At 51.1% G+C, this 57,671-nt stretch carries 54 protein-coding genes, 5 pseudogenes and 1 riboswitch (2 of these 60 cut by a window edge); of the genes and pseudogenes, 36 read left to right on the forward strand and 23 right to left on the reverse strand.

The features are described 5' to 3' along the window. The 8 genes from PGRAT_RS13315 to PGRAT_RS13350 form a co-directional block, all read left to right on the forward strand. Positions 1–1,195, forward strand: partial view of a HEAT repeat domain-containing protein gene (locus tag PGRAT_RS13315; RefSeq protein WP_025706934.1) — the 3' portion only. It extends 659 nt beyond the left edge of the window; the window shows 1,195 of its 1,854 coding nt (coding positions 660–1,854); its start codon lies beyond the left edge, outside the window; its stop codon occupies positions 1,193–1,195. Between the two features lie 37 nt (positions 1,196–1,232). Beyond that, complete coding sequence (locus tag PGRAT_RS13320) at positions 1,233–2,336, forward strand: AAA family ATPase (RefSeq protein WP_025706935.1); 1,104 nt, start codon at positions 1,233–1,235, stop codon at positions 2,334–2,336. Next, a complete protein-coding gene (locus tag PGRAT_RS13325) occupies positions 2,333–4,681 on the forward strand; it encodes a DUF5682 family protein (RefSeq protein WP_042266727.1) in 2,349 nt (782 codons plus the stop codon). Before PGRAT_RS13320 ends, PGRAT_RS13325 begins: the two co-directional genes overlap by 4 nt. Continuing rightward, positions 4,682–5,893 carry a VWA domain-containing protein gene (locus PGRAT_RS13330; RefSeq protein WP_042266730.1) on the forward strand — a complete coding sequence of 404 codons (1,212 nt, stop codon included), beginning with the start codon at positions 4,682–4,684 and terminating at the stop codon, positions 5,891–5,893. Between the two features lie 128 nt (positions 5,894–6,021). After that, positions 6,022–7,107 carry an aspartate-semialdehyde dehydrogenase gene (asd, locus tag PGRAT_RS13335; protein ID WP_025703737.1) on the forward strand — a complete coding sequence of 362 codons (1,086 nt, stop codon included), beginning with the start codon at positions 6,022–6,024 and terminating at the stop codon, positions 7,105–7,107. A 147-nt stretch (positions 7,108–7,254) separates the two neighbouring features. Then, entirely contained in the window at positions 7,255–7,437 is a 183-nt protein-coding gene (locus PGRAT_RS13340) for a DUF3934 family protein (RefSeq protein ID WP_036703200.1), read from the forward strand. 108 nt (positions 7,438–7,545) lie between these two features. Beyond that, a complete protein-coding gene (locus PGRAT_RS13345; RefSeq protein WP_025703739.1) occupies positions 7,546–8,253 on the forward strand; it encodes a pseudouridine synthase in 708 nt (235 codons plus the stop codon). Positions 8,254–8,283: 30 nt separating this feature from the next. Beyond that, positions 8,284–9,255 carry a hypothetical protein gene (locus PGRAT_RS13350; protein WP_025703740.1) on the forward strand — a complete coding sequence of 324 codons (972 nt, stop codon included), beginning with the start codon at positions 8,284–8,286 and terminating at the stop codon, positions 9,253–9,255. Positions 9,256–9,517: 262 nt separating this feature from the next. Here the strand turns inward: PGRAT_RS13350 and PGRAT_RS13355 are convergent, their stop codons facing one another. Further along, the gene (locus PGRAT_RS13355) at positions 9,518–11,335 is read right to left on the reverse strand and encodes an ABC transporter ATP-binding protein (protein ID WP_042266733.1); all 1,818 of its coding nucleotides are present in this window, start codon (positions 11,333–11,335) and stop codon (positions 9,518–9,520) included. Positions 11,336–11,357: 22 nt separating this feature from the next. Continuing rightward, positions 11,358–11,795 (reverse strand): MarR family winged helix-turn-helix transcriptional regulator, encoded by a 438-nt coding sequence (locus PGRAT_RS13360; protein ID WP_025703742.1) that lies wholly within the window; start codon positions 11,793–11,795, stop codon positions 11,358–11,360. A gap of 150 nt (positions 11,796–11,945) precedes the next feature. On the opposite strand from PGRAT_RS13360, the pseudogene PGRAT_RS32365 reads away from it, so the two are divergent. Further along, positions 11,946–12,032: pseudogene (locus PGRAT_RS32365) on the forward strand (GNAT family N-acetyltransferase); the annotation flags it as partial. Between the two features lie 127 nt (positions 12,033–12,159). On the opposite strand, the gene thiE reads toward PGRAT_RS32365, so the two are convergent. The 7 genes from thiE to PGRAT_RS31620 all read right to left on the reverse strand — a co-directional run bounded on the left by thiE (position 12,160) and on the right by PGRAT_RS31620 (position 18,198). Next, positions 12,160–12,816: a thiamine phosphate synthase gene (thiE, locus tag PGRAT_RS13365; protein WP_025703743.1), complete on the reverse strand. Its 657-nt coding sequence runs from the start codon at positions 12,814–12,816 to the stop codon at positions 12,160–12,162. Then, positions 12,816–13,646 carry a bifunctional hydroxymethylpyrimidine kinase/phosphomethylpyrimidine kinase gene (gene thiD / locus PGRAT_RS13370; RefSeq protein ID WP_420329484.1) on the reverse strand — a complete coding sequence of 277 codons (831 nt, stop codon included), beginning with the start codon at positions 13,644–13,646 and terminating at the stop codon, positions 12,816–12,818. Before thiD ends, thiE begins: the two co-directional genes overlap by 1 nt. A gap of 28 nt (positions 13,647–13,674) precedes the next feature. After that, complete coding sequence (gene thiM / locus PGRAT_RS13375; RefSeq protein WP_280515383.1) at positions 13,675–14,475, reverse strand: hydroxyethylthiazole kinase; 801 nt, start codon at positions 14,473–14,475, stop codon at positions 13,675–13,677. Positions 14,476–14,669: 194 nt separating this feature from the next. After that, positions 14,670–15,722, reverse strand: coding sequence for an ABC transporter substrate-binding protein (locus PGRAT_RS13380; RefSeq protein WP_025709248.1), 1,053 nt, complete (start codon positions 15,720–15,722; stop codon positions 14,670–14,672). Further along, complete coding sequence (locus PGRAT_RS13385) at positions 15,719–16,495, reverse strand: ABC transporter permease (protein ID WP_025709250.1); 777 nt, start codon at positions 16,493–16,495, stop codon at positions 15,719–15,721. The genes PGRAT_RS13380 and PGRAT_RS13385 overlap by 4 nt, the downstream gene beginning before the upstream one ends. Continuing rightward, positions 16,476–17,270: an ABC transporter ATP-binding protein gene (locus PGRAT_RS13390; protein ID WP_036707258.1), complete on the reverse strand. Its 795-nt coding sequence runs from the start codon at positions 17,268–17,270 to the stop codon at positions 16,476–16,478. Before PGRAT_RS13390 ends, PGRAT_RS13385 begins: the two co-directional genes overlap by 20 nt. A 91-nt stretch (positions 17,271–17,361) precedes the next feature. Continuing rightward, positions 17,362–17,465, reverse strand: a riboswitch (TPP riboswitch). Positions 17,466–17,544: 79 nt separating this feature from the next. Continuing rightward, on the reverse strand, positions 17,545–18,198 hold the full coding sequence (locus PGRAT_RS31620; RefSeq protein ID WP_025709252.1) for a TetR/AcrR family transcriptional regulator: 654 nt from the start codon (positions 18,196–18,198) through the stop codon (positions 17,545–17,547). Between the two features lie 194 nt (positions 18,199–18,392). Here PGRAT_RS31620 and PGRAT_RS13400 point away from each other — a divergent pair, with 194 nt between their 5' ends. Beyond that, positions 18,393–19,913 (forward strand): DHA2 family efflux MFS transporter permease subunit, encoded by a 1,521-nt coding sequence (locus PGRAT_RS13400; protein WP_025709253.1) that lies wholly within the window; start codon positions 18,393–18,395, stop codon positions 19,911–19,913. Positions 19,914–20,387: 474 nt separating this feature from the next. On the opposite strand, the gene PGRAT_RS13405 is transcribed toward PGRAT_RS13400, so the two are convergent. Next, positions 20,388–21,353 (reverse strand): IS3 family transposase, encoded by a 966-nt coding sequence (locus PGRAT_RS13405; protein WP_202903649.1) that lies wholly within the window; start codon positions 21,351–21,353, stop codon positions 20,388–20,390. Beyond that, entirely contained in the window at positions 21,260–21,577 is a 318-nt protein-coding gene (locus tag PGRAT_RS34030) for a transposase (protein ID WP_025706610.1), read from the reverse strand. The genes PGRAT_RS13405 and PGRAT_RS34030 overlap by 94 nt, the downstream gene beginning before the upstream one ends. A gap of 463 nt (positions 21,578–22,040) precedes the next feature. Between PGRAT_RS34030 and PGRAT_RS13415 the strand changes: the two genes are divergently transcribed. From PGRAT_RS13415 to PGRAT_RS13425, 3 genes are read left to right on the forward strand one after another with little or no spacing between them, the layout of a single operon-like run. Then, positions 22,041–22,892, forward strand: a complete 852-nt coding sequence (locus PGRAT_RS13415; protein WP_025703293.1) for an amino acid ABC transporter substrate-binding protein — start codon at positions 22,041–22,043, stop codon at positions 22,890–22,892. Between the two features lie 56 nt (positions 22,893–22,948). Next, positions 22,949–23,617, forward strand: coding sequence for an amino acid ABC transporter permease (locus PGRAT_RS13420; protein WP_025703294.1), 669 nt, complete (start codon positions 22,949–22,951; stop codon positions 23,615–23,617). Positions 23,618–23,630: 13 nt separating this feature from the next. Then, the gene (locus PGRAT_RS13425; RefSeq protein WP_025703295.1) at positions 23,631–24,383 is read left to right on the forward strand and encodes an amino acid ABC transporter ATP-binding protein; all 753 of its coding nucleotides are present in this window, start codon (positions 23,631–23,633) and stop codon (positions 24,381–24,383) included. 143 nt (positions 24,384–24,526) lie between these two features. On the opposite strand, the gene PGRAT_RS13430 is transcribed toward PGRAT_RS13425, so the two are convergent. Next, positions 24,527–25,201 carry an S-layer homology domain-containing protein gene (locus PGRAT_RS13430; RefSeq protein ID WP_025703296.1) on the reverse strand — a complete coding sequence of 225 codons (675 nt, stop codon included), beginning with the start codon at positions 25,199–25,201 and terminating at the stop codon, positions 24,527–24,529. 467 nt (positions 25,202–25,668) lie between these two features. Here PGRAT_RS13430 and PGRAT_RS13435 point away from each other — a divergent pair, with 467 nt between their 5' ends. Continuing rightward, complete coding sequence (locus PGRAT_RS13435) at positions 25,669–26,142, forward strand: Fur family transcriptional regulator (protein ID WP_025703297.1); 474 nt, start codon at positions 25,669–25,671, stop codon at positions 26,140–26,142. A 122-nt stretch (positions 26,143–26,264) separates the two neighbouring features. On the opposite strand, the gene PGRAT_RS13440 is transcribed toward PGRAT_RS13435, so the two are convergent. After that, positions 26,265–26,945 (reverse strand): TIGR00266 family protein, encoded by a 681-nt coding sequence (locus PGRAT_RS13440; RefSeq protein ID WP_025703298.1) that lies wholly within the window; start codon positions 26,943–26,945, stop codon positions 26,265–26,267. A 295-nt stretch (positions 26,946–27,240) separates the two neighbouring features. Between PGRAT_RS13440 and PGRAT_RS13445 the strand changes: the two genes are divergently transcribed. Next, positions 27,241–27,525 (forward strand): hypothetical protein, encoded by a 285-nt coding sequence (locus PGRAT_RS13445; RefSeq protein ID WP_025703299.1) that lies wholly within the window; start codon positions 27,241–27,243, stop codon positions 27,523–27,525. Between the two features lie 124 nt (positions 27,526–27,649). On the opposite strand, the gene PGRAT_RS13450 is transcribed toward PGRAT_RS13445, so the two are convergent. Further along, the gene (locus tag PGRAT_RS13450) at positions 27,650–28,483 is read right to left on the reverse strand and encodes an AraC family transcriptional regulator (protein ID WP_025703300.1); all 834 of its coding nucleotides are present in this window, start codon (positions 28,481–28,483) and stop codon (positions 27,650–27,652) included. Between the two features lie 329 nt (positions 28,484–28,812). On the opposite strand from PGRAT_RS13450, the gene PGRAT_RS13455 reads away from it, so the two are divergent. The 8 genes from PGRAT_RS13455 to abnB all read left to right on the forward strand — a co-directional run bounded on the left by PGRAT_RS13455 (position 28,813) and on the right by abnB (position 37,405). Further along, on the forward strand, positions 28,813–29,580 hold the full coding sequence (locus PGRAT_RS13455) for a sugar phosphate isomerase/epimerase family protein (RefSeq protein WP_025703301.1): 768 nt from the start codon (positions 28,813–28,815) through the stop codon (positions 29,578–29,580). Next, on the forward strand, positions 29,573–30,670 hold the full coding sequence (locus PGRAT_RS13460; protein WP_042266738.1) for a Gfo/Idh/MocA family protein: 1,098 nt from the start codon (positions 29,573–29,575) through the stop codon (positions 30,668–30,670). The genes PGRAT_RS13455 and PGRAT_RS13460 overlap by 8 nt, the downstream gene beginning before the upstream one ends. 150 nt (positions 30,671–30,820) lie before the next feature. Next, a complete protein-coding gene (locus PGRAT_RS13465) occupies positions 30,821–31,885 on the forward strand; it encodes a Gfo/Idh/MocA family protein (protein ID WP_025704188.1) in 1,065 nt (354 codons plus the stop codon). Between the two features lie 37 nt (positions 31,886–31,922). Next, the gene (locus PGRAT_RS13470; RefSeq protein ID WP_025704189.1) at positions 31,923–32,891 is read left to right on the forward strand and encodes a sugar phosphate isomerase/epimerase family protein; all 969 of its coding nucleotides are present in this window, start codon (positions 31,923–31,925) and stop codon (positions 32,889–32,891) included. Positions 32,892–32,894: 3 nt separating this feature from the next. Further along, positions 32,895–33,875, forward strand: coding sequence for a phosphotransferase family protein (locus PGRAT_RS13475; protein ID WP_025704190.1), 981 nt, complete (start codon positions 32,895–32,897; stop codon positions 33,873–33,875). A 113-nt stretch (positions 33,876–33,988) separates the two neighbouring features. Beyond that, the gene (locus tag PGRAT_RS13480; RefSeq protein ID WP_025704191.1) at positions 33,989–34,528 is read left to right on the forward strand and encodes an HXXEE domain-containing protein; all 540 of its coding nucleotides are present in this window, start codon (positions 33,989–33,991) and stop codon (positions 34,526–34,528) included. Positions 34,529–34,670: 142 nt separating this feature from the next. Then, complete coding sequence (locus PGRAT_RS13485) at positions 34,671–35,741, forward strand: ABC transporter ATP-binding protein (protein WP_025704192.1); 1,071 nt, start codon at positions 34,671–34,673, stop codon at positions 35,739–35,741. Positions 35,742–35,983: 242 nt separating this feature from the next. Further along, on the forward strand, positions 35,984–37,405 hold the full coding sequence (abnB, locus tag PGRAT_RS13490; RefSeq protein WP_025704193.1) for an arabinan endo-1,5-alpha-L-arabinosidase AbnB: 1,422 nt from the start codon (positions 35,984–35,986) through the stop codon (positions 37,403–37,405). 137 nt (positions 37,406–37,542) lie between these two features. On the opposite strand, the gene fabF is transcribed toward abnB, so the two are convergent. Further along, positions 37,543–38,784, reverse strand: coding sequence for a beta-ketoacyl-ACP synthase II (gene fabF / locus PGRAT_RS13495; protein WP_025704194.1), 1,242 nt, complete (start codon positions 38,782–38,784; stop codon positions 37,543–37,545). A 128-nt stretch (positions 38,785–38,912) separates the two neighbouring features. Here fabF and PGRAT_RS13500 point away from each other — a divergent pair, with 128 nt between their 5' ends. Both PGRAT_RS13500 and PGRAT_RS13505 read left to right on the forward strand, forming a co-directional pair. Beyond that, complete coding sequence (locus PGRAT_RS13500; RefSeq protein ID WP_025704195.1) at positions 38,913–39,758, forward strand: helix-turn-helix transcriptional regulator; 846 nt, start codon at positions 38,913–38,915, stop codon at positions 39,756–39,758. A gap of 119 nt (positions 39,759–39,877) precedes the next feature. Next, on the forward strand, positions 39,878–40,981 hold the full coding sequence (locus PGRAT_RS13505) for a citrate synthase/methylcitrate synthase (protein ID WP_025704196.1): 1,104 nt from the start codon (positions 39,878–39,880) through the stop codon (positions 40,979–40,981). A gap of 108 nt (positions 40,982–41,089) precedes the next feature. Here the strand turns inward: PGRAT_RS13505 and PGRAT_RS13510 are convergent, their stop codons facing one another. Further along, a complete protein-coding gene (locus PGRAT_RS13510; protein ID WP_025704197.1) occupies positions 41,090–41,377 on the reverse strand; it encodes a hypothetical protein in 288 nt (95 codons plus the stop codon). A gap of 169 nt (positions 41,378–41,546) precedes the next feature. On the opposite strand from PGRAT_RS13510, the gene PGRAT_RS13515 reads away from it, so the two are divergent. Then, entirely contained in the window at positions 41,547–42,323 is a 777-nt protein-coding gene (locus tag PGRAT_RS13515) for an exodeoxyribonuclease III (protein WP_025704198.1), read from the forward strand. Between the two features lie 418 nt (positions 42,324–42,741). Here PGRAT_RS13515 and PGRAT_RS13520 read toward each other — a convergent pair whose 3' ends face one another. Further along, a complete protein-coding gene (locus PGRAT_RS13520) occupies positions 42,742–44,208 on the reverse strand; it encodes a serine hydrolase domain-containing protein (RefSeq protein WP_025704199.1) in 1,467 nt (488 codons plus the stop codon). Between the two features lie 100 nt (positions 44,209–44,308). Beyond that, a complete protein-coding gene (locus tag PGRAT_RS13525) occupies positions 44,309–45,442 on the reverse strand; it encodes a VanZ family protein (protein WP_025704200.1) in 1,134 nt (377 codons plus the stop codon). A 218-nt stretch (positions 45,443–45,660) separates the two neighbouring features. Here PGRAT_RS13525 and PGRAT_RS13530 point away from each other — a divergent pair, with 218 nt between their 5' ends. From PGRAT_RS13530 to PGRAT_RS13550, 5 genes are all read left to right on the forward strand, one after another. Continuing rightward, positions 45,661–46,008, forward strand: coding sequence for a hypothetical protein (locus PGRAT_RS13530; protein WP_025704201.1), 348 nt, complete (start codon positions 45,661–45,663; stop codon positions 46,006–46,008). Positions 46,009–46,122: 114 nt separating this feature from the next. Then, positions 46,123–46,674: a hypothetical protein gene (locus PGRAT_RS33215; protein WP_052415714.1), complete on the forward strand. Its 552-nt coding sequence runs from the start codon at positions 46,123–46,125 to the stop codon at positions 46,672–46,674. 149 nt (positions 46,675–46,823) lie between these two features. Then, positions 46,824–47,537, forward strand: coding sequence for a response regulator transcription factor (locus PGRAT_RS13540; RefSeq protein ID WP_025703576.1), 714 nt, complete (start codon positions 46,824–46,826; stop codon positions 47,535–47,537). Further along, positions 47,538–48,881: a sensor histidine kinase gene (locus PGRAT_RS13545; protein WP_025703577.1), complete on the forward strand. Its 1,344-nt coding sequence runs from the start codon at positions 47,538–47,540 to the stop codon at positions 48,879–48,881. Between the two features lie 137 nt (positions 48,882–49,018). After that, positions 49,019–50,251: an aminopeptidase gene (locus PGRAT_RS13550; protein ID WP_025703578.1), complete on the forward strand. Its 1,233-nt coding sequence runs from the start codon at positions 49,019–49,021 to the stop codon at positions 50,249–50,251. Positions 50,252–50,445: 194 nt separating this feature from the next. Here PGRAT_RS13550 and PGRAT_RS13555 read toward each other — a convergent pair whose 3' ends face one another. From PGRAT_RS13555 to PGRAT_RS13565, 3 genes and pseudogenes are all read right to left on the reverse strand, one after another. Beyond that, complete coding sequence (locus PGRAT_RS13555; RefSeq protein WP_081758576.1) at positions 50,446–50,757, reverse strand: tetratricopeptide repeat protein; 312 nt, start codon at positions 50,755–50,757, stop codon at positions 50,446–50,448. A gap of 106 nt (positions 50,758–50,863) precedes the next feature. Continuing rightward, positions 50,864–51,211, reverse strand: coding sequence for a RidA family protein (locus PGRAT_RS13560; RefSeq protein WP_025703580.1), 348 nt, complete (start codon positions 51,209–51,211; stop codon positions 50,864–50,866). Positions 51,212–51,405: 194 nt separating this feature from the next. Beyond that, positions 51,406–51,803 (reverse strand): annotated as a pseudogene (locus PGRAT_RS13565) (IS5 family transposase); the annotation flags it as partial. A gap of 351 nt (positions 51,804–52,154) precedes the next feature. Between PGRAT_RS13565 and PGRAT_RS34325 the strand changes: the two are divergent. From PGRAT_RS34325 to PGRAT_RS13580, 3 genes and pseudogenes are all read left to right on the forward strand, one after another. Then, positions 52,155–52,436 (forward strand): helix-turn-helix transcriptional regulator, encoded by a 282-nt coding sequence (locus PGRAT_RS34325; RefSeq protein WP_272945701.1) that lies wholly within the window; start codon positions 52,155–52,157, stop codon positions 52,434–52,436. A 204-nt stretch (positions 52,437–52,640) separates the two neighbouring features. After that, positions 52,641–53,015 (forward strand): annotated as a pseudogene (locus tag PGRAT_RS13575) (glycoside hydrolase family 130 protein); the annotation flags it as partial. 322 nt (positions 53,016–53,337) lie between these two features. Next, on the forward strand, positions 53,338–55,296 hold the full coding sequence (locus PGRAT_RS13580) for a carbohydrate-binding protein (protein ID WP_167337227.1): 1,959 nt from the start codon (positions 53,338–53,340) through the stop codon (positions 55,294–55,296). A gap of 165 nt (positions 55,297–55,461) precedes the next feature. Here PGRAT_RS13580 and PGRAT_RS34335 read toward each other — a convergent pair. Together PGRAT_RS34335 and PGRAT_RS32385 are read right to left on the reverse strand one after the other, a co-directional pair. Continuing rightward, positions 55,462–55,737, reverse strand: a pseudogene (locus PGRAT_RS34335) (DUF711 family protein); the annotation flags it as partial. A 30-nt stretch (positions 55,738–55,767) separates the two neighbouring features. After that, positions 55,768–56,405: pseudogene (locus PGRAT_RS32385) on the reverse strand (IS5 family transposase). Positions 56,406–56,630: 225 nt separating this feature from the next. Between PGRAT_RS32385 and PGRAT_RS13590 the strand changes: the two are divergent. Together PGRAT_RS13590 and PGRAT_RS13595 are read left to right on the forward strand one after the other, a co-directional pair. Next, positions 56,631–57,167: a sigma-70 family RNA polymerase sigma factor gene (locus PGRAT_RS13590; RefSeq protein WP_025709134.1), complete on the forward strand. Its 537-nt coding sequence runs from the start codon at positions 56,631–56,633 to the stop codon at positions 57,165–57,167. Then, positions 57,157–57,671, forward strand: partial view of a DUF4179 domain-containing protein gene (locus tag PGRAT_RS13595; RefSeq protein ID WP_025709133.1) — the 5' end (the start) only. The gene runs 628 nt beyond the window's last position; the window shows 515 of its 1,143 coding nt (coding positions 1–515); the start codon lies at positions 57,157–57,159; its stop codon lies off the right edge, out of view. The genes PGRAT_RS13590 and PGRAT_RS13595 overlap by 11 nt, the downstream gene beginning before the upstream one ends.

Here is a 57,671-nt window from a genome sequence, read left to right on the forward strand (position 1 = left end):
CGACGATATCCGGGCAGCAGCGATCGAATGCCTTGGGGGCCATGACGCGTACCTTCCGTTCCTGCTGGAGTGGAGCAAAGACAAGAAAAAAGTCATTCGCGAGGCGGCGTATAAAGCGCTGGTGACAAGCGGATCATCACAGGGCGAAGACCGGCTGTATGAAGCTTTTGCAGGGAAGAAGGACCGGGAGCTGGTGGCAGATGCTCTGGCCTATAGTTCTTCAACACCGCTTATGGAGAGGCTGTCCGCTCTATATTTGCAGGAGCTGCGTGAAGCTCCGCAGAAGAATGAAGACAAGAAAAAGACGGAGCAAGTGTGGAACAGTATCCGGCCGTTTACGACAGTGCTCTTCGGGCAGCAGAATCCGCAGCTGGATGAACTTTACAGCTATGTGATCCAGGATCATGGACGTTTTGCATCCCTGGGCTTCACAATTGTTATTAATGAAGCTGCGCGGTACAAACAGAACGCGGCCACGGAAGCGGCCTTTGAGGAGCTCCGGCAGCTGGAAAAACTCGACACCCGTTATTTCCCTTACTTATTCAGGGCTGCACAGCAGCTGATGTCTGCGGAGGAGCTGTACAAGCAATTTGGCGGTACGCTGATGAACAAGCTCAAAGCTGTCGTCACCAAGGATTCCGCGCAGCGTAATAAACTGCTTATGGATACGATCAAAGAGCAGGTTATGCATGCGGAGGAGATATGGTATGACGCAGCCTGGGATCCGCAGAGGGACCGGCAGTATCGTGAGACGGCTATGCTTGCTCCTGATAAAATTGCAGCAGCCTGGGACCCGCGCTGGCTGGATTTGTTCATTCACAGGGATGTGCCGGAGCTGGTTTGCGCCTTTGCCCGCCCGAAACACGCGGAAGCCCGCAGCTATCTGCTGAACAAGCTGAGTGAGCAGAAGGACTTGCAGCGGAATCTGCGGAATCATGACGTTCTTCCGAACCTGTTTACGGGCCTTGCACGGTCGGGAATGCCGGACCCTGAACTGCATGAACTGCTGATATCCGTGCTGGAGAATGGAAAGAGCTATCTTCCCTACAGATTTGATTATTTTCTGTTCCAGCATATGCTCAAGTTTCCGGCAAGCTACCACAGCCGGCTGGAAGCACTTGTTCCTAATCAAAGATATTACGAAAGCCGGGCTCAGCTGGAATATGTGATCCATTATCTTAAGGGCCAGGCATAAATTAATGAAGAGCGATCTGTTCAAAGGAGAGGTGTCCATGTCAACGGAACAAGAACAGCTTAAGGATTATATGCGGCTGCCGGCAGAGGTATTGTACCGGGAAGAGCTGGAGGCGCTGCGCAAGGAGGATACAGGCAATATCCCGGCTGGATGGCAGATGTCGCCGCGCGCGGTGCTGACTTTTATCGCAGGCGGCAAGGCTGGTAAAAAGGTGATTACACCCAAATACATCGGCAACACGCGCCTGATCGAAATGGCAGTTGCCACGCTGGTTACGGACCGGGCGCTGCTGCTGATCGGTGAGCCGGGAACGGCCAAATCCTGGCTGTCGGAGAATCTGGCAGCGGCAATTTACGGCAACTCGGGGCTGGTCGTCCAGGGAACTGCGGGCACCAGTGAGGAGCATGTGCGCTATTCCTGGAATTACGCCATGCTGCTGGCGAACGGGCCGACTCCCGAGGCGCTGGTCAAAAGCCCCATTATGCGGGCCATGGAGGATGGCGGAATTGCCCGGTTTGAAGAGATTTCGCGTTGCGCCTCCGAGGTACAGGATGCGCTGATCTCCATTCTTTCCGAGAAGACCATCTCTGTGCCGGAGCTTGGGAAGGAGGCGGGGGCGCGCAAGGGCTTCTCAATCATCGCCACCGCCAATACCAGAGACCGCGGAGTCAATGAAATGTCGGCTGCGCTGAAGCGGCGCTTCAATATTATTGTGCTGCCTGCGCCGAATGATATTGAAACCGAGCTGTCGATCGTCAAGAAGCGGGTGGCAGAGATTGCATCGTCCTATAATCTGGGGGCATCCGTTCCGGCGGATGAGGCGCTGCTTAAGGTTGTGACCATCTTCCGCGAGCTGCGGAGCGGCATGACGCTGGACAAGAAGGAGAAAGTGAAAACTCCTGCAGGGGTTATCTCCACCGCCGAGGCCATCTCGCTGCTGACGAACAGCATGGCGCTTGCGGCCAGCTTCGGGGACGGCGAGCTGACGGATCGTGACCTTGCCGCCGGGCTTCAAGGTGCGGTTGTCAAGGATGATGACAAGGATAAACTCGTATGGAAGGAATACCTGGACAATGTGATGAAGAAAAAAGGAGCGGAATGGCGCGGTCTCTACCAGGCCTGTAAGGAGATGAACGAGTGAAAGCGACTGCTGAAGCCGGGGTACATATTTTCGGAGTGCGGCACCTGTCTCCGGGCGGCGCGAAGCATCTGCTGGAATACCTGAATGAGCTTCAGCCGACGGCGGTGCTGATCGAAGGCCCAAGCGATGCCACGGATGAAATCCGCCATTTGACGCATCGCTCCACGAAACCCCCGGTGGCTATATTGGCTTTTACGGAGGATTTGCCGGTACGTACAGCCCTGTGGCCGCTGGCGGTGTATTCACCGGAATACCAGGGTATGAAATGGGCCAGGGACAATGGGGCAGAGGCGGCGTTTATAGATCTTCCCTCCTCAGTCATTTTAAGCCTGCAGGATGTTATGCGGCGGGAAGGCACCTTCAGCAAGGGGGAAGTAAAACCGGAAGCGGAGGAGACGGGCGAGCCGTCCACAGAAGAGGCAGAGCAGCAGGAATCGGTGTACAGCCGGATTGCCCGGCTTGCCGGTGAGCATGACTATGATATGTATTGGGAACGCAATTACGAGCATAACGCAAATGCCGGAGCATACCGTGCGGCAATCCTTTCGTTCTCCTCCGAAATGCGCTTGCTCTCCGAGAGCAGAGAGCAGCTGGAGCAGCCGAAGGAACATGCGTATAACGCCCTGCGCGAAGCATATATGCGGCGGCAGATCCGGGAGACGATCGCTGCCGGACACGCACCGGACAAGATCGTGGTTATCTGTGGCGCGTACCATGCTTCAGCGCTTGCCGATCTGTCGGATGTCCTGGCTGACAAGGAGCTGGCGGGTCTGCCCTCGCGCAGTACCAAGCTGACGCTGATGCCGTATTCCTACTACAAGCTCTCTACCATGTCAGGTTATGGGGCGGGGAATGGAGCCCCGCACTACTTTGAGATGATGTGGGAGACGATGGCGGCCGGACGGCCGGAGGAGCTGGCACATCTCTATCTGTCTACAGTGGCGGGCTATCTGCGCAGCAGCGGGACAAACCGCTCTACCGCCGAGGTGATCGAGGCGGTGCGGCTGGCGGAGTCGCTGGCTGCACTGCATGGTGGAAGCGCGCCTACCCTGCGCGATTTGCGGGATGCCGCGCAGACGCTGCTGGGCCACGGCGATTTGTCCGTGATCGCCGACGCCCTGGTGCGGGTGGATGTGGGGACGGCCATCGGCCATCTGGCCGATGGCGTTAGCCAGACACCCATACAGGATGATCTGAACCGGCTGCTCAAGCGGTATAAGCTGGAGAAGTATAAATCGACCGTAGCCAGCGAGCTGCCGCTCGATCTTCGCGAGAACCGCAGAGTGTCCAGCGAGGAAGCCGCCTATCTGGATCTGCACCGGTCGATATTGTTCCACAGGCTGAAGCTGCTGGGCATTACTTTTGCCAAGAACAGGCCCAGCGGACAGGACGCGGCGACCTGGGCGGAATACTGGATCATCCAGTGGTCGCCGGAGGTGGAAATCCAGGTCGTCGAATCGACCCTGCTAGGGGAGACGATTGAAGTAGCGGCTGCATATATGCTGCGTGAGAAGCTGCAGGCCTGCCGTTCCATCGCTGAGGCCTCGCTGCTCATCCGGATTGCCTGCGAGTGCGGAATGACGGCACAGATGGAGGAGGCCAGCCGGGTGCTGCAGGGGCTGGCTGCCGACAGCCGCGATGTAGCCGGCATTGCCGCGGCTGCCCGTGAGCTGGCAACCATCATCGGCTTCGGTGACATCCGCAAGGTGGACACCGTGCCGCTTATCCCGCTGCTGGAAGAGCTGTTCCGGCGCGGCTGCCTGTTCCTGCTTGATGCCAGCGGCTGCAATGACGAAGCCGCCGGCCAGATGATTGTAGCGATGAATGAGCTGAATGCCATTTCGCTGGACCACAGCGAAACGGTGGACGAAGCGCTGTGGCTGCAGGAACTGCTGCATCTGTCAGAGCGGGATGACCGCAACCCGCGGCTGTCCGGCTTCGCCTGTGCCATTCTGATGGAGCGTGGAGCCATCTCTGCTGACGCGGTTGCTTCTGAAGTCTCCCGGCGCCTGTCTCCCGGCATCCCGGCCGACCTTGGGGCAGGCTGGTTCGAAGGATTGTCAATGCGCAACCGCTATGGACTGCTGTCCAGAATGAGCCTCTGGGAACAGCTTAATGAGTATATCAATGCGCTGGAAGAGGAGGAATTCAAGCGGGCGCTCGTATTTCTGCGCAGGGCGTTCGGTACGTTCTCTCCAAGGGAGAAAACGATGATCTCCGAGCTGCTCGGTGAGCTGTGGGGTGTGGATACGGAGCAGGCGGCAGAGATCCTTACCGGAGAACTGAAGGAGGAGGAAGCCAAGATGCTGGACGATTTGAATGATTTTGACTTCGGGGATTTGTAGATGCTAAACGACAACAAGCAAGAGAGCACAGTGACCCGTTGGCGGCTGATTCTGGGCCAGGAAGCCGAAGCTTCGCTTGCAGGCTATAGCGAAGGCGGCCAGCTCCATCTGACAGAAGAGGAAATGATCATGGATTCAGCACTTGCCGCCATCTATGATGAGACGGGCGGGGGAAGCAGCTCCGGCAATTCTCCCGCCGGCAGGGGCAAAGGGGCAGGGACCGGCCATGCCGCGCTGAATCTTTCCAAATGGCTTGGCGATGTGCGCAGCTATTTCCCGGAGGATGTGGTATCCATCATCCAGAGCGATGCCATGGAACGCCGGGGCTGGAAGCAGCTGCTGTTCGAGCCGGAGCTGCTGGCGGCGGCGAAGCCGGATATCCAGCTGGTAGGCACACTTTTGTCACTGAAGGGCAAAATCCCGGAGAAGACCAAAGACACCGCAAGAATGCTGGTCAAGGCGCTGGTGGATGACCTGGTCAAGCTGCTGGAGACCGATATCCGCCGCGCTGTTACCGGAGCGCTGAACAAGCGTCAGCATTCTCCGCTGCCCTCGCTCAGCGGGCTGGACTGGAAGCTGACCATCCAGCGGAATCTTAAGCATTATGACCGGGAGCGGCGGATTATTATTCCTGAGCGGTTTTATTATTTTGACCGGGCGCGCCGCAGCAAGGAATGGACGGTTATTGTCGATATTGACCAGAGCGGTTCGATGGCCAGCTCGATTATCTGGGCTTCGGTCATCGGTTCCATCTTCGCCAGCATTCCGGCGCTGAACACCCGTGTGGTAGTCTTTGATACCGAAGTAGTAGATTTGACTGAACAGTGCGCCAATGACCCGGTGGATATGCTTTTCGGGATCCAGCTTGGCGGCGGGACAGATATCCACAAATCGGTGAAATACTGCGAGCAGTTCATTGAAGAACCGAAGAAGACGCTGTTCATTATCGTCTCGGATCTCTATGAGAATGGCAATCAGGCCGGGCTGGTCCGGCGGATGCGCGAGCTGCGTGAATCAGGCGTCCGCACGATGACGCTGCTGGCGCTGTCGGATGAAGGCAAACCCTCCTATGACGAGCGTCTGGCCCGACAGCTGTCGCGTGACGGCACACCATGCTTCGCCTGTACTCCGGCCCTGCTGCCCATGCTTGTGGAAGGTGCGCTCAAGGGCCAGGATCTCGGCGAGCTGGCAAAACGTCTCGGGGCTTCATGACAGCCGATATTTTTTTCCAAATGCCTCTTCTTTACAATCACATATTGTGTAAGCTGCATATATCATTTATAATCGGTTATTAAAAAGCACCTATCGATGGGCGCTGCTTGAAAGGAATTGAAATTCTTATGTCAAGTAAGTTGAGAGCGGGTATCGTCGGGGGTACCGGTATGGTGGGCCAGCGTTTTATTGCACTGCTTGAGAATCATCCGTGGTTTCAGGTGACGGCTATTGCTGCAAGTGCAAGCTCGGCAGGCAAGACTTATGAAGAATCGGTCAAAAACAGATGGAAGCTGTCCACTCCTATGCCTGAATCCGTCAAAAGCATCATGGTTCAGGATGCCTCCAAGGTAGAGGAAGTAGCTAAGGATGTCGATCTGATTTTCTGTGCCGTTGATATGAAAAAAGAGGAAATTAAGGCGCTGGAAGAAGCCTATGCGCGCACAGGAACTCCGGTCATTTCCAATAACTCTGCGCACCGCTGGACGCCAGATGTACCAATGGTGATTCCTGAGATCAATCCGGAGCATCTGGAAGTAATTGCCCAGCAGCGTAAACGTCTGGGTACGGAAACCGGCTTTATTGCCGTGAAGCCCAACTGCTCGATTCAGAGCTATATGCCTACATTGCATGCACTTCAGGATTTTAAGCCTTCTAAGGTTGTAGTAACAACCTACCAGGCAATTTCCGGGGCGGGCAAGACGTTCACCGATTGGCCGGAGATGGTCGACAACGTTATCCCATATATTGGCGGCGAAGAAGAGAAGAGCGAGCAGGAGCCGCTGCGGATCTGGGGCAATGTGACGGAGGAAGGCATCGTAAAAAGCGAACAGCCTGTGATTACGACACAATGTATCCGTGTGCCGGTTGCTGACGGCCACATGGCCGCCGTGTTCGCTTCCTTTGAGCAGAAGCCTTCCAAGGAAGAGATTCTGGAACGCTGGAACAGCTTTCAAGGCCGTCCGCAGGCGCTCGGACTGCCAAGTGCTCCTAAGCAGTTCATTACCTATTTCGCAGAGGAAAACCGTCCGCAAACACAGCTGGACCGTGACATCGAGAACGGCATGGGCATCTCGGCCGGCAGACTCCGTGAGGATTCGCTGTACGATTATAAATTTGTCAGCTTGTCCCACAATACGGTAAGAGGTGCTGCTGGCGGTGCGGTGCTGATCGCAGAACTGCTCAAAGCCGAAGGATATATCCAGCCGAAATAGTTGCCGTATTCCCGTATAAATAATTGGCTGTGCAACAGCCTGCCGGAGGTTCTCCGGCAGGCTGTTGGCGTGCTAACCTGACATCTTGTACATGAAATGGTAAGATAGATGCAGGCAAGATGAAAACAAAATACCGGGTGGAGTGATATTGTGGCAAAAAGTAAAGGCGGCGGCACAGGCAGAGGCACAGGAAGCAAAGGCTGGACCCGCTGGAACAAAACGGCTAAGCCTGTAAAGGCAGCCAAAGGAAGCCCTGCCGGGGGACCTGGCGGCAAAAGCACGTCTTCGGCAAAGGCCGGCAGCTCAAAACAAACCGGGAGCAGCAAGTAAAACAGCCGGATGCTCATAGATCATCATTCAATGGCATCTGATTTGGAGCTGTAGGGATAACACGCGCCGGTCAGATGTTGTTTATTAAGTAAGAGAGCGGAGCCAGACATGAGAATCAACAAATACATAAGCGAGGGCGGGCTTTATCCGCGCCGGGAGACCGACAGATTAATTGCTGCTGGACGGATTACTATCAATGGGGAGCCTTGTGCAAAAGGTGCGCAAGTGGAACCGGGGGATCTTGTAGCTGTCGACGGAGTGCCGGTAACAACGGCCGCAAGGAAGCTGGTATACCTGGCGCTTAACAAGCCTGTAGGCATTACCTGCACATCCTCACGTGAAGTGGAGGGCAATATTATTGATTTTGTGGGATACCCTTCCCGAATTTTTGCGGTGGGCAGGCTGGATAAATATTCGGAGGGATTGATCCTGCTGACCAATGACGGCTCCATCGTGAACCGGATGATGCGTTCAGAGAACGGGCATGAGAAGGAATACTCGGTTGCTGTAGACAAACCTGTGACAGATGAGTTTTTGCACAGAATGGCTGCTGGCGTGGATATCCTGGGGACCCGGACCAAGCCATGCGAGACCAGCAGGATCAGTAAAACCGGATTTCGGATTGTGCTCACGCAAGGGTTGAATCTGCAAATCCGCCGCATGTGCAAGGAGCTGGGTTACCGGGTGCTCCGGCTGGAGCGGATCAGGATTATGAACATTGTACTCAGCGGGCTGGAGAGAGGGCAGTGGAGGCACCTGGAGCAGACCGAACTGGCAGAACTTTTTGCAAGGCTAAGCCATTCTGGGGATTTGTAAAAATAGAGAAGTTGGAGGAGGACTACGCGCGTGCGGATTGTCAGTGTTTTGATCATCTTATTGGTTCTTGCCGGTTGTTCATCAAATGGAGGTACAGGGGATACCGGCAATGGAGACTCGAACAAAACTGCTGCGGCTGCTGAAGTGGCATCACCATCACCATCACCATCACCGCTGGCTTCACCGGCTGTAACGTCACTTCCCTCTCCGGAAGGCTCTGCGGCGGCATCTTCCCGGATTGAGGATCAATATACCGGTTTTGTTCACAAAGACTCTATTGCGCTTAACAGTGACAACTACGAGATTTACTATTGGAACAACGGTGAATTTAACTACACGCAGTTTGTGGTTGCCAAGAACGGCGAAATCCTTTTTGACAGTAAAAAGAAGGGATTGGTTTTTGAAGGAGGGTACAGTTTTGATGAGGCCAAGAATGTTTGGGCCGAAGCGCTCCTGCAAAATGACCGGCCAACGCTGCTGTTCAGCCTGGCGGACAACCGGCCGGAATCAGCGTTCATTGTTCTTGAGGAAATAAGCGGTGTGCTGCAGGTGACGGTACATGATAATGTTCTGGTGAAATATGAGGATGCCGGTCAGAATGGCAAGCTGGTGCTGTTAGCCAGCCCTTATTCCGGCCAGATGCCGCTGGGTCCAGCTTTATTTGCGGTTTATGAGCTCAAGAATAACCAATATGTCCCGGACATCTCCAGAACACGGCAATATTATGAGGACCAGCTGCCGCTGAAGGAACAGAATTATAAGACAGATCCCACCGAAAATACTTTTGAAGCGCTGCTCGATGTTTATCTGCTTCTGGACCGGCTGGACGAGGCTGAGGCGAAATTCCCAGAGTTCTATAAGTGGGCGGGACAAAAGGCCGGAGACGGCGGATTTGTGGACACCTACAGCCAGCTAATCCAGAAGGGTTCGTACGAACCGGTTAACGGATGGATGGATAAACTCAAACCGCTGGAACACAGCAATACTCGTTTGGCTAAGTAAAAGAAAATCCGTATTGTGCCGCTCCCTGCATTGGCGCAATACGGATTTTCTTTCAGGAAATGAGGTTTTTCTTTTTGGGGGCTAAGAAGTGTAAATATTTAATCAATAGCGATTACCTCAACATAGACGGTATGAGCTGAATTAGTGCAACTTTTTCCACTTAAACTACCGGAGTACAGTGTGCCCGATGAAATTAGTGTACCTTTTTCCACTTAATAATGTTGTTAAGGAAATAAACCGAACGGTTTAGCCTTCCTTTTTGCTAAGTCAGCACCTTGGGCTCATACTGCTTGTCGTATAGATCCCTGTATACGCCATGCTGCTCCAGGAGCGACTGATGTGTCCCTTGCTCGACAATGGTCCCGGCCTGCACGACGAGAATCTGGTCCGCCGCCATGATGGTGGAGAGCCGATGGGCGATCACAATGCTTGTCTTGCCCTGCAGCAGGGAATGCATAGCTTGCTGGATATAATATTCCGAGGCGGTATCGAGGGAAGAGGTCGCTTCATCCATGATGATGACCGGCGGATTCTTCAGCAGCACACGGGCGATGGAGATCCGCTGCTTCTCGCCCCCGGACAGCTTGACGCCCCGGTTGCCCACCACTGTGTCGTACCCTTCAGGCAGACTAATAATAAAATCATGGATATATGCAGCCTGGCAGGCGGCAATGATCCGGGCCTCGCTGGCTTCTGGATCTGCGTACATCAGATTCTCCCGGATCGTCCCGTTGAACAGATAAGTGTCCTGGGTCACCAGGCCGATCTGCGCACGAAGAGATTCCAGAGTGAAATCCCGGATATTGCTGTCTCCAATCGTGAGGGTACCCGAATCCGTTTCATAGAGGCGCGGGATGAGATTGGTAATGGTTGTTTTGCCTGCTCCGCTGGGGCCGACCAGTGCGGTGAGGGTGCCGGCAGCGGCGGTGAACGAGATTCCGTGCAGTGCTGTTTTATCTGCCTGATAGGCAAAAGAAACCTCGTGAAATACGATGTCTTTGCCCGCAGCGCTGATGGACCGGGCTTCAGGCTTATCAACAATCAGCGGCTTCATGTCAAAATAGTCAAAGATCCGTTCAAACAGCGCGGCGGAGCGCTTAATATCCACATAGAGATTTGTCATCTGCAGCACAGGCCCGTAAAGTCTGCCCAGCAGAGCGACAAAAGCTACGATAGCCCCTATAGACAGCTCTCCCTGGATGAACAGATACCCGCCATACAAGTAAATAAGAAGTGGGCCGATACTGGTAAACGTGGACAGAACCATCATGAACCAGCGGCCGGCCATGGATTGCCGGATTTGCAGGCTGGTGGCCTCCTCGTTGACCGTTTGAAATTTGGTGTACTCCGCTGCTTCTTTAGTGAACAGCTTCATTAACAGATACCCGCTGATGCTGAGGGTTTCCTGGATGATCTGATTTTGCTCGGAGATTTTTTCCTGGGTCTGCTTAGCCAGCTTCCAACTGATATTGCCCATTTTCCGGGTAGGGACAACGAACAAAGGAATCACAAGGATTCCCAGTAGAGCCAGCTTCCAGTTCATAATGAACAGCGTTATAGCCGTGGAGGCGAGAATGAACAGATTGCTGGCAAAATTGACCACCGTGTTGCTGAATACGCCCTGGACACCTGAAATATCGCTGGTCATCCGCGTGATCACTTCTCCCTGCTGGACCCCGGAGTAGAACTGCAGCGGCATCTTTTGCAGATGGCGGTACATTTGGTTTTTCATATCATAGACAATATGCAGCGAGATGAAAGAATTCAAATAATTCTGGAGCACACCTAACAGGCCGGATACGACCGTTGTCCCCAGTGATGCAAGAACAAGCAAAACGAGGAGCCGCATATTTTTATCCGGCAGCGCCTGGTCGATAATCTGCTGAATGAACAAGGGGGGCAGAAGGCCAAGGACAGCAGTCACAACCAGCACCGCCATCACGAGCAGGGTCTGCTTCCAGTAGGGGATGAAATATCCCGCTATGCGCAGTAAAAGCGCTTTGCTCAGATTAGTTTTTTTGTTGTCGTCGTCGAATTTCATACGGCCATGGCCGCCGCTTGGTCCAAAACCTCGGGACATGCTATCACCAGCTTCTATAGATTTAGGGGTTCAGATGCAGCAGCAGCAGCTTGTTCATGTGAATCAGCTGGTTCAGCTCCTGCACCGAAAATTGCTCCAGGGCTTCGCCCAGCACCTTATGTGACCAAGCCTCCTCGTTATACCGCAGGCACAACGCCTCGCCTTCATCCGTGAGATACAGCCTTGTCTCCCTGCGGTCCAGCTCAGAAACAGCGCGGGTGACCAGCCCCTTAAGCGCGAGGGCGTCGATTTGCAGACTGACCCGGCTTTTATTGAACACCAGGCGTTCCGTAACCTCTTTCTGGGTCTGCCCCGGATGCTGCCTCAGGAAATTCAGAATGCCGATCTGATGAACAGTCAGCCCAAGGTTGGCTGCACTTTGATGTGCGAGCCGTTTGAGCTGGCGGGCTACCGCAAAAAACGATTGATACACTTCTATGGTTTGTTCCCGATCCGCCATGCTGCACCTTCCTTTGATGAAAAAAAGTTACCGCTGTAAACTGTTTATAAAGTAAACTAATCGGGCGGCAATGTCAAGACTGCATAATATTGACTACATTACTGGCAGGTTTATGATTGGAAAGTAGTACAAAGGGAACCTCTTGAAACGTTTGGCGGGGAAGGTCTTCTGAAGAACGACAAGCTGCTGTCTGACGGAAAGTACTACAATACCGTTGTGATGGGCAGATGGCGCTGAGGGGATTGGGATGTTATAAAAAAGCACAGCGCCGTATGGTACCGGCAGCTGTGCTTTTTTGTTATGGATATCCAACACGATGTGCAGCAAAAGCGGATATGCCAGTCCCGCAGGCTGCGTTTCGTTGCTACTGCTCAATCACCCGCAGGAAATTCCGGGCAGCATCCCTTATGTCGGCTGCTCCGGCGATTGCGGAGATCACAGAGATTCCGTCAGCCCCTGCCCGGATTACCGGACTTGCATTGTCTACAGTGATTCCGCCGATGCCAACAAGCGGAAGGGTAAGTCCGCTGCGGCGCAGCTCCTCAATTACCCTTGTTCCTTGAACCGCTTCAGCATCGTCCTTAGAGGAAGTAGGATATACCGGCCCGACTCCCAGATAGTCGGCTCCGTCGGCAATCGCCTGCTGCGCTTCCTTCAGGCTATGGGCGGAGACACCGATGATTTTGTGCGCTCCCAGCCGCTCACGGATGGAACGTGCCGGGGCATCATTCTGTCCCACATGCACGCCGTCTGCGTCCAGGGCAGCGGCCAGATCGATGTCATCGTTTACGATAAAAGGTATCTTGCGCTCCCGGCACTTCTGCTGGAGCTGCCGGGCAAGATCAACATATGCCTTACCGGTGAATGCGGCGCTGCCCTTTTCACGGTACTGAAATAAAGTGATCCCGCCGTCCATCGCTTCAGCGAGTGTCTCCAGTGGAGTTCGCTTGCAGTTCACACTGCCCATAATGAAGTACAGCTTCAGCAGTCTGCGCACATGTTCGCTATCCATACGCTGCATTAGCGCTGCCCCCTTAGTCTGTTCTGGTAGGCAAAGTGATTTGTCGGACCGTTTCCGGCACCAATATGGATTCCATCTTCAATAGCTGCCTGGATAAATGCCTTGGCTGTATGAACCGCCTGCGGAACTAATTGGCCTTGCGCCAATCCGGCCGCGAGGGCTGCGGAAAAGGTGCAGCCGGTTCCATGCGTGTGCCTGGTAGCGATTCGGGGACTCTGTAAATAAATGAACTGTTCACCATCATATAGAAGGTCAGTCACCTGTGCCCCTTCTTCGTCGTGACCGCCTTTGAGTATCACAAACCGCGGTCCCATGGCGTGGACAAGCCTGGCCGCGGCTTCCCGGTCAGCCATGCCGGAAATCTTCATTCCGGTCAGAATTTCTGCTTCAGGGATATTGGGAGTGACGGCCAAGGACAACGGCAGCAGATGGGCGATCAAAGCCTGAACGGCTTCCTGCTGAAGCAGGGGAGACCCCCCTTTGGCAACCATGACCGGATCAATTACCAGCTTTGTCCAGCCATATTGCCGGAATTTTTGGGCAACGGTACGGATGAGCCCGCTGCTGAACAGCATGCCGGTTTTAACGGCATCGGGTGTAAGATCCGCCCCGATGGAATCGAGCTGTGCGGCAACGGCTTCCGCTTCCAGCGGATACACGCCTTGAACCCCCAGAGTGTTCTGAGCGGTCACTGCGGTGAGCGCAGACATGCCATATACACCCAGCTCCTGAAAGGTTTTGAGGTCGGCCTGGATACCGGCACCGCCTCCGCTGTCAGAGCCGGCGACCGTCAACGCTTTGAAAACTTTAGTCATAGGATGGTTAGTCATAACGTAATCTCCTTTGGTGAAGCTGTGATTATTGTTCCAGCCGCTGAATACGGGATCGCGCAGCGTATACTTCCGGAGTGACAAGAGCCAATTGATTCAGGAATTCGGCCTGGAAGCTGCCGGGCCCCTGCAGGCGGGTCCGTTCTTCGGCGATTTCGGCAGCTACGCCGTAGAAGGAGAGGGCTTCAGCAGCAGCTTCCAGCCAGGCTCCGCCGCTGGCCGCGAGGAACGCGCCGACGACTGCACTCAGCAGGCAGCCGGTGCCGGTAACCCGGGTCAGAACAGGATGACCGTTGCGGATTACAAAGGTGGCGGTGCCATCCGTGACGACATCTTCCTTGCCGGTGATAATCACAACACACTTCAGCTTCAGCGCGGCTTGTACAGCCAAAGCGGCCACATCACCGTCACCGGCTCCGGCATCCACGCCTTTGATGCTCCAGTTCTTGCCGAGGACATGAGCCACTTCAGCGACATTGCCGCGCAGCGCGGTTATCTGCATATGGCTGACCAGCTTATGTGTAACTTCGGTGCGGTAAGCAGTGGCTCCAGCGCCTACGGGGTCCAGCACGACCGGCACGTTATGGCGGTTCGCCGCCTTGCCAGCCAGCAGCATGGATTCAATGGCATAATCATTTAATGTGCCGATATTCAGCACAACAGCGCCAGACATGGCGGCGATATCCGCGACTTCTTCATGCGCATCAGCCATAAAAGGTGAAGCCCCCAGCGCCAGCAGCCCGTTGGCGCTGAAATTCGCAACTACAATATTAGTGATGTTGTGCACCAGCGGATTGCTGGCCCGTACTTTGGTTAAGAATGACATAATGATTCCTCCTGAAAGTAATATGTGAGAGACTTCAAATGAGTGTACTTCGTACAAAAAACTGGCATCGAAAGCATAAAAAATTTATATGAGTTTAAGCGAGGTCTTCCAGCTTGATTGCATTTTCTGCAACAGAATCCTGCATTTACTAGGGTGGAACTGTCGTCTGTTGTATCTCGTGCACATTGCAGCACAACTCACAAATTGATAAAAGCCTCCTGCGTCTTGAAATCGCCATTCAGCAGTCCGTTGTCATTCAGCCAGGCCTTAACCTTGTCCCAGGATGCGGGGTCCTGATAGCCAAACGGCTGATCGCCGGCATCCATCAGGGGAAGCAGAAGCTCCAGGCTTTTGATTTCGATGTCTTTGTCCAGGGGAGCGGTAGCATCCTCGTGAGCCATTAGAAGGTCCAGCGCCTCCTGCGGGTGCCCGGCAACAAATTGCTGTCCTTTGCGTGCCGCCGCTATGAACTTCTCGATGTAACCTTCAGAATTCTGCAAGCCCGGATCGCTTGCAACCAGAACCAGCTCGTAGTAGTCGGGAACACCGTAATCCGTAGGGTCCAGCGAAATGACCGGATGCCCTTCCTTCTCCAGAATCAGCTGCTCATGATTAATGAATCCTCCGATAATTCCGTCTACACGTCCGGTTGAAATGGCCGGAATCAGGTCAAAACCCACATCGATCAGCTTCACTGCGGACGGATCGCCGCCATCGCTTTTGACCATTGTTTTCAGCATAGCTTCGTATAAGGGAACCGAAGAGTATCCGGCATTTTTCCCAGCCAGCTCTTTCGGGCTTTTGATCCCGCTGTCCGCCGGTAACATCAGATGGTTCAGCGGATGCCGGACGATGGCGGCGACAGACTTCACCGGAATCTGTTCTCCCCGGGCCATCAGCACCTGCGGCTGGTAGCTTAAGGCCAGATCGGCTTTGCCGGCGGCTACCAGCTTCAAGGCATCATTGCTGTCAGCGGGCATCTGGATATCCACATCCAGGCCTTCCTCTTTGAAATAGCCATTCTGTTGTGCGGCGTACAGGAAAGAGTGAACGGCGTTTGGATACCAGTCGAGCATAATCGTTAGCTTGTGGGGCTGCTGGGCGTTCTCTGCTGAAGCGGAGCTGGTTGGAACAGCATTGTTGCCGCCTCCACAGCCGCTTACTGCAATAGCAAGACATAGAAGCAGCGGTAGGGAGAGCAAGGAAAGACTCTTGTTACTAACGGGATGTTCAGAGGGAAAGATGTTCATCGATGAATGCCTCTTTTCTGCAAAATATATTTTTCGAGCAGCTTAATACTTAGGAACAGAACAATGCCGAGTACGGATAAAAGAAACACAGCGGCGAACATCTCAGCACTTTGCAGATTGCCCGCCATCCGGCGGCTAAAATACCCGAGTCCCCGGCTGCCGCCCAGCCATTCCCCGATCGTTGCGCCAATCACACAGTAGACAATTGAGAGCTTGAGTCCCGAAAACAGCGAGGGCAGTGCCGGAGGAATCTCGGTTTTCCGCAGAATCTGCCAGCGGTTCGCACCAAGTGTGAGCAGCAGCTCTTTGTACACCGCTCCGCTTTTGTGCAATCCGTCATAAGTGCCGATAACGACCGGAAAAAAAGCGGTCAGGAAGACCACCGCTACCTTGCTCCACAGCGTATAGCCAAACCACATAATAAAAATGGGGGAGAGCGCGATCAGCGGAATCGTCTGGCTGATGACCAGCAGGGGGTACAGCGCTTTCTCCACCGGAGAGAACATATGCATTCCCGTACCCAGCAGCACACCGCAGCACACGGACAGCGCAAAACCCAACAGCACCTCCTGCAGTGTAGCAGGCAAGTGTTCTCCAAAGAGCAGCAGCCTCTGCTCCAGCATTGCCGTCCATATGGCCGTAGGGGCCGGAAGAATGAAGGCAGGGACAAGCTTCAGCCTGGCTGCGCTTTCCCAGAAGGCAAGAGTCAGCAGCACCAACAGGGCAAAGGGGCCATATTCGTGCAAAAACTTTCTAAGATAGGTGCGTGTCATACAGCCTCCGTTCCAAATCCGCCCGCAAAGCAGCAAAATGCGGTTCATAATTCATGCGGTAATGCCTGGGGCGCGGAAGATCTACCAGGAATTCCTGTACACCGCCGCCAGCGCCGCCGGACATTAGATAGATCCGGTCACTGAGGAGGAGCGCCTCCTCCAGATCGTGGGTGATGAACAGGACGGTCTGCTCCAGACTGCCCCACAGCTCCAGCAGCCAGCGGTGAAGCCCGCGTTTGGTGATGGCATCCAGTGCTCCGAAGGGCTCATCCAAAAGCAAGAGCGTATTGCCGGCAGCCAGCGTCCGCAGCATAGCGATCCGCTGGCGCATTCCGCCGGACAGCTCATGCGGATAGCGCTGCTCTGTACCTTCCAGTCCAAAACGCTCCAGCAAATTACGGATACTTTTTACCGCTTCCGTTTTACTGCCTGTTCTGTTCAGCTCCCAGGGAAGCAGGCAGTTGTCCAGCACGGTTCTCCAGGGCAGCAGCAGATCCTGCTGGGGCATATAGGCAACCCGTCCCAGGCGTGATGAAGGATCGGCGGATGTCGTTCCCAGAACTTTAAGATCACCGCTGGTGTGCTGAAGCAAGCCGGCGATGATTTTGAATAATGTGCTTTTACCGCAGCCGCTGGCACCGACCAGAGAAATGAATTCCCCTTGGCGCACATCCATTGTCAGACCGCTGAATACCGGCGTCTCCGGAGATGTGCCGAAAGAATAGGACAGGTTCGTCATTGAGATCATATTCGTATGTACTAAGCCTCCTTTCATTGCGCGGCAACACAATAAAGACCCATCTGTCTCAAAGTGGAGACAAATGGGTCTGAAAGGTTCAGGCAGTAGACGTATAGCGGCACCGCTGATCGTTTCTGTTCCACTTCCCTCCGCTGGTATGATCCAGATCAGGTTCCAAGGGTCCGAAGCTTCAAGCTTCGTCTCAGTCGGCAGACTCCCCTAGTGAAATAGCAGGTCAATATTGATATTCGCAATTGCTAATTAATATAGCATATTCAGGCGGGTTGTCAAAGGATCTGTGCCGGAAAGGTTAAGTCCGTTGGATTCCAATGACGAACAGTGCGAGGACGCCCTTAGAGATTTCCTCTTTGGTAGAGCTGTGCAGCTTCTGTTGGTAGAGGTAGAGATCAGGGCTCAATACGGCAATAAGGGCGGTAGCGGCAAATTGCGGATCGACCGCAATCAGCAAGCCATCATCCGCGGCCCGCCGGATGCGCTGGGTCATCACTGCGTTCAGGCGGCGGAAAATCGGATGCTCGAACTGAGTAAGCTGTTTCTTGCCGGTGAACTCGGACTTAATCATCTGCAGCAGCTCAGCGTGCTGGTCTATGAAATCAACGACCTGCTCAATACTGCTCTGCAGGTCTTCCAACGGGGCAGAAGATCCGGCTGTGGCCTGCAGCTCCTGTTCCAGACGGGAAAGAAAACGCTCGGAGCTGGTTGAGAGCAAGGCAGAGCAGATTTCGCCTTTGTCCGTGAATCTGCGGTACAGCGAACCCTGGCCGATTCCCGCCCGCTTGGCGATGCTGAACATACTGACCGCCTCTAGGCCGTTCTCGGCAAACAATGCCTCTGCAGCCTCAAGAATCCGCTGGACATAAGGGTCCTGATAATCCCTGGCGGGTACCGGAGGTTCTTTTGCTGGTTTGTTGGTTGGTCTGCGGTCTGGTTCGTGTGAATTCATGGCAGGCTCCTTTCGGAAATGCAGCATCTATATTAGAAAAAAATGAAAATTAAATTGACAGTGCGGACAATTGTCCGTACACTGAAAAAGCAATACCGGACAATTGTCCGTTCGTATCATTTATTATATAGATAAAGCTGCGCAAAGGTCAATGTACGCCTACCGGAGCAGTTCAACTTAGGAGGAGATAGAAGATGGAGCAAGCGTTGAAGTCGGATGCCGATTTTCGCCTGTCAAGCATTCTGGTTCCGCTGCTGGCGATCATTGCCGGTGTGTTCATGGTGGTGCTGGACAGCACGGCGATGAATGTGGCTTTGTCCACACTAGTCAAGGATTTTCATACGGATCTAAATACTCTGCAATGGATCGTGACCGGATATATGCTGGCTCAGGCCTCAGTGATTCCGTTGTCCGGCTGGCTGTCTGACCGGTTCGGAGCCAAAACTGTTTTTCTCGCCGCAGTTATTGTATTCACCATCGGCTCTCTCCTCTGTGCCACCCCGAGCCGTGCGGAATGGCTAATTGCATTCCGTGTGCTGCAGGGACTGGGGGGAGGCTGTGTGCTTCCCGTTGGGATGGCTTACGTGTATAAGCTTGCTCCCAGGAGCAAGGTTGGCGTTGTTATGGGAATCATGGGGATTCCGGTGCTGTTTGCTCCGGCGATCGGCCCTGTACTGTCCGGCTGGCTTGTGGAGTACCATTCCTGGCGCTGGATTTTCCTCATTAATATTCCGATTGGCATCATTTGCCTGCTGATCGGTTCCCGGAAGCTGCCCAGATCAGAGCGGACCCAAGTACCGGGCATGGATAAGCTCGGGATGATTCTCGGGCCTCTGGCCTTTGCCTCCCTGTCGTACGGTGTCAGCCAAGGTGCGGATAGCTGGACCTCAGACAAAACACTGATCGGGTTATCCATGGGCGTGCTCGCCTTAATCGCTTTTGTGATTGCAGAGTTTCGCTCGGAGACCCCGCTGTTGGAACTGCGGATTCTGCGCTCCGGCGATTTCAGCACAGGCATTCTCGTACAATGGATTGCCCAGTTCGGCTTATACGGCGCATTGTTTCTGCTTCCGCAATTTCTCCAGCAGGCCCGCGGCTTCGGAGCTTTTGATACCGGTCTGACGATGCTGCCCCAAGCCATTGCATCCGGACTGATGATGCCCATTGCCGGGATTCTATTCGACAGGATAGGTGTCCGCTGGCTGGTGGTTTGCGGTCTTAGCCTTGTCTCTGGTGCCTTATTCCAATATTCGCATGCAGATCTTGCCACACAGAGCAAAGACCTGATCCTGCCGCTGATTATGTGCGGCGCGGGCATGGGGATGATGGTAATGCCTATGAATACCCATCTTCTGAACAAGGCCCCAAGCCACCTGGTGAACCGGGTTACTTCTCTGACCAACTCGATGCAGCAGGTAATCAACTCTCTGGCGGTATCGACACTGGTCACCATCCTGACCTCAAGGGCGGCAGCGCGCGGGGCGGAAATGCAAGAAGCTGCGGCTGCGGCCGGGAAGAATGCGGCGAATGCTTCTCCCGAAGCGTTGAAGCTAGCTGCACAAACTGTACTTGCCAAAGGGTTTGACGATACCTTTCACATCATGATCTTCGTAGCGCTGGGCGGTGCTGTGCTGGGTCTGCTGCTGCGGAGAGGGCGCAGAGTCAGACAAGACGGTTCTAAGACCGAGGTGCAGACTGAAATCATGCACGGATGATTTTTTATGAATACAAAACCCCGTTCACCGGATAGGTGCTAACGGGGTTTTGTCGTTTGAGAAATGATAAAATCATAAAAATGAAGAGATCCTGGAAGTTTAAGGTGATATAGGCGGTGCTTGAGGCTTGGGTACCATCCGCGTGGTGAAGCGGACAGATTGGACACCATCGGCGGAGTTTAAGGGGCAGGTTGGGTGCCATCAGGAGAGTATAGCGGACATGCAAACCAAAAGATGCTAATCTTGTCTCTTGCATAATATTTCCGGGCCTCGTGTCCTCGTGCACTCGAAGCCCCAGTAGCTCCGTAACCTCGCTTTGTTATTCAGTAGGGATATCCCTTAGCGCCTTCCGAAGAAGCAGCTGTACAGTGCCAGTTGGAAAAAGGGAACTTATTTATCCCCAAAATCAGCAAATGGAGAGCATGAAGTGGAAAAATGGACTTCCGTCAAGAAAGTGGACACAAAAAAATAGATTTAGGCAGTCTTTCTCTTCTTGAACTTCGCTGCAAATTGGGCAGGGGAAACATAACCCAGCGCACTGTGGATTCGCTTGCGATTATAAAAAAATTCAATGTACTGGAACATCTCGTCCTGCGCGTGCTGCTTCGTTTTGAACTTGGTGCAATAAACAAACTCTTTCTTTAGTACGCTATGAAAGGATTCGATGCAGGCATTATCATAGCAATTTCCCTTACGGCTCATGCTCGCCTTCATGTGATATTTTTTTAGACGTTTACGGTAATCGGCAGAGGCGTACTGTGATCCCCGATCGGAGTGATGGATGAGTCCCTTTGGGGGCCGCTTGGCCTTGTAGGCGTCGTCCAGTGCGCCCAGTACCAGATCCGTCGTCATTCGTTCCTCCAGTCTCCAGCCGACAATTTCTCTCGTGCAGAGGTCGAGCACACTGGCCAGGTACAGCCTACCTTGCCGGCAGGGAATGTAGGTAATGTCTGTGACCCAGACTTTGTTAGGCTCGGCCGTCGCAAATTTTTGATTCAGCAGATTGGGAGCAATGGGCAAATTGTGATTGGAATCCGTCGTTTTTACACGAAACCGCTTGGCTACACAGGAACGTAATCCGAGCTCTCGCATGTATTTTCCTACCGTCCGCTCGCTAATGGTGAACCCTTCTTTCAGCAAAAGCTCGGTAATTTTGGGGCTACCATAACGTTGTCTGTTGTCCTTGAAATGATAGATGATCCGCCGGAGCACCAGCGCCTTACGCTCGGCTTGAGGGCTCGAGGTAGCGCTTCGCCATTTGTAATACCCGCTCCGGGACACTTCAAAAACGCTGCACATCTTCTCCATTCGAAACTCGGAGCGATGATCTTCGATGAACTGAAATCTCAGTTCTTTGGTTTGCTGAAGATGTGCACAGCTTTTTTTACGATGACGAGCTCCTCTTCGACGTCTGCAATTCGCTGCGCCCTTGCCTGTAATTCTTTTTCTTGTTCCGCCAGTCGCTGCTCAAGTTCGCGAACCTTTTCCGCACTGTTTACAGGTTCATTCCCGAACTCCCGATACTTTGCCAGCCAGTTGTGCAGTACGCCAGGGGAGATGCCCAGCTCCTCCCCAATCTCCGTCACCGTCTTCGTCTGTTCCTGAATGTACTTGACCGCTTCTCTTTTAAATTTTTCATTATACCGTTGCCGTTGTTCACCCATGTGAACACCTCCTCGTTAAGTTCATTATTCATACTCTCTTAACGGGTGTCCACTTTTTATTCTACTTTCAAAAGGAAACTTAACTGGGCATTATTAGCTCGTCGGGAGTGATGTAAGCTAAATTAGTTGCCCTTTTTCCACTTTACCTGTGGAGAATAGGGAGTTCGAGCAAATTAGTTATCCTTTTTCCACTTAAATTGGCCGAAGGATTATATGGTTTGTTGGCCAAACGTTATTTTGGCCGTATGTACTCTTTTTCCCGCTGGTGGATTTAGCGGTGTTTTGGGCAAACTAACACAACTCGGCCTGTAAATTCGGAGGCCTGGGACTATTAAAACGGTTACAAATATAATTCCGATGTTTATAATCGGAAAAGTTCTTGACTCCGCTGACACGCCGGTGTTACTATTCAACTTGCCGGGAAAGCCGGAATATACAGAGATGATGAGAGGGGTTAACTATTATGAAAAAACTAAGTCTGACTATCCTGATGCTGCTTACGGTGGTACTGGTAGCGGCATGCGGCAATAATACCAAAAATACGGCAGGAAATAATACAGCTGCCAAATCCTCTGCGGCTCCGGCTGCAGAAGCTTCAGCTCCTGCGGCACAGAACAGTCTTGATGCGGTCAAAGCAAGCGGCAAGCTCCGTATCGGAACTGAGGGCACCTATGCACCGTTTACTTTCCATGATGCCTCTGGCAAACTTACCGGATTTGATGTGGAAATCGCTGAAGAGGTGGCCAAGCGGCTGGGAGTAAAAGCGGAATTTTTTGAAACCCAATGGGACGGCATTTTTGCCGGGATGGATGCCAAGCGCTTTGATGTTATTTTCAATGAAGTTTCGATTACGGATGAGCGTAAGGTGAAATATGATTTCTCCGATCCGTACATTGTCTCCAAGGCGGTATTGATCGTTGGTGAGAAGAATGAAGATATTAAGACTTTTGCTGACCTGAAAGGCAAAAAAGCCGGCCAGTCTCTTACCAGTAATCTGTCCGATATCGCCCGCGAGAACGGTGCGGAGATTGTGGTTACCGACGGATTCAACCAGGCGATTGACCTGTTGACCTCCGGCCGGATTGATGCAACCGTGAATGACGGACTGTCCTACCTGGATCTGAAGAAGCAGAAGCCGGATGTTAAGATTAAAGTTGTCGACGAAATCCCCGAGGGTTCCCAGAGCGCTGCTGTCTTCCTCAAGGGCAACGATGAGCTGGTAGCGGCAGTGAGCGAAGCGTTGACAGCAATGAAAAGCGACGGCACGTACCTGAAGATTTCCGAGAAATACTTCGGTGCTGACGTTTCCAAATAATAACGGATGGACCAGGCGGCTCCGGCCGCCCGGACTCCGAAAAGGATGTCTGATCAATGGATGACCGTAAAATACAAATTTTCCTTGATTCCCTGCTGCCCCTGCTCAAAGCCGGGGTGGCTTTTACCATTCCGCTCGCCGTAGTTTCCTTTATTCTGGGACTGCTGCTGGCTATTTGTACCGCACTTATCCGGCTCTCGCCTTGGACTTTACCGAAGCTGATCGCCCGCTTCTACGTCTGGATTATCCGCGGAACGCCTTTGCTAGTACAGCTGTTTATTATTTTCTACGGGCTGCCGGCGGTGGGCATTATCCTTGATCCTTTTATAGCTGCGACCATCGGGTTCACGCTCAGTGTAGGGGCTTATTCCTCCGAGATTGTGCGGGCTGCAATTCTGTCCATACATAAAGGCCAGTGGGAAGCTGCATTCTCCGTAGGGATGACCCGGGCACAGGCGCTGCGGAGAGTCATTCTCCCCCAGGCAGCACGTGTTTCGGTTCCGCCTCTGTCGAACTCTTTTATCAGCCTGGTCAAAGACACCTCACTTGCCGCGACGATTACTTACGTAGAAATTTTCAAAACAGCCCAGCAGATTACGGCAACCTCCTATGAACCGCTGCTGCTCTATAGTGAAGCCGCCTTGTTCTACCTGCTGTTCTGTTCCGTGCTGTCAGTTCTGCAAAATTACCTGGAGAAGCGGCTCGACCGTTACTCGGCAAGATAAAGGAGGAGTACCTGTGATTGAAATTCGTGATTTGCATAAATCCTTTGGGCCCCTCCAGGTGCTGAAGGGTGTCAGTCTTACCGTGGAGCCCGGCAAGGTACTGGTTATTATCGGTCCTTCAGGCTCCGGTAAAACAACCCTGCTGCGCTGCTTCAATCTCCTGGAACAACCTGACAGAGGGAGCCTGACACTGGGCGACATGAAGCTGGAATTCACAGCGGGAGGCAAAATCCCGCAGCGTTCTGTGCTGGCACTGCGCCAGCGGACCGGGATGGTCTTCCAGTCTTACAACCTCTTCCCGCATATGACGGCTCTGGGCAACGTGATGGAGGGCCAGGTTACCGTTCAAAAACGCTCAAAAGAGGAGGCGCGCAAGCGGGCCGTTGAACTGCTGACAAAGGTTGGCCTTGCCGATAAAGCGGATGCCTATCCGCATCAATTATCCGGCGGCCAGCAGCAGCGCGTAGCCATAGCGCGGGCGATGGCCGTGGAGCCGGAGGTGCTGCTGTTCGATGAGCCGACCTCGGCGCTTGATCCGGAGCTGGTAGGCGAGGTGCTGAAGGTGATCAAGCAGCTTGCTTCGGAAGGCATGACTATGGTCATCGTCACCCATGAGATGAAATTCGCTGCGGATGTGGCGGATCAGATTATTTTGATGGATGGCGGTGTGATTCTGGAGCAGGGCAGGCCGGAGCAGGTGCTGGAGCATACAACCAACCCGCGCGCGCTGCAGTTCCTGAACCGGATTAGCGGCGAGGAGATATAGTCCGGCCCGCACGAGCAAATAACAGTACTCTGATCAATAGGGAACATCAAAAAGGCAGTCCGGGGGAATCCGGAACTGCCTTTTTGAATTGCCCATCCGTCATTCCATCCCCAGGGAAGCGGGTGTGGAATGCAGAACCTTGTTTAGCTCTGTGGCGCGGTATCTGTTTTGGATTTCAGGTAATCTAGTGCGTTGTAGAGCATAACGGCCGCTTCGGCGCGGGTGATTTCTTTTTTTGGATTGAAATTGCCGTTTGCATCCAGAGCGTTGATGTTGTATTTCAGCGAGCGCTGAATGCTGCCCTGGAAAGAAGGCTCCAAGGCGTCAGCGTCGGCAATATCTGCTGGGACAATATTGATCATCGGCAGATTGCCGACCTTTTCTATGCCCTGGACCAGCAGGTTGGTGAATAATTCCTTGGTCATTGGCTTCGAGGGATCAATATCCGCAGCGATTTCAATCCCGTTGTAATGAGCGTTGACAAAAGCTTCCGCATACCAGGCATTGTCTTTCACTTTGCTAAAGGTGCCGCTGGCGAGTGGAGCCTTGTTGAAGTCGATAGCCGCCAGGCTCAATTGAAGACCTCCGGCGATAAACTGAACTCCCTGAGCGGTTGTTACTTTGGAGCCGGGAAGGAACTGGGTGTCGGAGATGCCTTTGATCAATCCTTGCTCCTTCAGGGAATTAATTTTGTCTTTGCCGGTTACGTTGTTGATATCCTTGAAGCTGCTGTCCGCGGCAAAGATGGGTCCGGCAAGCGAAAAAGTAAGAAGCGATACGCTGGTAATCGCTGCAAATGCGCATTTTTTGAAGTTCATTGTATTTCCACCTTTGTCTGTAGGATTCAGGCTGCTTAGCCATGTTCAACACCTCAGACGACTCAGAATATGGAAAGGTTGCAGGCAATTGATTTTCATATCTAAGAAAGTTTAACCCTTGCATTGGTTCTTGAAACAGCACATTGCGCTACGGGTATTTCCTGAACCTGGTTGTGAACAGCAGGGCCACCCCGTTCTCTTCAATCGCTGCTGACTTTAAAATATCCATGCCGATCAGATCGCGGAACATGTTAATTCCTATATAAGTTGAACATAAAGAATTCATAAAAGGGAAGAAGTGCGGAGGGGAAGTTTGGATACTTTCAAAGGTTAGTGCGGATTTTCGACGGGGAATGTTATAATGGTGTCAGGCTCTTTTCTTTGGTGGATATTTTTGTTATGCTTATTTCGTAACGATTACTAATTATTATCTCAGATTGCGCTTCCGGAAAGGTGGGAGACTACAAGTGAACCCGATTGCTAATATCAGTCAGCAGTTTGCTGCGCATCATTATAAATTAACGCCACAACGCGAGGCCATCGTCAGAGTCCTGCTTGATAATGAGAAGGATCATTTAAGTGTGGAAGAGGTATACATGCTGGTGAAGAACAGTTACCCGCATCTTGGACTTGCGACGGTATACCGTACCCTGGAATTGCTGTGTGAGCTTCATATTGTAGAGAAGATGAATTTTGGGGATGGCGTAGCCCGCTATGATTTGCGGGGGGATGATCATGCCCATATGCACCATCACCTCATATGCAATGTGTGCGGCAGGCTGGAGGAAATCAAGGACGATTGGCTCCTTGAGCTGGAGCTGCGGCTGGAACGGGAATACGGCTTCAACGTCACCGATCACCGGCTGGATTTCAAAGGCACCTACAATTCATGCAAGCGGAACGGCTGCAAAGGGGAAAAGTCATGCCAGGCTGTCTCCTAAAGCAGCTGCAGGCATGACGCTTTTGGATAAAAGGCGGAGAATGTAGACAGCAGCATGTACACACCATAAAACGGCATTTCAAGAGTCAGCAACTGTGCTCTGGAATGCCGTTTTTATCAGGTCTAGGGTCTGGAAGGAACAAAGGATTTGATCCATGTTCCGAAGCTGCCCGGATTGCGGGATTGCACCAGCACTACGCCCTCGCCGCGGAACCGGCAGACCAGCGCTTCTCCGCTCGTCAAGCTGTTCAGCCAGCCTGAGGCGGCTTTTTCCACCTTGTAATCCATATAATCCGGCCAAGCCACCAGATGCCCGTTGTCGATGATCATTTCTTCGCCTGGTTCCAGATTGATTGCATGAATAGCCCCGAACGATGAGAGGAACACGGTGCCGCTGCCGCTGATCTCAATAATGAAAAATCCTTCCCCGGAGAACAGTCCGCGCGTCAGATTCTGCATCTTTGTGTTGACCTGAATGCCATGGGTTCCGGCGAGGAAGCCGTCCTTCTGCACATACAGCTTGTACGATCCGTCAAGCTCAATGGCCTGAATGTCACCGATGGCGCCGGGAGAGAGCAGCACTTCACTTTGTCCCCGCGTTGCCGTCAGCTCCTGGAAGAAAAATTTCTCGCCGCTGAGCATTCTGCCCAGCCCCCGCATCAGGCCGCCGTCAACGGTTCCCCGGAGCTCCACACCCGGCGACATGGCGACCATAGCTCCCATCTCTGCTTTTACACTTTCACCCGGATTCAAATGGACCTTAAGCATGGCAAAAGCACCTTCGTATAATACGTCGTATTTCATGGGTTTCCCTCCGCATTCATAAGTTACAGTTACAGGCTCTCCCGGCCTGGTGGAGCCGCATAAAAAAAATTCCCGGACGATCGCAATGTTACATGGAACCTTCCTTTTGAAGGGGATGCTTGTACCCATCAAGGATACTGTACCCGCAGCTGCTTGTGCAAGCGTACACCGTTAGGCGGGACGATTATAATCAACTTTACCGGGTAATTCACATCAGATTATGTTAAAATTAAAATATCAGCACGTTCAAAAAAAGGAATGCTGATCTAATTAACAAATGAGGAGTGTAGCCCCTATGGCACGCACAAAAACCCAAAAGGCTCTGCTCAAGGCAGAACGCTCAGGCACCTGGTGCGCGGAACGAAACCGCAGACTCAATGATCATTACGGAGCCATCTCCCAGCATGTCCGGGTTACCCCGAGCAAGCAGCAAAAACTGAATAAGGTCAAACACAAGGAGCGGATCTTTCAGGATGGCGCTCCTTTTGCTTGTCCAGGGGAGCAAATGCCGGCTCCTCAGTTAGTAAGATTCTCGAAGGGCAGAATCAAAGGTATAAATACCTTTGATTGGGCGGTGTAGGCACAGCAGAATGAAATCAGAGGTAAAAATACCTTTGATTGTGCGGTGTAGGCGCAGCAGAGTGAAATCAAAGGTAAAAATACCTTATATTGGGCAGTCTAAGCACAGAGGGTTGTATTCCCCCTTACGGCAGCGAGGCCGTTTCTGCTTGGCGGCTGTAGGCGCGGTACTGCTTGGGGGACATTCCGAACCGGCTCCGGAACAAGCGGTGAAAATAAGTGTAGTTGGCGAAACCGCAGGTTTCGGAGACATGCTCCAGCGGCATGGGGCTGAAGGTAATCCGCTCCCGGGCCATATCCAGCCTGACGTCGTTGACATACTTGACAATGGTGGTGCCAAAAGCCTCCTTGAACAGATGAACCGCCCGGGAGACGCTGATATCCACATGTCCGGCCACATCCTCAAGACGGAACGGATACGCGGCATGCTCCTCTACATATTGCTTCATACGGTAAGCCAGATAGCCTTTGGGTGAAACTGCAGGCTGTTCAGACATCAGCCGGTCAATTTCCAGGCATAATATCTGCAGATAACAAGCTGAAATTTCCGGCGAGGGGTTGGACAGGCGGCGCTGCTCCAGCACGATTTGGCGGAAGAGGCCAAGAAAATAGTCGCTGAGCGGCATGGGAAGGACCAGCGGCCGCTGCTTGCGGGTCCACCATTCCTCGATCCAGGGTCCCCCGCAAAAGATATGATAATCACCGCTCTCAATCCGCGGCTTGCCTACGGGATAACTCTCTTTGTCGATGCTAAGGTAATAAGGGTCGCTTGGAGCGAACAGCATCAGGTCGCCGCTCTCTACGGTGGTCAGAACGCCGTTAACCATTGTCCGGCTGCGGCCTTCAGTCTGCAGGCGCAAAAGATAATAATAGACACTGTCACCGCCCGACATATGGAATGGCTTGCGGTGGACGGAAAATCCGGCGGATAATACATGGCAGGGTGCAGTTTGTGTCATAGGTCCTCCAGGACATCATAATGTGAATTTAAAATGATAAGCAGATTGTTCATGTTTTAATCATATTCTTCATTTTATTATATACGCTTTCATATTACTATGTACCTGAGCAAAAAAACATATAAATGAGGTACATGGGGCTTCATAGAGGCTCTGAAAGCTACATAGGCAATCTCAGCGGAAGCAGAGGGATATGGATGCAGATATTGGACATCCAGGTGCTTGCAGCCCTTTTGTTCATGTGAGGTACATCATGTGGGTCCTTCAGGGACAATATGAAGCGGAATCGAAGTGTAAGTGAATCCAGACCTAATAGGAGTGAGACGAACATGCTTAAGATCGGCTTGCAGCTGTATACGCTAAGAGAAGAACTGGAACAGGATTTCGAAGGGACGATCCGCAAGGTTGCGGAGCTTGGATATGCCGGTGTGGAGTTTTTCCACTTTTTTGGCCGGACCGCAGAGGAAGTGAATGCGCTGCTGCAGGAAACAGGACTCACCGCGCTCGGCGCGCACCGTCCATATGATGCGATGCTGAACGACACGGAGCAGGAAATCAGCTTCAATCTGTCTATTGGTAACCGTAACCTGATCGTGCCATATTTGACTGAAGAGCAGCGGAATTGGGATGAGGTTGCCGCTAATCTGCGGAAGATTGGGGAGCAGTGCAGCGCTCGTGGTGCCGTTCTTTCTTATCATAATCATGATTTTGAATTCATAGAGCAATTTGGCGGACGAACCGCTTTTGACGGCATTTTCGAGGAAGTGCCTGCGGATCTGCTGCAAGTGGAAATGGATACCTGCTGGGTGTATTATGCGGGTTATGACCCGGTAGAGTATATTCACAAATACGCCGGGCGCCTGCCGATTATCCATCTGAAGGATATGAAGAAACGTGAAGACGGCTCGGCTGAGACCGTTGTCCTGGGTGAAGGGGAAGTGAAGCTCGAAGCCATTCTGGAGGCTGCGGATGCAGCGGGAGCGGAGTGGGCAGTAGTGGAACAGGATTTTTGCAGCCGTTCACCGCTTGAAAGTGTTGCAGACAGTATGAAATGGATTACTGCATATGCCAAACAAGGAGGAAAAGTTCATGTCTAACAAACTCAAAATTGCTATTATCGGTTGCGGTGGTATCGCAAACGGCAAACATATGCCAAGCCTTTCCCGTCAGACCCATGCAGAAATGGTGGCTTTTTGTGACATCATAGAGGAACGGGCACAAGAGGCGGCGAAAACATACGGTACGGAGGATGCAGTCGTATATACAGATTTCCGTGAGATGCTGGCCGCTGGCGGATTTGATATCGTACACGTATGCACACCCAATGACAGCCATTCCGTAATTTCGATAGCTGCACTGGAAGCCGGTAAACACGTAATGTGCGAGAAGCCAATGGCCAAAACAACGGCACAGGCTCAGGAAATGCTCGACGCTGCACGCCGTACAGGCAAAAAACTCTCGATTGCTTACCAGAACCGTTACCGTTCGGACAGTGAATATCTGAAGGGGCTATGCGAGAGTGGCGAGCTCGGCGATATCTATTACGGGAAGGCGATTGCGCTGCGCCGCCGTGCAGTTCCAACGTGGGGGGTATTCCTGGATGAAGAGAAGCAGGGCGGAGGCCCGCTGATCGATATCGGGACACACGCGCTTGATCTTACACTGTGGCTGATGGATAATTACAAACCGCGTATGGTAGTAGGCTCTACATTCCACAAGCTGGGACAGAAGAAAAACGCAGCGAATGCCTTCGGTCCATGGGACCCGGAACAATTCAAGGTGGAGGATTCTGCCTTTGGCTTCATTACTATGGAAAATGGGGCTACAATCTCCCTGGAATCCAGCTGGGCGCTGAATGTATCGGAGTTTCGTGAAGCCCAGACCCTCCTGGCCGGTACCGAGGGCGGCGCGGATATGAAGGACGGATTGCGTTTGAACGGAGAACGTGCCGGCCGTCTGTACGAAACCAAAGTAGATTTGTCCTCCGGCGGTGTTGCCTTCTACAGCGGAGGTACCGAGAGTGAATCTGATCGCGAAGCCCGCCTATGGCTGGAAGCCGTAAGCGAAGACAAGGAACCGGTGGTTAAGCCGGAGCAGGCTTTAGTAGTTACACAAATTCTTGAAGCAATCTATGAATCCGCGCGCACGGGCCGTGCGGTGTACTTCGACGGAAGCTCAGACAAATAACAAGTGGCAAAGTTATACAACTGAACTGGAGAATTGCGTTTAGGCTGCAGTAACGAAGGAAATGTCCAACCACTTACCTCAGTTACGAACAGATGGTATGATTAATCTTCAGTTCAGTTTTACAGATCTATCGAAACAGGAGTGGAGACCATGAGTTCACACAAGCATACGATCGTCATCGTTGGTTATGGCGGAATGGGAAGCTATCACACACAATTGATTGAGGAGAACGGCCGTCTGGAGGTGGCCGGAACATTCGACCTGCTTGAGGAACGACGCAGTGCTTCCGAGGCGGCGGGGTATACCGCCTATGCCAGCTATGAAGATGTCCTGGCAGATCCGAAGGTTGGGACCATACTGATTGCAACGCCTAACGATGTGCACAAGGAGATTGCTCTTGCTGCGTTCAGAGCTGGCAAGCATGTGATCTGCGAGAAGCCGGTCGCGATGTCCTCGGATGAGTTCATTGAAATGACTCAGGCGGCCGAGGCTGCCGGACGTGTGCTGATGGTTCATCAGAACCGGCGGTGGGATGAAGACTTCCGGGTCATCAAGGAAATGTACGACCACGGGACAATCGGATCGTTGTTCCAGCTTGAATCGCGAGTGCACGGAGCCAATGGCATTCCCGGCGACTGGCGGCATATGAAGGCGCAGGGCGGCGGCATGCTGCTGGACTGGGGCGTTCATCTTCTGGATCAGCTGCTGTTCATGATTGACAGCAGGGTAACCAGTGTAAGCAGCAATTTGAGCTTCGTTCTGGGGAATGAAGTGGACGACGGCTTCGAGGCCACTCTGCAATTTGAGAATGGCGTCAAAGCTATCGTTGAAGTAGGCACGACGAATTTTATTACCCTGCCAAGATGGTACGTCAAGGGGACGGAAGGCACAGGAATTATTGAAGACTGGTCTCTAACGGGACGAATCGTCACCCGCAACCAGGAAAGCGAAAAACTGGAGCCTACTCCGATCCGCGCCGGTGTGGGTCTGACCAAAACCATGGCGCCTCCGTCAGAGGGAGCAACGATAACCGAAGCTCTGCCTCCAGCGGCAGAGCTGTCGTCCAGCTTCTATACTAATTTTGCCGATGTTATTGAAGGCACGGCTGAGCCCATTGTCAAAAATCCCGAGGTGCTCCGCGTGCTGAAGCTGATTGAAGCGATATTTGCGGCAGCGGAAACCAATCAGACGATTAAAGACTTCGATAGGTATTGAAATGAACTTATTAACTTGAACGAGAGGCGGCAGATCAATGAAACTTGGCGTATTTATGGTGCTTTTCGGCGGTCGCAAGCTGGAGGACGCGCTGGATTATGTAGCTTCCAAAGGACTAAAAGCAGTGGAGATCGGCACAGGGGGCAACCCCGGCAACAGTCACTGCGATCCTAAGCTGCTGCTGGAGAATGAGACAGCACTGAAGGAGTTCAAGCACGCTGTAGAGTCACGCGGCCTGATGATCAGTGCCCTGAGCTGCCACGGCAATCCGCTGCACCCGCAGAAAGAACTTGCCCGCAAGGATCACGAGGATTTTGTGAACTCGGTAAAATTGGCGCAGAAGCTTGGTGTTCCAGTAGTTAATACATTCTCCGGCTGCCCTGGCGACCATGAAGATGCCAAATACCCGAACTGGCCGGTTGCTCCCTGGCCTAACGATTACCAGGAAATTCTGGCATGGCAATGGGAGAACAAAGTGATTCCGTACTGGACGGAGTGGGGCGCATTCGCAGCACAGCATGACGTGAAAGTTGGCCTTGAGCTGCATGGAGGATTCTCGGTGCATACACCGGCTACGCTGCTCCGACTGAGAGAGGCTGCGGGCGAAGTGATCGGCGCGAATCTGGATCCGAGTCATATGTGGTGGCAGGGTATTGATCCGGTGCAGGCGATTCATATCCTTGGACGCCAAGGCGCGATTCATCACTTCCACGCCAAGGATACGGTGATTGATCCGGTAAATGTGAATATGTACGGAGTGACCGACATGCAGTCCTACACCAATATGCTGGACCGTGCCTGGCAGTTCCGTTCGGTGGGTTACGGCCATGAGGTAAAGGTATGGGCAGATATTATCAGCGCACTGCGGCTTGTCGGCTACGATTATGTGGTCAGCATTGAGCATGAGGACGGGCTGATGTCGGTCGAAGAAGGGTTCTCCAAAGCTGTGGATAATCTCCGCCAGGTGCTGATTGAGGAACCGCTCGCTGATATGTGGTGGGTCTAGTCCATGGAGAGCTTCACTAAGGTCCATTTGGATGATCAGCAGCTTAGAGCCTTAGCAGCAAGTACATTTGGAACAGACACAGCCATCATCAGCAGCAAGGAGCTGACGGGCGGTTTTTTTAATACAGCCTATGATCTTGAATTATCTGACGGCAGATCTGTAATACTGAAGGTTGCGCCCGCAGGAGAGACAGAGACACTGAGCTACGAAAAAGACATCATGCGCGCCGAGGTAGAGGCACTGCGCCTGGTTTTGGCTGCGGGTAAGGTGCCTGTTCCGGCTGTTTACGGCTTTGATGAGAGTCTGAGATTGATTCCAAGCCCTTTTTTCTTCATGGAAAAGGTGGGAGGCGATCCATATAATGAAGTCAAAGATAATCTCCCGGAGGAAGTAAGAGTCTCCATTGAACGGGAAGTGGGGCAATACCAGCGCCTGATCAACGGGATTAAGGGAGAGCGCTTTGGTCTTTTTGGACAGTCGCCGGATACACCGACAAAAACATGGCGCGAGACCTTCACCGCGATGATTCATAGCGTGCTTGACGATGGCCAAAGGCTGGGTGCCGTGCTTCCGGCTTCCTGTGACGAGATCAGGCAGGGCCTTGAGGGATTTTTACCGGCTCTCGAGGAGGTGACCGAACCGCGCCTGATTCACTGGGATCTGTGGAATGGAAATATTTTTGTCAAAGATGGTGCAATTGTCTCGATTATTGACTGGGAACGTGCGCTGTGGGGGGATGTGCTGATGGAGTACTACTTCCGGCACTTTGAGAATTCTCCGGCGTTCTTCGCGGGATACGGGGCCACGTTTGACAGCCCGAATGAGCAGCTTCGCATCAAGTTGTATGACTTGTATCTTGACCTGATCCTGGTTATTGAGTGCTATTCCCGGCAGTATAAAGATGAGAATCATATACGCTGGGCTTTCGAGAATTTGCAGGAGACTTTGAAGGCGTTTGTGGGCAACGATACAATAAAAATATAACTATTTAAGGCGAAGGCCGGTTCTCTATGGAGACGCCGGTCTTCTTGCCTGTACATTGCAGAAATGGACCGGAACGGGTGCCAAACCGCTATAGAAGGAGACGGGATAAGAGCGTGATCCACTGGCTGAATCTTCATATCGATCAATCAAGCTTATTATGGCTGCTGCCCATTTTATTTATGTTTCATGATTTCGAGGAAATCCTAACGGTAGAGTCCTGGGGGATCAAGCATGGCCCGGGAGTAGAGGCTGCTCTTTCAGCGGGAAAGTGGAACCCATACCGTTCTATGCTGCGAATGACAACTAGGAATTTTGCGGCGGATGTGCTGTTCGTATATATTCTGGTGGTTGCGGTCACCGGTGCTGCTGTGTTTTTTTCTTTTTACTGGCTGTATTTGGCTGTACTTGCCGTCTTCCTGCTGCATGTTTTTACGCATTTGGGACAAAGTATTGTTCTGAAAATATATACACCAGGTGTGGTAACTGCAGTGCTGGTCGCATTCCCTTACTCCTTGTATGCCTTCTACCGCTTGCTAAATGACGATACGGTCAGCTGGGCGGATGTCTGCTGGTCTCTGCTGCTGATGGCGCTGCTGGCTCCCCTAATCGTCTGGGGGCTGGTGAAGAGCAGGCAACGCCATAAGCCGGTATGAACACGCTTGCTGCGGAAGCACTGGTTTTCAGAAAATTCTTGACGTATGGATACAAAGATAGATAAAATAATACTTATTGCGTGTTTTTTTAAGTATTGAGAATTATTATCGGCATTTGAAAAGAAATTGAGAGGGTGACAGGATGGAGCGCCTTTTAGAGGTAAAAGATCTGGCTATATCATTCAGAACACGCGGAGGCGAGGTTCAAGCAATCCGTGGTGTAAGCTTTCATGTCAATAAAGGGGAAACACTGGCGATCGTGGGCGAATCCGGTTCCGGTAAGAGCGTAACTTCGCAGGCTGTGATGAAGCTGGTTCCCCAGCCGATGGGTGAATACAAACGCGGACAGATTCTGTTCGAAGGGCAGGATCTGATCGGTAAAAATGAGAAGCAAATGCAGAAGATCCGCGGGAAAGAGATCGGGATGATTTTCCAGGATCCGATGACCTCGCTGAACCCGATGATGAAGGTCGGCAGGCAAATTACTGAAGTGTTGTTCAAGCATGAAAAAATCTCCAAAGATGCGGCGTACAAACGGGCTATCGAGCTGCTCAATCTGGTGGGTATTCCATCACCGGAGCGGCGCTTCCAGCAGTATCCGCATGAGTTCAGCGGCGGGATGCGCCAGCGTGTGGTTATCGCCATGGCACTGGCAGCCAATCCTAAGCTTCTGATTGCCGATGAGCCGACTACCGCGCTCGACGTGACAATTCAGGCGCAAATCCTGGATCTGATGAAGGATATTCAGAAGAAAATCGACACCGCGATTATCTTCATTACCCATGACCTTGGAGTTGTGGCCAGAATGGCAGACCGTGTAGCAGTTATGTATGCCGGCCAAATTGTTGAAATGGGAACAGCAGAAGAAATTTTCTATGACCCTAGACATCCGTATACATGGGGGTTGCTGGCTTCCATGCCAAGTCTGGAGAGCAAAGGCTCTCTGCTGACTGCCATTCCGGGAACGCCGCCGGATCTGATCAAGCCGCCGAAGGGCGATGCTTTTGCACTCCGCAGTACTTATGCGATGCAAATCGACATGGAGAAAGAGCCTCCAATGTACAAGGTCTCGGATACGCATCTGGTGAAATCCTGGCTGATGCACCCGATGGCACCTGCAGTGGAACCGCCGGAAGTGGTCAAAAAGAGACATCGTGTGCTGAGCAATGTATATTCCGAGCCAGTACTGGTGAACAATCCCAGCGAGTATTAATACGCTGCTGGTGCATAATAGAGGAATCAGCGTCAAGCCGTTTACTGGCTTGGCGCTTTTTTGTCGTAGTCGTATATGCAATCGAAGATTGCATTAGACTCGGGTAACGATAGGATGATGATTGGCTGAGGGTGGTAATAACTTTATATAAACATAAAATAAAACTAATATATCTAAATAAAAGTATTGACTATTTTACATTTTCCCAGCAAAATGTAAGGGTATACATAGGAGGTTGAAGGATGAAAAAGAGAACTTTTATATCATTGGTATCGTTATCCCTGATAACTGCATGCAGCGGCAAAACTCCGGAATTTAGTAATGTCTCTGTACATGATCCGTCTGTAATCAAGGTTGACGAAACGTATTATGTGTTCGGCTCCCACCTCGCTTCCGCCAAATCCAAGGATCTGATGTCCTGGACCCAGCTCTCTTCAGGTGTGGACGACGGGAATGTGCTGATCCCCAACGTAACTGAGGAATTAAGCGAAACTTTTAGCTGGGCCCAGTCTGACACGCTGTGGGCACCTGATGTCATTCAGCTCCCGGACGGTAAGTTCTATATGTATTATGACGCCTGCAGGGGAGATTCCCCGCTGTCGGCGATGGGGATTGCTGTTTCCGACAAGATTGAAGGGCCATACAAGAACAAGGGGATTATTCTCAAATCCGGCATGGCTGGCACCGGGGATGACGGAGAAATATATGATGCTACAGTGAAGCCGAATGTGGTGGACCCTGATGTGTTTTTTGACAAGAACGGCAAGCTGTGGATGGTGTACGGCTCCTATTCCGGAGGGATCTTTATACTGGAACTGGATTCCGGCACAGGTTTCCCGCTGCCGGGTCAAGGTTATGGCAAGAAGCTGCTCGGTGGCAATCATGCCCGGATTGAAGGCCCTTATATGCTGTACAGTCCTGAAACCGATTACTACTATCTGTTCCTCTCATATGGGGGGCTGGATGCGAACGGCGGATATAATATCCGTGTTGCCCGCTCCAAGAATCCCGATGGTCCGTTCGAAGACTCCGAAGGCAAAGCGATGATCGACGCCCAAGGCACCCCCGGCAAACTATTCGATGATCCGGTATACTCTCCATACGGAGTGAAGCTGATGGGCAGCTTCGAATTCGTGAATACAGGGGAAGAACCGGAGGCAAGCGGTGCAGGTTATGTCTCTCCAGGCCATAATTCGGCTTATTACGATGCCAAGAGCGGGCAATATTATCTCATCTTCCATACCCGTTTTCCTGGCAGGGGAGAGGAGCATGAGGTGCGTGTGCATCAAATGTTCATGAACAAGCAAGGCTGGCCGGTTGTCGCACCACACCGCTATAGCGGAGAGATCATCGGGAAGTACACTGCCGGGGAGATCAGCGGCGGGTATGTATTCATCAATCACGGCAAGGACATTACAGCCGACATTGCCGAATCGGAACCGATTGAGTTAACGGTGGACGGAAAGATTACAGGCGCGGTTACAGGTACCTGGAAGCTGGCCGGGGATCATACAGCTGAGCTTACTATTGACGGAACCGTGTATAACGGAGTATTCCTGCTTGAATGGAATGAAGCCGCCGGCAGTCAGGTAATGACATTTACAGCAGTTTCGGCAGAGGGTGTCTCTCTCTGGGGAAGCCATGCGGCAGTGGTCAAGAAATAAGCAGAAAGTTGGCCGGTTGCTGAAGTAAAGTAAATAAGCCTATAATCCAAAACGGGTTCGCTGTCCAGTGGAGGACGCGTACCCGTTTTGTTCAAATATAAGACTCTATATACTAGCGTAAGACCTCTTTTACAGCATTATCCTTCTGTATACTTCCGCAGCACAATAACGGCATTATGGCCGCCGAAGCCAAAGGAATTGCTGATCCCGATGTTAATGTCTGCCTGGCGGGCGGTGTTCGGCACATAATCCAGATCACAGACTTCATCCGGCACCTCCAGATTAATAGTAGGAGGGATGATACCTTCCCGGATACTCTTAACCAGGGCAATGGCTTCAAGGCCCCCTGCTCCGCCCAGGGCATGTCCGGTCATAGATTTATTGGCAGTAACGGGAATTCGGTAGGCCTGGTCTCCGAACAGCTTTTTGATTGCCATCGTCTCTGACCGGTCGCCAACAAGGGTGCTGGTGGCATGGGCGCTGATCATATCCACTTCACCCGGATTGACTCCAGACTCCTTGAACGCCAGCTTCATTGCCTGATAAGCTCCAATTCCTTCCGGATGGGTAGCCACCATGTGGTAGGCATCCGAGCTGGCACCATAGCCGATCACCTCGCCGTAAATGATGGCATTCCGCCGCAATGCATGGGATAAAGCCTCCAGGATAACAATTCCGCTGCCTTCCCCGATAACAAACCCGTCACGGTTCATGTCAAAAGGGCGGCTCGCTTTGTGCGGCTCATCATTATGGGTGGACAGGGCAGTCGCATTTCCGAAGCTGGCCAGCGAAATTTCGGTAATTGCCGCTTCAGCGCCTCCGGCAATTATTACATCGGCACCGCCGTAACGGATCAGCCGGAACGCTTCACCTATGGCCGTATTGCCAATGGAACAGGCAGTCACCGGAGAGAGTGTGGGGCCGAGCGCTCCCAGCTTGATGCTGATCATCGCTGCTGCCATATTGGAGATGAGCATCGGGATCAGTGTGGGGCTGATCCTTTCCGGCCCGCGTGAGCGCAGCACATCGCCTTGCTCCATCAAGGTCTGAATCCCGCCGACCCCGGAGCCTACATACACGCCAAACCGCTCACGGTCGATCTTGTCCAGCCGGAGCCCGGATTGGGCCCAGGCGTCTTCAGCGGCGGCCAATGCGAACTGGCTGAACCGGTCCATCCGCCGGGCATCCTTGCGGCCAAACCGGGCCTCCGGATCGAAATCCTGCACGGCTCCGGCGATTTTTGTTTTGAAATGTGTGGTATCAAAGGTGGTGATCGGAGAGATCCCCGATTCACCTGCCGCCAGCCGGTTCCAGAACTGATCAACTGTATTTCCCAGCGGCGAGGTTAAGCCCATGCCGGTAATCACTACACGTTCCATCATATAATCCCCCTTAAAAATGTGCATACGTTTATTTTTCCACTTTATTTATCCTATTACAAGTTGTCGTTTATCATAGTATAATTACTACTATTCTAAACAATGGTTCAGAAAGAGGCGTATAGAACATGTCTACCCAAACAAGGCTTCAGGCATTATCGGATTTTCTGAAGGCACGGCGGGCGGCGATATCACCGGCTTCCGCTGGACTGCCCCAAGGCACACGGAGGCGGACCCCCGGTCTGCGCAGAGAAGAGGTAGCACAGCTCGCCGGAGTGAGCAATACCTGGTATACCTGGCTGGAGCAAGGGCGGGACATAAAGGTATCGCCAAACGTACTGGATTGTATTTCCGGCGCTTTGCAGCTGACCAAAGATGAACGGAGCTATCTATTTGCCCTGGCACTGGAGAATGGGGCCGGACCTGCCGATTATCCGCAGGAGGAGGTCTCCGTGATCAGCCCTTCCCTGCAGAAGATCCTTCAGGAGCTGACTACCTGTCCGACGATTATCTCTGACCGCCGCTGCAACATTGTGGGCTGGAATGAAGCAGCGGCGCATGTTTTTCTGGATTTTGCCATGCTGCCGCAGGAGGAGCGGAATATGATCTCTCTATTGTTCGTCCGGAAGGAATTCAAGCGCCTCGCCGTGAACTGGCAGCAGTTCGTCAGAGGATTTCTATCCATATTCCGGGCATATTACGGCCAGTATGTGGAGGATCGCTGGTATGATGACTTCATTGCAGAGATGAAGGACCGGCATCCGGAGTTCCATCCGCTGTGGGAGGAAAGCCGGGTCAGCTCGGCTCCGGATGTGGTTCTTGAATTCCGTCATGCCAAAGCCGGGAAAATGCTGTTTCATTTGACCTCGCTTCAAGTTCACGGCAGTACGGATCTGCGGTGCAGCATCTATACCCCGGCGGGGGATTCCAATACCGAAGCCAAGCTCAGAATGCTGATGGAACAGCAGGTTTAAATCCAATAAAAATTATTTATGGATTCATAAAAAACTATAAATATGCAATATTGGATTTGGCGTTTATACTCCTATTATGATGTTCAATTCTTGTTGAATCGGAAAAGGAGCAAAAAATAATGGCAAAAGTGACCGGATTAGAAGGCGTAGTTGCAGGAGAAACCGACATCGGTTTGGTAGACGGGGAAAGGGGTTATCTGGTATACCGGGGGTACTGGGCCAAAGAGCTTGCAGTGACACGTTGCTATGAAGAAGTGGCCTTTTTGCTGTGGAACGGATACTTACCGTCAGCGGAAGAGCTGGAGCAGTTGAAGGAAGAGATGGCAGCCTCCCGTAAGCTGCCTGAGTATATCCGGCGGATCATTGAACTGCTGCCCGCTACCGTTCCGATGATGCTGGTGCTGCAAAGTACTGTAGCCGCCCTGGGAGAACAGGGGAATGCTGCTTGGCCGCCGGCACAAGGGGAGGCGGTAAGACTTGCAGCTATCCTGCCGACCATTATTGCATACAGATACCGTACACTGAACGGCTTAACACCCCTGGAACCGCTGCCGGAACTAGGCCATGCTGCCAATTACTTATACATGCTGACCGGAGAAAAACCAACGGAGGCCCATGTGAAGGCGCTCAGTGCTTATCAGATTTTGTGCATGGAGCACGGGATGAATGCTTCAACCTTCGCTGCTCGAGTGGTGCTGTCTACCGAATCGGATATGTATGCATCAGTCGCCGGAGCGATCGGAGCGATGAAAGGCCCTCTGCACGGCGGGGCGCCTTATGAGGTGATCTCCATGCTGGAGGCTATCGGAACCAAGGACCGGGCGGAACCGTGGCTGCGAAATGCTCTGGAGAACGGAAACAAGCTCATGGGCTTCGGCCACCGGATCTACAAGACCAAAGATCCGCGGGCAGAAGCGCTTCAGATCGCAACCCAGGAGATGATTGGTAAAGATCCTTCCTTTGATCTGGCACTGCATGTAGAGGCTGCCGCTATCCGACTTCTTGAAGAATATAAGCCTGGACGCCGGCTGTTCACCAATGTGGAATTTTATGCCGCTGCTATTCTGAAGGCACTTGAGCTTTCGCCTGATATTTTCACACCTACATTCACTGCCGGCAGAATCATCGGCTGGACCGCGCATATAATGGAGCAGGCCGCCAATAACCGGATTTTCCGTCCGCAATCCATCTACACGGGTCCTATGCCCCAGAATGAATTCTAGAAGCCTATTAATCTATTCAGAAAAACATCCCCGTCCGGCAAGCGGACGGGGATGTTTGAGCGGAGGAATGATAATGAGAGAGTATGAGGGGGATACTCTGGCGTTATCTTAGAAATCGGATGTTGCAATTTCAATAGTACCGAAAACTGCACCGGCAGCCGTGCTGAGAAGTGCGGCAACCTGCAAGGCGTTAACGGTAATGGTGAGACTGTTCAATGCAGGAATAACATAAGTGACGGTTGGCGCATTGACCCGGTAAATGACAAGATTCACAGGGAATGCCGATGCATTGTTAACAGTTACAGCCCCGTTAAGGATACCATCCAGATTCTCGTAGTAGGATTTACCTACTGAGGGTGCCAGGTTGAAGAATTGTTGCGGTAACAAGATAGCCATGGTAATGACCTCCTTTTCATTTGATAGAATATTCTATTCGGTTACTCTATGATTGCTTTGACAAATGTCACAGGAGATTAGCACAAATTAATAGTATACAGGCAGGTATCCGGAAGCTTGTAATATGTTACACTAGGAAATAATTCTGTGAATAGTAAGGAGAATCAAGATGACCAAGCTGGTGTCCTGGAATGTGAACGGCCTGAGAGCCTGCGTTAGCAAGGGGTTTATGAATTACTTCAAAGAGGCTGCGGCAGATATTTTTTGTGTGCAGGAGACTAAGCTTCAGGAGGGGCAGATTCTTCTGGATCTGGGAGAAACGTATGAACAGTACTGGAACTATGCGGTGAAAAAAGGGTATTCGGGAACGGCTGTTTTTACTAGAATTAAGCCGCTCTCTGTAAGATACGGAATGGAAACAGATTCGGAGCCTGAAGGGCGGATCATTACCCTGGAGTTTCCCAACTTCTATCTGGTCAATGTCTATACTCCGAACGCCAAACGCGATTTGACGAGACTGGATTACAGAATGGAATGGGAGGACCGCTTCCGCAGCTATCTGCTGGAACTGGACAAACGCAAGCCCGTACTGGTCTGCGGAGATTTGAATGTGGCCCATCAGGAGATTGATCTGAAGAATGCCAAGGCTAACCGTGGAAATTCAGGCTTCACGGATGAAGAGCGGGGAAAGATGACCGAGCTTTTGGCGTCAGGCTTCATTGATTCGTTCAGACACCTGCATCCCGATCAGGAAGGGGCTTATACCTGGTGGTCTTATATGCCGAAGATCAGAGAGCGGAACGTGGGCTGGCGCATTGACTACTTTCTGGCCTCATCGCGCCTTGCACCGCAGCTTGAGATAGCGGGGATGGAATGCAGTGTAATGGGCAGCGATCATTGCCCGGTGGTGTTGCAGCTTGAGGACAGACCGCAATCTTCTCTTTAAAATGGATAAACATTCAGGACCGTGCGCTCCGATATGGGTCACGGTCCTTTTTCATTGTTTAGAACGTGAATTCAGCGACTTTGCCCAGCAGGGCGGTAATCAGCCGGAATCGGTAGCCTTTTTCGACTAGAGCTGGTGAAGAAGCAAGTAAACAATCAATAGTTGGAAAAAGGGAACTTATTTCCCCTCCAAATCAACAAATGGGAGATTTAAGTGGAAAAAGGGAACTTAAATGGGTCATTTTACCCGCTCAGGAGCGAAATCAGCTGAATTAGTGATCTTTTTTCCAACTTAGGCTGTTGAGATTGGTATGATGAGGCAAATGAGTGATCTTTTTTCCACTTGGAATTGCCGCCGGATTCTTGAAGGAATGGAAAGGCCGCGTAGCTGTTTTGTTCTTTTCCGCAAATGCGTTTTTCTATACCAGGTGGCCGACGAATAGGGCTTCCTGATCCTCAGCCGACATGGACACATTGAATTGCTGTTTGACGGCAATGGAGGTGTCGTGAACTTCAACTTCAAGGGTGAGACAGAAGGGGGTTTCCACGCACAGCATTGTGATCTTAAGTTTATTCTCAGCGGTCCAGGTGAAGTAGGACATGATCAGATTCTTTTTGTGGTCCAATATTTTGGCCCAGCTTTCTGACCACTCGCCACGGCCAAGCGTGACTGTCTGCTCACCGAACTTGCCTTGTAAGGTTAATACTGCTTTTTCAGCGTCGAATGAAACCCTTAAGGTATCCAGCTTATGCGAATTATCTTCCAGCCGGTATGCTTTTCCGTTCAAAACTGCCTCAAGTGCTGAAGTCTGCTGCTTAAGCACGGGTTGTATGCTTAAATGCTCAAGGAGCAGGACAAGCTCGGCATTAGCAGCGGAATCACTCATGCCCCCCTGCGGCTTCAAACTCATGGCGGGAAGCAGAATATTCCATACCCCGTTCATAATACCCTGCATGTCACTGCTCCCGCTTGTTATGGCAACTACAGCATCCTGTTCCGGCATGACGATACAGAATTGGCCAAAAGCTCCGTCACCGCGGTATGCATTTGAGCGGCATCTCCAGAATTGGTAACCATATCCCTGGGTCCAATCGCTGCTGCTTGCACCCGGGCTGCCGTCATTATTGTCAATTTGCCTGGAGGTTGCGGCGGCGATCCATTTTCGGGGCAGCAGCTGACGGTTATTCCATACACCTTGCTGCAAATACAGCTGACCGAATGCTGCAATATCCTCGGTAGTAATACTTAATCCATAGCCGCCGATATTGATTCCCCGGGGACAGGAATCCCAGGTTGGATTACGGATGCCCAGCGGCTCAAACAAGCGGGACTCCAGATATTGGAGTAAAGTGAGACCGCTTACTTTTTGTAGAATAGCAGACAGCATATATGTGGCACCGGTGTTGTAGAGAAAATGGGTGCCGGGGATCTTCCCGACCGGAAGCTGCAGGAATGCTCTGGCCCAGTTGCCGTCCTCGCTATCCAACATATACGAAGCGGTGTCCTCGGTATGGCCGGTTCCCATCATCAGCAGGTGGCTTATATTCATCATAGCCAGATGGGGACTGATGACGGCTGGCACATCTTCGGGAAAAAAGGAAACCACCTTGTCCTCCACCGACAAAAGCCCATCTGCTACTGCCAGGCCTATAGCTGTCGAGGTAAAGCTTTTGCTGAGTGAAAATATTGAATGCGGCAGTTCCGGCCGATAAGGCGACCACCAGCCTTCCGCCACGACAGCCCCATGACGCAGCAGCATGAAGCTGTGCAGCCCCAATTGCTGTTCCTCCATGTGCCTCAGAAAAGCAGAAATTGCTGTTGACGAAATCCCTTGCGCTTCCGGCAGGCTTCTTGGCAATGGTCTGGTGATTTGCACATTTTCCATAAGCATTTCTCCCCTGATAGATAAGAATAAGAACTGAAACTACTATATTATACCAGTGTTAGACATGGAAAAGGGAGCCTTCATGAGGCTCCCTTTCAGCTTATATGGAATTATCCGCAAGGTTCTCTGCCGATGTCTGTTGTTTGTGGGGCCAGGTAATCTGGTTCTGCGTCTTGCTCCACTGTTCATACACCAGCAGCGGATTTCGTTTGAAGACACGGATGATGAGGTGAACGAGGAACATAAAGTCCAGAAGCATTACCAGGGTGTACGGTATTCCTGTCCATGGACCGGGCAGGCTGGTCAGCAGAGAAGGAGTAGTCAGAAAGACATTTGCTCCGATGAGAACCCCGTACTGAAGAACATATCTTACGGTCAGGCCCCATAAGCGGTTGCAGCCGTCCCGGCTGCTGATGCGGATGCGCACAACCCATTTGCCAAAGGTCCGCCCGCCTGTGCAGCAGGGCAGCAGAATAAAATATACAGCTGTCGTAATCCAGTAAGCCCCTTGCAGCTGCCAAGACTGGAGCGTCAGGAACGGTATCATCCAGATGGGCAGGTCCAGCATCCAGGCAATGCCTCTGCGTGTATACGTGACTCTTTTGGCCGAGTGATCCACCTTGGAGTCAAGCTGTTCGATACGCGGCAGCAGTGCGGATATCCAGAGCGCGATCCGGTAACCTAAAATTCCCCCCAGCGTGTTGGTGATCAAATCGTCAACATCGAAGATCCGGTAAGGATGATCGAAAAATCCGTAGATCCCTGTAATCTGTGTTACCTCGAAGAGCAGGGAGAGGCCAAAGGAGAGCAGGATGCACACCACCCAACGTGTCCGGAAATAATAGCCCAAGAACAAGCCGAACGGGACAGTCAGCACCACGTTGAACGCAGCCAGGAGAAAATCACGCTGACGGAAAATACTGAAATAGGAAAGGAAATTCCCCGGGTCGATATTGGAATTCCGTCTGATTTCCTGGATGAATTGCAGCGGGATATGCTGAATAATACTGCCGGTAGGCGCTGCGTTGTGCCTTGAAGCTGGCATCGGAAGCATAATTAGGTAGAAAGCGTTCAGCAAATAGAGCAGCAGCAGATACAGGACGATAGCGCGAATCTTGTTGATATAGCCATGCCGCCTGTACTGAACCACAAGGAAGGGAAGCGTGAACACCAGCGCCGCCACCGGAAAAGACATGAATGCATATGAGATTGGGAATAGATAGGATTGAAACATGGTCCACCTGCCGTGAATGAGATAATTGTTGCAAATGTTGAGCTTCGGGTGATCTTTACTTCGCGCTGCAGACCCCTTCTGGAAGTTAGACGATGCTTAAAGTTGGAATCACTGCAGAACAGCACAATTCTGATATTATAATGTTCATTGAACAGGAGTGCAACTAATGAATTGGGCCAATCCGGCATACATATGTCTGGAGAGGAGCGTGAAGCAGTATGGAGAAGAAAGTTCAGCAATATTACAAACTAAAAGCCAAGCTGAAGGAAATGGAAAAGGAGCTCAGCGAGCTTCGGCAAGACATCCTGGCCTATTGCACGGAAAAAGGGGAGGCGGACAGTGAAATTGGCGGCTACAGGGTCAAGCTGATTACGCAAAACCGCAAAGAATACGATGACGACAAGCTGTTTCAGACGTTATCCGATCCGGAGGTCTGGCGGCTGCTCTCCAAAGCTGACCCGGCCAAGATCGCCAGCCTGTCCAAGCTGAACATTATCGATGAAGGCAAAATCGCCCATACGTATGCGCTTAAGACAGTGACTCTTCTGCAGGTGGATAAGAAGTAGGAAGGATCAATGCTGGGCAGGTGTACAATCATATACTTTTTTCATATTTATCTCACAGAATATCCGTATCCAATTGTTATTCTAAAGTCACTTCAAAGGAAGAGGTGATTCAAGATGAATAACAAATGGACAAGAAAAGCAATCGCATTAGTAGCTGTGATGAGTGTGGTGGGCGGCTCTGCCAGTGCATTTGCGGCGTCGGCACCAGTCAAGACAACGATTGTATCCAAGGCGGCTGCACCTGCTGCCAAAACTCTCACATCTGCACAAGCTGCCGCACCTGCCATGAAGCATTCCGCACCTGCCGTTACCGCCAGCCACTCGGCAAAAACAACAGCTAAACCGTCCGTAAGCAAAACAACGGCAAAAGCAGCCAAGCCGGCTGTTAAGAAAACAGCGGTGAAGACAGCAGCCAAGCCGGCTGTTAAGAAAACAGCGGTGAAGACAGCAGCCAAACCGGCTGTTAAGAAAGCAGCGGTGAAGACAGCAGCCAAACCGGCTGTTAAGAAAACAGCGGTGAAGACAGCAGCCAAACCGGCTGTTAAGAAAACAGCGGTGAAGACAGCAGCCAAGCCGGCTGTTAAAAAACCAGTCGTGAAGACAACCGCCAAACCGGCCGCAAAGACAACAACCGCCGCTCCGGCTGTGAAATCCAAGAAGAAATAACTCATCGGCTTTGTGTTCTGAAACAGGCTGTTCAGCTTCAAAGTACATCTGTAACCAAGACGGGACCGCATGCGGGTTTCCCGTCTTTTGTCTATTATGTTACCCTGTATATATAATAGGTTTAGATAGAAAGGCAGAGTGACTTGGCGGTGAGCACAATAGTAGTGGTAGACGATGACCTTTTCATTTTACAGCTGCTCTCTGAATATTTGCGCAAGGAAGCCTATGAGGTGACTTCTTTTTCCAGCGGGGCTAATCTGGTGGAATATGTGCGCTCCGAAGAACCGGAATGTCTGATCCTGGATATCATGATGCCTGGTATTGACGGGCTGTCTTTGCTCACGGAATTGCGGTCGTTTACCGAGATTCCCATTATTATGATCTCTGCGCGCGGCGAAGAAAGCGACCGTATTCACGGGCTGGAGCTGGGCTGCAGCGATTTTCTGAGCAAGCCGTTCAATCCGCGGGAGCTGGTGGGGAGGGTAAAGGCGATGCTGCGCTTGTATAGATTGGGCAATGGCGCCCCAGGCGACCCCGCAGCTCCGACCAAGCCGGATAATATATGCCATGCGGGAAATCTGGAGATTGATGCCGATTATCGCCGAGCTACCGTGGATGGAACGGAAATCAGCCTGACCTCGCGCGAGTTCGAGCTGCTGCTGTTTCTGGCGTCGCATATCGAGCGGCCCTTCGGCCGGGAGCAGCTTATCCAGCATGTATGGAATTACGATTTTTTTGGAGATGTCCGTGTTGTGGATGATCTTGTCAAAAGAATCCGTAAAAAGCTTGCCGAGCACGGATCTTCACTTCTAATTAATACGGTCTGGGGTTTTGGCTATAAAGCGACCGTGAGCAAAATATAGATGCGTACCATAAGAGGCAAGATGCTGCTGTCTTTTATTCTGGCGCTTGTGGTTACGGTCGGTATCACCGTAGCTCTGTTCGTGCGCCTGATTGACGATATCCTGGTGAATCAAGTCAAAGCTCAACTGCATGGTCAGGCGGAAAAGGCGGAAAAAATATTGCAGGACAGCGACATCTCCAGGCTGAACAACACGGAATTCAAGTATGTGGTCAAGGGTATGATGCTGAATGCAGACTATCTTATTCTTGATGCAAGCAATAAAATTATCGATACAAACGACGACAAAGGGGTGGGAACCACCTTCCGTTATGCCCTCTCCGGGAGGCAGGGCATAGCGGTACTGCATGGCAAGAAAATACTTTACACTAAGGAGCGCCTGTCGGGCCGGCCTTATTCTATCTTTATCTATGCTCCGCTCTCCTCGCTCAGAGCGCTCTACGGGTCTTTGATGAGAACGACGCTGCTGGCGATCGGGTTCAGCTTCTTTATGATCCTGGCAATCGGACTGCTGACCGTGTCGCGCGTGGTCCGCCCATTGAACCGTTTGAAGGAAGCGGTGGGCCGCTATGAGCCTTACCGTTCGCAGGATGCTTTCTTTCCGGTGGGAGACACCACAGAAATCGGCGAGTTGATTACAACCTTTCAGTCCATGTCCGAACGCATTCAGCAGCATCAGCGCAATCAGGTTGAGTTTCTGCAGAATGTCTCACATGAGCTGAAGACGCCGCTGATGTCGATTCACGGTTTTGTGTACGCGATTCAAGACCAGGTCGTTCCGCAAGAGACGGGACTGGATGTTATTTTGACACAGTCTATGCGTTTGATTGACATGGTGGACAAGCTGCTGCAGCTTTCCAGGCTTGAGGCGGTCGATGAACATTGGCCCACATCGGAAATTGATCTTCACACGATGGCGGAAGAAGCGGCGTTGCTACTCATGCCGGCGGCAAATGCGCGGGGGGTCGTACTGAAGGTGGAGGGGGAGAGCCTGTTGACCGTTGCCGCCGGAGAACAGTTGTTTCAGGTTCTGGTGAATTTGCTGCAAAATGCTGTTAGGCATACTTCGAGTCAAATTCGTGTGCAAATCGAAGCCGGTTACCCCGGTGCCGACTGGGCAATTCATATTGACGATGACGGCAATGGATTAAGTGAAGCGGAGAAGGAAGCGGTATTCCAGCGGTTTTACACCGGACCCAACGGGGTTACAGGCCTCGGCCTGGCGATTTGCCGGCAGATTGCCGCGAATATGGATGCTGAACTAACCTATACAAGCTCACCGCTCGGCGGCGCCCGGTTCAGCTTCATTAAGCCTGCGGGGCGGTTATCCGGTCCGGGCGGATAAGAGAAGATACGGATTGTACTCGCAACCCCGTGTATTTTACGTTAAAATGGCAATGGATACGAATCCCTGAATGCTTCGGCAACGGGGATGTTTGCATGGGGCAGCACAGCAATCAAAGATACGGAGGAAATGAAGCGATGATGGATTTTGATAGGATGCTGGAGAAATATGCGGACCTGGTTGTGAAGGTCGGAGTGAATGTGCAGCCGGGCCAAGTGCTGATGATTCATTCGCCGCTGGAGACGGCAGAGCTTACCCGCCTGATTGTAGGCAAAGCCTATGAAGCAGGAGCCAAATATGTGCTTGTGGATTGGGATGACGAAAAAGTAACAAGAATTCGCTATGAGAAGGCAGCAGAGGACTCCTTTGGATATTATCCGCAGTGGCAGGCCGATATGCTGGAGGGCTTCGCGGAAGAGGGCGGAGCTATTTTACATATTAAGGTACCTGATCCGGAACTGTTCCGGGGCGTTGATTCCGCCAAGGTATCCACTGCAGTAAAAGCTGCAGCCGTTGCCCGCAAAAAGTACCAGAACTATACCCGCAACAACAAAATCAGCTGGTCGCTGATCAAGGCGCCGACGAAGGCATGGGCGGATAAGGTCTTTGCGGATCTTGCGGAGGAGGAGCGGGTGCCTGCGATGTGGGAAGCGATATTCCAGATGAACCGCGTGGGCAGTGGCGACCCCGTAGCCGCCTGGCGCGGACATATAGCCGACCTCAAGAAATCCCAAGACCGGATGAATGCCAAACGCTATAAAAGTCTGCATTACCGCGCTCCGGGAACGGATCTGCATGTGGAGCTTCCGGAAGGACATCTCTGGCGCGGCGGCGGCGGCGAAAATGCAAGCGGAGTGTATTTTGTAGCCAATATGCCGACCGAAGAAGTCTACACCATGCCGCACCGCAAGGGAGTTAATGGTACCGTCAGCAGTACGCTTCCGCTTAATTTGAACGGACGGCTTGTGGATGGCATTAAAATTACGTTCACGGACGGCAAAGTCACGGCTTATGATGCTGAATCCGGCCGGGAGCATTTAACTTCACTGCTGGAAACGGATGAAGGTGCTTCTTATCTGGGGGAAGTGGCGCTGGTGCCGCATGATTCTCCAATTTCACGCCTGAATAGAGTATTTTATAACACCGGAATCGACGAAAATGCTTCCTGCCACTTTGCGCTTGGCAGTGCGTATCCGGCAAATATCGAAGGCGGAACCTCACTCCGCAGCGAAGAGCTGCTGGAACGGGGAGCCAATGTAAGCCTGACGCATGTTGACTTTATGGTCGGTTCTGCTGAGCTCGATATCGACGGCGAATTAGCTGATGGCACCATCGAACCGGTCTTCCGCAAAGGGAACTGGGTGTTGTAGGGAAAATGCAATCCTGCCCTCTATGTACAATAACGAGGCTGCAAACTCACCTGAGGGTGGGCTTTGCAGCCTTTTTTTGGGGATATGCTAGAATCGCATCTAATTCAGTTCAACAAAAGTTTTATTACATCTCTGATGGTACCTGGCAAGCGGCTTGGCATTTTCAAAGGAGTTAGTATTAAAAAAATTTATGTTTATTCATTCAGCATAATCTTTAAATTTTCGATTTCTCCTACATCAAAATCAACGGTCTTGCCTTCTGTAATCTGCCAATCGCTTTCCAAGCGTGCAATTATTTCTTGGAGCTTTTCAATGGCCTTATCATATTTTCCTTGAATTACATATATATGATAAATTGCTATCAATGAATCTGTATATTTTGGATTTGGCTGTAGTTCGTAACCTTTTGCGTAATATTCTATTGCTTCGTCATATCTGCAAAGTTTTGCCATGCAGTCTCCTCTTGAGGACCATGCAAGCCATTCGTGAGGATACAGCTCAGCCATCTGCTCCTAAAGAACCAATGCCTTGGGAAGGTTACATTCTTCCTTGCATATCAGACCTCCATATAATTGATATAAATAACCTGGCTGGATTTCTTTTATTCTCTCGTTAGTTCAATCCTTTGTATGCTATTCCGTCAATCATCATAAGACAATCAGAGTCAAAAAACTCTGTCGTAGATGTCATTCTAGCAGGGAATTTATCCTTTTCAAAATACTCACAAAAAACCTGTTCCATTTCAGGTAAGTCCTTAATGTACTTTAGGTATACATTCACCTTAACAACATTATCCAGTGGTACATCAAGTTGACTAAGAGTCTCTTTTAAGTGTGAGAAAGTATTGTGAATCTGTTCTGTAAAGCTCTGTCCAAAACCCCGATGTAATCCGAGAAACACATAGTCACCAGCCGCAACAGCAGATGAATAACTAAATGGTGTTGAAATTCGATTTATCATATACATGAGCCTCCTATGTATTAAGTTCCATATTATATTTTAGAACATACGTTTTTAAATGTAAATATTTACTTTTTGTTGGCTCTCCACGCAATCCTGCCCGTTAGCTTAATCAAACACCGTCAGTCTAATACATTATTTTCTCAAACTACTACTTTATTTTCCGAGTCTAATACTTTATTTTCAGTCTAGAGAAGTTTGGTTGTCTTTCCGCCACGACTGACGCCGATGTGCTGATTCACTTCGTGTCCTGGAGCGTTTTTTTAGCACCAGCACTATGTTGATGGGCTTTGACCGATGTAGAATCAATGCTCAAGTTTTCAAAGTCAGGTTCGACCTGAAGAGTTTGGAAGATCGCGACAAGCAGTCCGGTATCTCGCCACTTGCAGAAGCGACTGTAGACCGTTTTCCATGAACCATAGCGTTCCTCCGGTAGATCGCGCCAGGCAGCACCACTTCGAGCAATCCATAGAAAAGCGTTAAACATGGTTCTTTCACTTAATTTTATCGGACGTCCTGTTTTGTAGGGTGGAAACATGCCCTTAATTTGTTCCCACTGATCATCGCTTATTTCGTACCGTCTTTGAATCATGCTTGACGCCCCATTCGTTCTCTCAAATTTTACCATGTTATTTAGTTTTCAGACACATCCTAGATATTATAAGAACCATTTTCGCTATAGCACTCGGCTTAATGACTTTCTATTACATCCTAAATCGAAACTATACATTCTTCCAATATATCATTTTAGATTACCCAAAAATGACGTCTGATGATTTAAAGCAATTCATGCAACTCCTGGTACAGTCCTTGACCTTCCCTGCAGGATATCCGGGACCTGCTGTCCGGGCTGTGCCGGGAGGCCTGTGCGCTGGTTACGGAGGCCCGTTCCCTGGAGTCCACGCGGATTATCCGCCAGGCCGCCGCTTATATCGATAGCCATCTGGATACGGGGCTGTCGCTGGAGCAGGTGGCGAAGCAGATTAACCTCAGCCAGGGGTATTTCTCCAATCTGTTCAAGAAGGTGCAGGGGATTTCGTTTCAGCAGTATGTGATGTATGAGAAGATGGAGAAGGCCAAGGCGATGCTGATCGGCGGCCGGCAGGTTCAGGAGATCGCCCAGGATCTCGGGTATGAGCACAGGCGCTATTTCAGTGAGGTGTTCAAGAAATATACCGGCATGACCCCGTCCGACTTCAAACTGCATTATCTTGGAAAAGAATAAGAATGCGCAGGGGAGGCATGTCCGCAGGGCGGAGGTGGCCTCCCTTCTCTGTATAAAGCTGCTGCAGAAATCTGCCCTTAATGTGGGCTTACCCGCCTTATCCGGATGCGCCAATCCGTCTATAATCAGGTTGTAAGCGAATACAGAAGGGATATATAAGGGGGAACTACCAATGATGAAGCGTATGCTAATAACATCTCTGAGGTTACCGATGATCTGGAACACTTCGAGGTGCTCAGCCTGTCTACACCGGACCTGCGCAATATGGTACTGTTTCCCGAGTTGATCGGCGGCAAGTATGTCCGGCTGGAGCGTCCCTTCACGGTATACAGCCGCGGCGGCCGGGACCGCTTCGATGCCTGGATCTCCGAGTCGCCGGACCTGAAGCATTGGGGCAACTCCAGCCTACTGCTCGCCGTCGAGCAGGTGCCGTTTGCCAATGACAAGATTGGCCCGGCCGCACCTCCGGTCCGGACGGATAAGGGCTGGCTGACCACCTTCCATGCGGTGGATGTGGACCCGGCCAGTGGCAAGCAAGGTTGGGAGGACACCTGGAAGAAGCGCTATACCGCCGGAATTAGCCGTCATCCTCCAGAATCATCCTCCCGGAAAAATCACATGATTGCGGAAGCCCCTGCCAATCTCATAGTCTGTCTCCGGTGCCAGCAGCGGCTGCCTGCTCATGCCGATCACCTTGCGGGGGTCCTCCAGATCCAGCAGCCGGGGCCGTATTTTAAAAGGAAACTTTGCTGATGCAGAAAAGGTTAGTATTACTCTGCCACTTCCGAAGCTGAACAGGAATATGTCGACTTTATGAAAAGAGTAATAGAGCATCACTGGTGAAATCATTATTCACTGATGACAGAGTGTTTCTAAAAAAATATGAAAGAGGTGTTTAATTATGTTGAAAAAGTTAAAATTATTAAGTGCATTATTAATTATTTGTATGGCCAGTCTATTACCTGTCGTTCCTTTGTCAGCAAACGCGGCTACAGTTGTTAGCTATCCATTACCATCGAGCTATACCACGACCAATCAATACACGGTAACAGCAGACTCTACAAATATACCGGTAATCGACACTTCGGCGGTATTTGTAAACTATAATTATTGTAATTTCTCTTTTTCAGGTACTACTACAATCACAATAACAGCAAGCGAGACAATCAATACCTATAATATTTCTCCCAAAGCTTTGGGAATCACTGCAACAAAGAGCGGAAATACACTTACATTTACACTTTCATCACCAACATATCTTATAGTTAAAATCAATAACCTGAAAGATCTGGTTATTGCGGCAGATGCTCTTGAAACCAATGTTCCGGCTTCATCCGGTACAGGTATATACAATGTTAAAACTCAATACGGTGCCGACAGTACCGGTGCCGCTATGGCTACAACTGCAATACAAAACGCCATAAATGCGGCTAACGCAGCAGGTGGCGGTATCGTATACGTTCCAGCCGGAGTTTATAAGTGCGGAAACCTTGTTTTAAAAAGCAATGTTTCGGTTTATCTGGAGGGTGGTTCTGTTATAAGGGGTTCAGGAAATCCAAGCGATTACACTACCCATTTTCATAAGAATTCTCTGGGTAAGGATGGAACATGGTTTATTTATACCGAAACAAATGCAAATAATATTAAGATATACGGCAGGGGGACTATTGACGGCAATGGCCATTATATGAGAAATACAAACAATTATTTGAACAATATACTTGTACCCTTGCAGTGCAGCAACTTCACGGTTGACGGCATAACCATAAGAGACAGCGGTGGCTGGGCTACAATAGTTACAAGATCTAATAACGTAACATTCCAGAATACAAAGCACTTCAACAACAATGAACTTGATTATGAAAATGATGCAATAGACATTCAAGAGAGCCAGAATGTACTAATAAAGCACACTGTAGCAGTATCGGAGGATGACACATACTCATTTAAGACATGGGATGTAGCAACTACGGATATAGCTGCAAACTGGCCTGGAAGTCCTGAAAACCAGTCAAATGTAGTTGTGGATGATGCTTTGGCTTGGAGCAGATGTGGAGCATTCAAGGTTGGAGATGGAGTTAAACAGCTTCAGGATGGCATAGTTGTTAAAAACTCTTATGTATACAGATGCTGGCGCGCTTTAGCGGTAGGTCATCTCTATGGGACTCCAGCAGCACAAAACATCATATTTGACAATATAGATGTTGAAGGCTTCTGGCCAAGATCCGGTGTTCACTCCAGATGGTTTGATCTTTCTGCAAAAACCGGCCCGATAAAAAATGTGGTCTATAATAATATCAATTTACGCGCTTTAGGTGAAGTTTCAGTAATGAAGGGTTGGAGTGACACATCTACTGTCTCCGGAGTGACATTAAACAATGTTCGCGTCGGTGGAGTTGCGGCAACTACATTGGCAGAATTGAAAATAACAGATACTAACAGCTATGCTGCAGATCCAAAATTCAACACATTGAAATTTGAAGCGGAAGGCTATAACCTTAGTTCAGGTGTTATTTCCTATGAGGCAAGCACTGATGGCGGGCTGGATGTGGGTGGAGGCAGTAATGGCGACTATATAGCATTTAAAAATGTAGACTTTGGTAGTACAGCTAAAACAAGTATTGATTTGAAGGTTGCATCCGCTAATTCCGGCGGAAGGATAGAATTCCACTTGGATAGCCCTACAGGCACTATGCTGGGTTATTGGACGGCAGAAAGCACAGGCGGGTGGCAGACATGGTCAGTCAAGAATATCTCGCTTAATGCCGGCACAGCTGTAGGAACCCATACTGTATATGTTACTTTTGTTAAGTCAGATTCAACCACAGTTGCAAATTTAACTTGGTTCCAGTTCAAATAGAATGGAAACTGTTTGATTTGATTGTAATAAGATGGATAAAGAGGTATATCAAATGATATACCTCTTCATTCTGCTAAAGTTTTTTCTACGACTGACCAACTAACACAAAAAAACAGCAAGTCTCCTAAGTGAAGTGAAATAGGGACTTGCTGTTTGAGGTTTCAATTAATTCTTAAAGCTATGAATTGGAGCTGGGATTCGTCCGCCACGATTAACGAAGTTCGCGCAGTGAAAGCCGTTTACTGCTATAACTGGTGCATATCCGAGCAGGCCGCCAAATTCGACCAAAGGTCATAGCTTCCAGCTTCTCTAGTGTAAGGGTTCCTCGCTGAACCGCTTGAATCATGCCGTGATCTTCATGACCGGAATAAAGGCTCTACTATTAAGCCCACCTACATAGGAGGAGGCCATTACGCCACTTTTTTTAACATTGTCATTTAGGGCGTGTCTGAAAACTATCATTGAGTCAATTTAAAAATGGAAGCTATATATAAACGCGAGGAATGACTTAGCCAACTTATCGTAACGAGTGGCCACACGGCGAAAGTGTTTGATTTTATTGAAAAAGCATTCAACCAAGTGGCGTTCTTTGTACCGATACCAATCGACCTTCCATGGATGTTGACTATTCGTTTTAGGCGGAGTGGTGTAAGTGGCCTGTTTAGTCGTAATCCAGTTCCGAATCGCTTCTGAGCCATAGGCTTTGTCGCCAAGAATGTGCCTTCCCGTAATATCCAACTCCTGAAGCAATTCGATCGCTGGAACAGAATCATAAACTTGCCACCCGTCAGTAGAAAAGCTAGAGGGTTGCCTAATCCATCGACTACGGCATGAAGTTAAGTCGTCTGGCGGCCACGAACGGAGTCTCTCCATCTGCAGAAACGACTGTAGGTCGTTTTCCATGAACCATAACGTTCTTCCGGCAAGTCTCGCCATGCCGCACCACTTCGGGCAATCCAAAGAAAGGCGTGAAACATCGTACGATTGCTTAATTTCGACGGTCTTCCTGTTTGATAGGGCAGGAACATGTCCTTTATTTGTTCCCACTGTTCATCGGTTATTTGGTACCGTCTTGGAATCATGCTTGTTTCACCATTCGTTTTTCTCATATCATACCATAGGATTCTTTAGTTTTCAGACACGACCTAGTCAATTGCATTATAGCTTTTTGTATAAAATATCTTCAATGACCGCTTAGTTAAACGAATTAACTTACCAGTTACATTTGTAGTCTTAATGTGTGTATTTGAAACAAACATAAATTAGGTTCTGCGAAAACTGTTTGGGCGGGTTCCCCGTCTTAAACCTATACAGATAAGCAAGGAGGGGAACAGATGATCAGTCCCGAGGCTGAAATGAAAAAACTCACCGGTGCTGTGCCGCGGGAGGATAACGCCATTTATGATGCGGTAATGGAGCACAGCGATCAGCTGTACCGCATCGCCTACAGTTATTTGCGGAACCGGAGTGATGCGCTGGAGGCGGTACAGGAGGCAACCTGCCGGGCCTGGATCAAGCGGGCTACGCTGAAGGACCCGGGGGCATTTAAATCGTGGATGATCCGGATTCTGATCTATGTCTGCATCGACGAGCAAAGAAGGCGGAAAAGATCTGTCCCGACACCGGAAGAAGTGATGCGGGAACCCGTCATGCAGGACAGCAGCAGCAAGCTGGCAATGCTGTGGGCTGTGGAGCAGGTGAAGCCGAAATACCGCCATGTGCTGTTGCTGAAGTATTACAACGATATGACTCTGAATGAAATCGCGGAATTGCTCAGGAAGCCGGAAGGAACAATCAAAACCTGGCAGCATAAAGGATTGAAGCAGCTTAGAACGATTATGAAGAACCGGGGTGAATGGAATGATCAGTAGCAGCGAAGAGCAAACATTGCAGGCCGATGCACTGCGTATGCAGGCAGATCTGGATCAGGACCAGGGGGTTAGCAATTCCGCCTTAAGGCTGGCAATCCAAACAGGGATGGAGCGGGGGCAGCAGAGAATGAAAAAACGTGTGTTCTCCAAGGGCATGGGATTCAGTGCAGCCGCAGCCGTAGTTGTCGCAGCCGTACTTTTTATCCTTCCTTATTTTCACTCTGCTCCACAGCCTGTCAGCACCCGTCAGTCAGTGAACTGGGGGGAGCTTGAAGTGTTCAAAGGGAACGCCATATCCAGTTTGGATGAGCCTACGCTAGATTCGGCAATTCGAAACGGGTACATTCAGCTGGTGAATCAAAAGGCAGAAGCTAATGGATATACGATTACACTAAATGCCGTTACGGCAGACGAAAATAAGATTATGTATTTATACACGGCCACTACCGATGACAAGCAGGAGATTTACAGCATTAACAGTGCAAAAATGAAAGATCGTATAAC

It is taken from the genome of Paenibacillus graminis (assembly GCF_000758705.1).
Taxonomy (GTDB): Bacteria; Bacillota; Bacilli; order Paenibacillales; family Paenibacillaceae; genus Paenibacillus_AQ; species Paenibacillus_AQ graminis.

Bases quoted from the DNA above. Each gene is read 5' to 3' on its own strand.
- PGRAT_RS13320 (WP_025706935.1), top strand. From the start codon at position 1,233: ATGTCAACGGAACAAGAACAGCTTAAGGATTATATGCGGCTGCCGGCA.
- PGRAT_RS13330 (WP_042266730.1), top strand. From the start codon at position 4,682: ATGCTAAACGACAACAAGCAAGAGAGCACAGTGACCCGTTGGCGGCTG.
- asd (WP_025703737.1), top strand. From the start codon at position 6,022: ATGTCAAGTAAGTTGAGAGCGGGTATCGTCGGGGGTACCGGTATGGTG.
- PGRAT_RS13345 (WP_025703739.1), top strand. From the start codon at position 7,546: ATGAGAATCAACAAATACATAAGCGAGGGCGGGCTTTATCCGCGCCGG.
- PGRAT_RS13355 (WP_042266733.1), bottom strand. From the start codon at position 11,335: ATGTCCCGAGGTTTTGGACCAAGCGGCGGCCATGGCCGTATGAAATTC.
- PGRAT_RS13360 (WP_025703742.1), bottom strand. From the start codon at position 11,795: ATGGCGGATCGGGAACAAACCATAGAAGTGTATCAATCGTTTTTTGCG.
- thiE (WP_025703743.1), bottom strand. From the start codon at position 12,816: ATGCAGCGTATGGATAGCGAACATGTGCGCAGACTGCTGAAGCTGTAC.
- thiD (WP_420329484.1), bottom strand. From the start codon at position 13,646: ATGACTAACCATCCTATGACTAAAGTTTTCAAAGCGTTGACGGTCGCC.
- PGRAT_RS13380 (WP_025709248.1), bottom strand. From the start codon at position 15,722: ATGAACATCTTTCCCTCTGAACATCCCGTTAGTAACAAGAGTCTTTCC.
- PGRAT_RS13385 (WP_025709250.1), bottom strand. From the start codon at position 16,495: ATGACACGCACCTATCTTAGAAAGTTTTTGCACGAATATGGCCCCTTT.
- PGRAT_RS13390 (WP_036707258.1), bottom strand. From the start codon at position 17,270: ATGAAAGGAGGCTTAGTACATACGAATATGATCTCAATGACGAACCTG.
- PGRAT_RS31620 (WP_025709252.1), bottom strand. From the start codon at position 18,198: ATGAATTCACACGAACCAGACCGCAGACCAACCAACAAACCAGCAAAA.
- PGRAT_RS13400 (WP_025709253.1), top strand. From the start codon at position 18,393: ATGGAGCAAGCGTTGAAGTCGGATGCCGATTTTCGCCTGTCAAGCATT.
- PGRAT_RS34030 (WP_025706610.1), bottom strand. From the start codon at position 21,577: ATGGGTGAACAACGGCAACGGTATAATGAAAAATTTAAAAGAGAAGCG.
- PGRAT_RS13415 (WP_025703293.1), top strand. From the start codon at position 22,041: ATGAAAAAACTAAGTCTGACTATCCTGATGCTGCTTACGGTGGTACTG.
- PGRAT_RS13420 (WP_025703294.1), top strand. From the start codon at position 22,949: ATGGATGACCGTAAAATACAAATTTTCCTTGATTCCCTGCTGCCCCTG.
- PGRAT_RS13430 (WP_025703296.1), bottom strand. From the start codon at position 25,201: ATGAACTTCAAAAAATGCGCATTTGCAGCGATTACCAGCGTATCGCTT.
- PGRAT_RS13440 (WP_025703298.1), bottom strand. From the start codon at position 26,945: ATGAAATACGACGTATTATACGAAGGTGCTTTTGCCATGCTTAAGGTC.
- PGRAT_RS13445 (WP_025703299.1), top strand. From the start codon at position 27,241: ATGGCACGCACAAAAACCCAAAAGGCTCTGCTCAAGGCAGAACGCTCA.
- PGRAT_RS13450 (WP_025703300.1), bottom strand. From the start codon at position 28,483: ATGACACAAACTGCACCCTGCCATGTATTATCCGCCGGATTTTCCGTC.
- PGRAT_RS13455 (WP_025703301.1), top strand. From the start codon at position 28,813: ATGCTTAAGATCGGCTTGCAGCTGTATACGCTAAGAGAAGAACTGGAA.
- PGRAT_RS13460 (WP_042266738.1), top strand. From the start codon at position 29,573: ATGTCTAACAAACTCAAAATTGCTATTATCGGTTGCGGTGGTATCGCA.
- PGRAT_RS13465 (WP_025704188.1), top strand. From the start codon at position 30,821: ATGAGTTCACACAAGCATACGATCGTCATCGTTGGTTATGGCGGAATG.
- PGRAT_RS13470 (WP_025704189.1), top strand. From the start codon at position 31,923: ATGAAACTTGGCGTATTTATGGTGCTTTTCGGCGGTCGCAAGCTGGAG.
- PGRAT_RS13475 (WP_025704190.1), top strand. From the start codon at position 32,895: ATGGAGAGCTTCACTAAGGTCCATTTGGATGATCAGCAGCTTAGAGCC.
- PGRAT_RS13485 (WP_025704192.1), top strand. From the start codon at position 34,671: ATGGAGCGCCTTTTAGAGGTAAAAGATCTGGCTATATCATTCAGAACA.
- abnB (WP_025704193.1), top strand. From the start codon at position 35,984: ATGAAAAAGAGAACTTTTATATCATTGGTATCGTTATCCCTGATAACT.
- fabF (WP_025704194.1), bottom strand. From the start codon at position 38,784: ATGGAACGTGTAGTGATTACCGGCATGGGCTTAACCTCGCCGCTGGGA.
- PGRAT_RS13500 (WP_025704195.1), top strand. From the start codon at position 38,913: ATGTCTACCCAAACAAGGCTTCAGGCATTATCGGATTTTCTGAAGGCA.
- PGRAT_RS13505 (WP_025704196.1), top strand. From the start codon at position 39,878: ATGGCAAAAGTGACCGGATTAGAAGGCGTAGTTGCAGGAGAAACCGAC.
- PGRAT_RS13510 (WP_025704197.1), bottom strand. From the start codon at position 41,377: ATGGCTATCTTGTTACCGCAACAATTCTTCAACCTGGCACCCTCAGTA.
- PGRAT_RS13515 (WP_025704198.1), top strand. From the start codon at position 41,547: ATGACCAAGCTGGTGTCCTGGAATGTGAACGGCCTGAGAGCCTGCGTT.
- PGRAT_RS13520 (WP_025704199.1), bottom strand. From the start codon at position 44,208: ATGGAAAATGTGCAAATCACCAGACCATTGCCAAGAAGCCTGCCGGAA.
- PGRAT_RS13525 (WP_025704200.1), bottom strand. From the start codon at position 45,442: ATGTTTCAATCCTATCTATTCCCAATCTCATATGCATTCATGTCTTTT.
- PGRAT_RS13530 (WP_025704201.1), top strand. From the start codon at position 45,661: ATGGAGAAGAAAGTTCAGCAATATTACAAACTAAAAGCCAAGCTGAAG.
- PGRAT_RS33215 (WP_052415714.1), top strand. From the start codon at position 46,123: ATGAATAACAAATGGACAAGAAAAGCAATCGCATTAGTAGCTGTGATG.
- PGRAT_RS13545 (WP_025703577.1), top strand. From the start codon at position 47,538: ATGCGTACCATAAGAGGCAAGATGCTGCTGTCTTTTATTCTGGCGCTT.
- PGRAT_RS13550 (WP_025703578.1), top strand. From the start codon at position 49,019: ATGATGGATTTTGATAGGATGCTGGAGAAATATGCGGACCTGGTTGTG.
- PGRAT_RS13555 (WP_081758576.1), bottom strand. From the start codon at position 50,757: ATGGCTGAGCTGTATCCTCACGAATGGCTTGCATGGTCCTCAAGAGGA.
- PGRAT_RS13560 (WP_025703580.1), bottom strand. From the start codon at position 51,211: ATGATAAATCGAATTTCAACACCATTTAGTTATTCATCTGCTGTTGCG.
- PGRAT_RS13580 (WP_167337227.1), top strand. From the start codon at position 53,338: ATGTTGAAAAAGTTAAAATTATTAAGTGCATTATTAATTATTTGTATG.
- PGRAT_RS13590 (WP_025709134.1), top strand. From the start codon at position 56,631: ATGATCAGTCCCGAGGCTGAAATGAAAAAACTCACCGGTGCTGTGCCG.